We start from the raw sequence: 57,671 nt of genomic DNA on the forward strand, positions 1-57,671 counted from the left end.
CGGGCGTCTCCGCGGCGCCACTCGTTGCTGGTGGCCCGCTCCGCCCGCCTCAACGGACGACGACGAACCTTCCGAAGTCAACGCGTTCGCCGTGCTCGAGGCGCACGAGGTAGACACCCGCCGGCAGCTTGGAGCCTCCGGCCTCGCGCGCGTTCCACGCAACGTGATGCAGCCCTGCCGGCATCGGCCCTTCCGACAGCGTTCCGACGCGCCTTCCCCCGATGTCGAACACGTCGAGCCGAATGTGCTCCTCGACGGGCAGTCTGAAGCTCAGCGTGATCGCCGAGCGGCAGGGATTGGGAGCGATCGAACGCAGCGCGGACTCCAACGGAATGGCCGGAGAGACGGCTGCCGGGCTGTCGTGGAACCGTTGCAGGCGGGAGTTCTGCTCGTCGGTGGCGTAGATGGAGCCGTCCAGGCCGATCGCGAGACCGCTCAGGCCCTGGAACTCCCCGGAACCGGTGCCGACGGCGCCCGTCGAGTCGAGCGGGGTGCCGTCCGGCGCGAACACGCGGATCAGCCCGTTCTCGTAGTCCGCGAGGAACAGCTGCCCGCTTCCGTTCACCTCGATGTCGGTCGCGTTCTGCGCCCCCGTTTCGAAGGAGCCGAGATAGGTTCCGTCCGCCTGGTACTGCTCCACGATCGGCGCGAGCCACTGGACGACGTGGATCACTCCGCCCCATTCGACCACTCCCGAGGGGTAGGTCGGGCCCTGGCTTGTCCAGTTGAGAATCGGCACTCCGGCGGCGGTGTACTTGTGCACGGACTGGTCGGAAAAGCCGCTCACGTACACGTCCCCCGCGGCGTCGAGGGCGACATGATCGGTGCGCTGTCCCGGCGTCGGCCAGGAGAACAGGAAGTTTCCGGAAGCGTCGAACTTCTCGATCCGCACCCCGACGTAGTCGCAGACGTACACGTCGCCGGCCGCGTCGAACGCCATGCCATAGGGCGTCTGAAACTGCCCGTCGCCCGTGCCACTGCCGCCGAAGGCGAACAGCAGCTCGCCGCCCGTCGCCGCATACACGCGAATCGAGTCGTCGTTGCACGCGACCCAGACGCGGCCCGTCGGGTCCACCTCCACTTCGATAGGGTGCCCGGGCACGAACCACTCCTCGGCGAACGGCGGGAACGCGGCGGAAGGGGCGGCGAGCAGCGCACAAGCGGCGGCCGTCGCCCCCGCGGCGGAGAACCACCTGAGCGCGGCACGGCGGCGACGAAGCGGACGCTCCTGCGCGAGCCCGTCGCCACGAAGCAGGTTGGAAAGGAACGGAACGCGAAACGGCATGGAAGGTCCTCCTCGATCGTTGATCGTCCCGCGCGGCCCCGCCCCTGTAGGCGGGCTTCGTCGGCGATCGCCCTCGGACGACCGGGAGCGAGCCGGGGGCGGGACCCCCGGCGCGGGGTCGTCCGTGAATCCATCAACCGGACGACGGGCGGAGACCGCACGCGAGATCCGTCCGACGCGGTTTGGCAGCCGCCGCGGGCCAGCGGCCGGCGCGGGGCGGCGGCCGCCGCAGGTCAGCGTCCGGCGCGGGGCAGCGGCCGCCGCGGGTCAGCGTCCGGCGCGGGCCGGTGGCCGACGCACGGGCGGCCTGGCCGAGGCCGGGGCGCGGAGGACCAGGGAATCGGGGCCGCGGCCCTACTTCGCCGTCGGGAACGCGAACTCGGCGCCCTTGGCGAGGGTCTCGGGCCAGCGCTGCATCACGCTCTTCTGCCGCGTGTAGAAGCGCACGCCCTCCTCGCCATAGGCATGCATGTCGCCGAACAGGCTCTTCTTCCAGCCGCCGAAGCCGTGCCAGGCCATCGGCACCGGAATGGGCACGTTGATGCCGACCATGCCGACCTGCACGCGGCGCGCGAACTCGCGCGCGACGTGGCCGTCGCTCGTGTAGCAGGCCACGCCGTTGCCGAACTCGTTTCCGTTGATCAACTGCACCGCCTCGGCCAGGTCCTTCACGCGCACGCAGCTCAGCACCGGGCCGAAGATCTCCTCCTTATAGATGCGCATCGAGGTCGTCACGCGGTCGAACAGCGTGCCGCCGGTGAAGAAGCCGCCTTCCAGCCCGGCGAACTTCCGCTGGCGACCGTCCACGACCAGCTCGGCGCCTTCCTTCGCGCCGATCTCGATGTAGCCCTCGATCCGCTCGAGCGCCTGCTTCGTGACGATGGGTCCCATCTCGGCGTCGGCTTCCATCGGGTGCTTGATCTTCAGGTTCTTCGCGCGCTCCGCGAGTCTGGGGATGATCCGGTCGCCGACATCGCCCACCAGCACCGCGACGCTGATGGCCATGCAGCGCTCGCCCGCCGAGCCGTAGCCGGCGCCGATCAGGCCGTCCACCGCCAGGCCGAGGTCGGCGTCGGGCATGACGACCATGTGGTTCTTCGCGCCGCCCAGGGCTTGCACGCGCTTGCCGTGGCGCGCGCCGGTCTCGTAGATGTACTGGGCGATCGGCGTCGAGCCGACGAAGCTCACGGCCTGCACGTCCGGGTGCGTCAGCAGCGCGTCCACCGCCACCTTGTCGCCCTGCACGACGTTGAAGACCCCGTCGGGCAGGCCGGCCTGCTTGAGCAGGTCGGCCATGAACAGCGAGGACGACGGATCGCGTTCGCTCGGCTTGAGGACGAAGGCGTTGCCGCACGCCAGCGCCAGCGGATACATCCACAGCGGCACCATGCACGGGAAGTTGAACGGCGTGATGCCGGCCACCACCCCCAGCGGCTGGCGGAGCGTCCAGTTGTCGATGTCCGTCGAGACCTGGTCGGTGAAACCGCCCTTGAGCAGCTGCGGGATGCCGCAGGCGAACTCGACGACATCAATGCCGCGCGCGACCTCGCCCTGCGCGTCGGTGAAGACCTTGCCGTGCTCGGCGGTGATCATCGCCGCGAGCGTGTCGCGGTGCTGCGTCAGCAGCCGGATGAACGCGTGCAGCACGCGCGCGCGCCGGATGGGCGGCGTGTCGCCCCAGGCCGGCTGCGCGGCACGGGCCGCGGCCACCGCCGCCCCGACCTCGTCGGCCGAAGCGAGCGCGAGCTGGCGCGCGACCTTGCCGGTGGTGGGGTTGTAGACCGGCTGCTGCCGGCCGCTGTTGCCGGAAACGATTCGTCCGCCGATGTAGTGGCCGACGTCGGTGGTGGCGGTGAAAGCTTCAGTGGTGGCCATGGCGGATCTCCGTGCAGGCAGGGGTGGCGTGATGACGATGAGCGCGCAGCGTAGGCGACTTCGCCCGATTCTGCATCCAACCGCGGCTGGCGCACGGTGCCCGGCGCCCGCTCTCGCGCTCATCTCCGGTTGCCGAAGGGCTTGCCGGACCGGGGAGCGAAGGTCGCATGGTGACGGTCGTGTTGAAGGCGCGTGGCTTACACGGTCGCGACCGGCCGCGTCACTCCCCCGGGTAGGTCACCCGCGTCCCCTGAACGCGCGCAAAAGGCGTCAGATGATGGGGCCGAAGGCTCCCCGGACCCAGGATGTGCACGACCGTCGCGCCCCGGACCGTCAGGGCGTCCGCAATGAGCGAGCGGTGGCAGCGCCACGGAACGGCTTCGGCGCACATCAGGGCGACGCCCTCCGCGACAAGCGGCCGCAGGCCGACGAGGCCGTTCTCGAAGTCCGGCGTCAGCATGTAGTCGGCGAAACCCCGGAAGCTCGCGTTACGCCAACCCGCGTTCGGCGAGTCCGGACGCGCATGGCGCAATCCACCGAGCGCAGGGAGATGAACGTAGCGCACCCCGTGCGACGGCAGCGTCACCCGCAAGGCGTCCTGGCCGAACTGCGGATTGTGGCGGGAGCGCGGGATCGTCCGGATGTCGGCGAGCACCGCAACCTTCGCACCGCGCAGAAGCAGGATCAGTTCGTCCAGCGCACGCGTGGAGTGACCGATCGTCCAGATCCGTGCACCCTCGAAGTCGCGGACCGCCTCGGTCACGTCAGCCGTCCAGCTTCATGCCCGTCGGCCCGCATGCAGGATCCTCCATGGACCGGACAATCCTGCCATACCCGATGGTCCTCGGATCAGGGGGCATCCCGACGGGATCAGGGCCTGCCGCAACGCCCCCGAGAAGGGTGGATCGTCGTGCCCGGTACGGACGAAGCAGCCGACCCGGCCGAGTTCCTGAACCTCCCTCCTTCGTTGGCTCCCTGCTCCAGGCCGGCGACAGCAAAGGGAATGGTGCGCAATCGCCGACACCGAAAACGAATGCAGAGCGGTCGCCGGCTGGCGTAGCATCCATGAGTTCCCGCCCGCAGGCCCGGGCTGCTGACGGCGGCGCTTCACGGACGCGTCCCGGGCGAGAACGTCGCGCCGACGGGCCGGAACGCCACTGATCCATCCCGGGGCGATGCCGAGATCGCCAACGTTCATGCGTGGAAGGAGTGCCATGCACCATGCCCGCTCCAGGCTCACCGGGATTCCGAACCACCGGGGTGTCCGCAAGCCCTGTTCCCCGAACGGCCGTAACCCCGGGGCCCGTGGGGGCCTGGCGGCGATGGCAAGATGCGAAGCGACCACGCCGGTGATCTTGGAGGCCCGTGGATGGCGACTGAAGCGAGGTCGCCAGTGAGGGTGGTGCGGCGGCCGGGAGCGGGCGCGTGATCGCAGGGCGCCGGGCGCGGCCCGAACGCGCCACGCAGTCGCTTCGCGAGCCATGCGGCCCGAACGATTCCTGTCGGATCTCGGCGGGCCCGCGGTCGTCTCGAAACATCGGAACGCGCGATCCCTCCCGCCTCTCGGAGATGCGCAGAACCCGGAAGCCCTCCTCATGATCGGAACCACCGTTTCCCATTACACGATCATCGAGAAACTGGGGCAGGGCGGCATGGGCATTGTCTACAAAGCCCGTGACCTCGAGCTCGAACGCTTTGTCGCTCTGAAATTCCTGCCCGCGTACATGACGGATGAGGAAGACCAGCGGCAGCGTTTCATTCGCGAGGCGAAGGCCGTTTCGTCACTCGACCATCCCAACGTCTGCACCATCTACGAGATCAGTCGAACGCCGGAAGGACAGTTGTTCATCGTCATGGCCTACTACGAAGGGATGACACTCAAGGCGCTGCTGCTGCGAGGGCGATTGTCCCTGGATAGGGTCCTCGGCTACTCGGTTCAGATGGCCCGCGGCCTGGCGCGCACACATGACGCGGAAGTCACGCACCGCGATCTGAAGCCCGCCAACGTGATCATCACCCGGCACGACGAGGTCAAGATTCTCGACTTCGGACTCGCCAAGCTGGCGAACTCGACGGGACTGACGCGGACCGGCTCCACCATGGGCACCATCTCGTACATGTCGCCCGAGCAGGCCCGGGGAGACAGCGTGGATCTCCGGACGGATATCTGGTCGCTCGGGGTGGTCATGTACGAAATGCTCACCGGTGGGCGCCCGTTCCATGCTGACGTGGATCAAGCCGTGATCTACGCGATTCTGAACACCAGGGAACGCAGCCTAACCGAGATCGTTCCCGGGGTGCCGGAGTCGCTGGCGCGTATCGTTCATCGTGCCCTGGCGAAGGACCCGAACAAGCGCTTCGCGTCCATGCACGACCTGCTGGCCGGGCTCGATCCGCTTCAGTCCGGGACGTCGAGCGAATCTTCGATCACCAGGACGTCGGCAAGGATACCGGCGAGGAAATCGAATCGGCGATGGATCGCCACCGCCCTGGTGGGAGGCATCGTCTCCCTTCTCGGACTCTTCCTGATTCTGGAACGGCCTTTCAGCCGTGGCGTTCACGACACGGCGGTGGCCGTTCGGGATGTTCCGCGTGAAACGGTCGGTGATGGCCGGAAGCCGGCCGAAGCTGAAGCCGTTGCGCCCGAGGAGGCGAGGCGGGACGGGGACTCGAAGAACCCGGCACGGGCCCCTGCCGGGCCGCTGGATGCCGGACCAATGGCGAACCAGCAGTTGGCGCCCGAGGCGGCCACACCAGGTCCGCATCCGGAGGCGTCCGCGACGCCAGGCCCCGCCGGCGATGCGGAGCGCGCCCGCATCGGCATGCAGCAGGCGAAGACCGCGCTGGAGCGCGCGGCCGCAGGAGAACAGGTGGCGGAGATCGTGGACATCAGCGCCGCCGTCCAGGCGGAAAGCGTGGCCGGGCTGGCGCTGGCGGCCGGTGATTTCGGCAAGGCGAACGCGCGGTTCAGCGAAGCGGCGAAGCTCTACCAGGCTGCGGAGGGCGCGGTGAAGCGCAGGCTCGAGCAGGCGCAGGGCGGGGCGCTCGCCCAGCGACAAAGCGTGCAGGGCATGCGCTCGGGGATGCCTTCGGACATGACGGCCTTCCCGTCGTACCGCGAAGGATGGGCCGCGGAGCAGGCTGGAGACAGCGCCCTCGCGGCCGGCCTCTTCGTCGCGGCGCTGCGGAGCTACCAGTCCGCCCGCCAGAGGTACGGTGCCGCACAGGACGCCCGGCAGAAGGAGGTCGGGGGCATCGAGGAGCTCGTCGGACGATATCGCGCGGCGATTGAGGCGGAGGACCTTCGAGCCCTGGGCGCGCTCCACATGAATTTCACGGATGAGATTCGAGACGGCTGGTCGAGCTTCTTTCATGACGTGGGAAGCGTGCGAGTGCAGCTCGCCATTGATTCCGTCAGGTTCGAGCCGGCTCGTGCCGTCACCCATGTCACCGCCCATATTTCGTACTCTGGCGCCGGGGGCAGGAATACGCATCCATGGGACATGATCATGTCGGAGCGCAATGGCCACTGGCTCATCGCGGAAGTAAAGACGAAACCCTAGGAGGTCGCACATGAAGCGGTCGTGGGGTCTCGGAATGCTGCTGGTCCTGCTGCTCGCCGGCCCTGCACACGCGCAGAGCCTGCGCTACGAGATCGGCAACATCTTCGATGAGGTCCTCCGGCTCCATCTTGCCGGAAGTCCGGGAGCGCACGGGAAGCACTTCAGCCCTGAGAACGTCGAGTCGAGCAAGGAGGTCATCAACGCGCTCACGAGCTTCCTGGGCGCCAACATCGCTTCATTTCCGTTGAGTTCGACGGGCGCCACGGCCGCCTTCGACCTGAGCTCGGGAGCCCCCGTGCGTGAGACGGAGAACCTGGGACCGATCTTTTCGGAGGCGGGGACGACGCTCGGAAGAAATCACGTCATCCTCGGCTACAACTTCACCTACATGGGCTTCAAGCGAATCAGGGGTCTGCCGCTCGAGGACATGCAGTTCACCTTCACGCATCAGGACGTCGGTAGTCCGGGCCTCGGGGACTCTGACAATGAGCTGGACACGATCGATCTCTTCATGAACATGCAGATCGACGCCTCGGTCATCGCGTTCTACATGACCGCGGGGCTCACGGATCATCTCGATGTCGGACTGGCCCTGCCGATGGTGGACGTGCACATGGTGGCGGACCCGTCCGCCGTGATCAACAGCTTCACGCTGGCTGCGAACGATTCCGCCAACCACTTCTATGGGGGCACCGCCACATCGCCGATCCTGTCGACCAGCCCCACACCGATGAACGACGAGGCGTTTGGGATTGGTGACATCGCGGCGCGGGCGAAGTTGAACGTTTACCGCGGCAAGGGGAACGTGGCCCTGTTGCTCGAAGCACGTCTTCCGACGGGGGACGAGCAGAACTTCCTGGGGACCGGTTACACGACCATTCGAAGCGCGCTGATCGGGTCCCGCGCCTGGGGCAGTACGAGCGCGCATGCGAACATCGCGTATGTCTTCAAGAACACCGATCTGGTCGGTGATGACCTCGATCTCTTTCTCGGCTACGAGCAGGGTTTCGGAAGGCAATTTACGGCGGTGTTCGACTGTCTGGGCAGGTTGCAGGTCGGAAAACCCGTCGAAGCGCTGCGCTTCGGAGAGAACGCGATCATCAACCGGCCGATCGGCAGCACGACGCTGGTTCGCAAGGTCAATCTGTCGAATGTGCCCAGCGCGGACCGGGACCACATTCTGGATCTCTCCGTGGGCGGAAAGTACGCGCCGCGCGACTTCCTGATTCTCATGGGCAATGTCATCGTGCCGCTGAACAACGGCGGGCTGCGGCCGGATGTGTCAACGACGCTCGGTTTCGAGTTCAGCTTCTAGCCCGACCTCAGCCCCGGGACTTTCGTTCCACCGGTTCGCCGGCTCCTTCCGGCGTTCAGGGCGGCGCACCACGCCGGAGTTTCTGGAGCGGGCGCGAGCGGCGGTGTTCTCCCCGGGAGTCCGGCGAATTCCCCGGCCGGCCGGGCGAGCCGTCCGTGCCTCGTTCGTGGGTCTCGTCCGGCCTGTGTTCGAGAGGTTTCCGGCCACGGCCGCGCGCACCGGCGTCTCGAGCGCGACCGTGACGAGCGCGTCGCCCTCGTTCTCGTCGCGGCCCGCGGCCGCGCCGCACTACGCGATCGAATCCGCCAGCACCGTCGCACGGTTCTTCGAGACCTCGAAGAACCCGCCGCTCACCCGCCAGCTCCGCTGCGCGCCGGTGGCCGTGCGCACGGTGAGCGTGCCCTCGGCCAGACCCGTGACCAGCGCGGCGTGGTTTGCCAGCACCCCGAAGCTGCCCTCGGTGCCCGGCGCCTCGACGTACTCGACCGCGCCCTCGAACACCGTTCGCTCGGGCGTCAGGACGCTCAGCTGGAACGTGCCCGCCATCGGCTCAGCCCTGCGCCTTCATCTTCTCGGCGGCCTCGATCACCTCGTCGATCCCGCCGCGCATGTAGAACGCCTGCTCCGGCAGCTCGTCGAACTCGCCGTCCACGATCCGCTTGAAGCTCTTCACCGTGTCCTCGAGCTTCACGTACTTGCCCGGCGTGCCGGTGAACGCCTCCGCCACGAAGAACGGCTGCGAGAGGAACCGCTGGATCTTGCGCGCCCGCGCGACCGTCACGCGGTCGTCCTCCGAGAGCTCGTCCATGCCGAGGATGGCGATGATGTCCTGGAGGTCCTTGTAGCGCTGCAGAATCCGCTGCACCGAGCGCGCCACCTGGTAGTGCTCCTCGCCGACGATCTGCGGATCGAGAATGCGGCTCGTCGAGGCCAGCGGGTCCACGGCCGGGTAGATGCCCAGCTCGGCGATCGAGCGCTCGAGCACCGTGGTGGCGTCGAGGTGCGAGAACGCGGTCGCCGGGGCCGGGTCGGTGAGGTCGTCGGCGGGCACGTAGATCGCCTGCACCGAGGTGATCGAGCCCTTTTTCGTCGTGGTGATGCGCTCCTGCAACGCGCCCATCTCGGTCGAGAGCGTCGGCTGGTAGCCGACGGCGCTGGGCATGCGGCCGAGCAGCGCCGACACCTCGGAGCCCGCCTGCGTGAAGCGGAAGATGTTGTCCACGAAGAACAGCACGTCCTTGCCTTCCTCGTCGCGGAAGTACTCGGCCATGGTCACGCCGGTCAGGCCGACGCGCAGGCGCGCGCCCGGCGGCTCGTTCATCTGCCCGAACACCATCACGGTCTTGGCGATGACGCCGGACTCGGTCATTTCGCGGTACAGGTCGTTGCCCTCGCGCGTGCGCTCGCCCACGCCCGCGAACACCGAGTAGCCGCCGTGCTGGGTGGCGATGTTGCGGATCAGCTCCTGGATGAGCACGGTCTTGCCGACGCCGGCGCCGCCGAACAGGCCGACCTTGCCGCCGCGCTGGTAGGGCGCGAGCAGGTCCACGACCTTGATGCCCGTTTCGAAGAGCTGCTTCTCGGTCTCCTGCTCGTCGAACGCGGGCGCCGAGCGGTGGATCGGAAGGCGCTTCGTGCCCTGCGGCACCGGCCCCTTGCCGTCAATGGTCTCGCCGGTCAGGTTGAAGATGCGGCCGAGGCCGGCCTCGCCGACCGGCACCGCGATCGGGCCACCGGTGTCGTGCGCGGGCATGCCGCGCACGAGGCCGTCGGTCGAGTCCATGGCGATGCAGCGGACGACGTTGTCGCCCATGTGCAGCGCCACTTCGACGGTCAGGCGAATGCCGCGCTGGCCGTCTTCGATGACGATGGCGTTGTAGATCTTCGGAAGCTTGTCCGGTTCGAACAGCACGTCCACGGTGGGACCGATCACCTGCACGACCTTACCGACGTTCATTCTCAGTGCTCCTCGTTCGAATCAGCCGGCGCGCGTCCGCCCGCCAGTGCCTGGGGTTACTTGAGCGCTTCCGCGCCGCCGACCAGTTCCGAGATCTCGCGGGTGATGGCCGCCTGGCGCAGGCGGTTCCGCAGCAGGGTGAGCGTGTCCACGAGTTCGCCCGCGTTCTTGCGCGCCGAACCCATCGCGACCATGCGCGCCGAGTGTTCGCTGGCGAGCGAGTCGGCGAGCGCGGCGTAGAGCTTCGCGGTCGCGTAGCGTGGCAGCAGGGCGGCGAAGATGGTCTCGGCGTCCGGCTCGAAGATCATGCCGGAGTCGGCGCCGCCCGACTGCTTCGCGTCCGCCGAGCCCACGGGCAGGAACGTCTCGTGTCGGACGCGCCGCACGATCGCGTTGACGAAGTGCGTGTACAGCAGCTCGACGCGGTCCACCTCGCCGCTCAGGAATCGCGCGGTCAGGTCGTCCGTGAGCAGGCGCGCGAACTCGAGGCTCGCCTCGCCCGGCAGGTCCGCGTGCGCGGCGAGGATCGGGTAGCGGCGGCGGCGCAGGTAGTCGCGGCCCTTGCGCCCGACGACCACGAGCTGGACCTCGCCCGGGGCCGCCTCGTGCAGCCGCGCCTCGGCCTGGCGCAGGATGGTCGAGTTGTACGTGCCCGCGAAACCGCGGTCCGCGGTGATCACGACCAGCGCGGTCCGCCGGACCTCGCGCACCTTGAACAGCGGGTGCTCGAGCTCGGCCGCGGCGCCCGAGAGGTTCGCGAGCATCTCGCTGATCTTCGCCGAGTACGGGCTGGCCGCCTGCGCGCGCTGCTGCGCCCGGCGCAGCTTCGCGGCCGAAACCATCTCCATGGCCTTGAAGATCTGCTGCATGCTCCGCGTCGAGCGGATGCGGCGGCGGATGTCCTTGAGGTTCAGCGCCATCGTTCTTCCGGTCAGGCCTTGAACTGCGCCTTGAAGGCCCTGCACGCCTCGTTCAGGCGCTTGTCGTTCTCGGGGCTGATGACCTTGGCGGTCCGCACGTCGTGCGGCAGCTCGGCGTAGCTCTTCTCGAGGAACGCCAGCCACTCGGTCTCGAAGCGGCGCACCGCGGCGACCGGGACGTCGTCGAGATAGCCGTTCGCCCCGGCCCAGATGGAGAGCACCTGGTGCTCGACCGCCATGGGCTGGAACTGCCCCTGCTTGAGCAGCTCGACCATGCGCTCGCCGCGCGTGATCTGCGCCTGCGTCGTCTTGTCGAGGTCGGCCCCGAACTGCGCGAACGCGGCCAGCGCGCGGTACTGCGCGAGGTCGAGCCGCAGCCGCCCGGCGACCTGGCGCATCGCCTTGACCTGCGCGTTGCCGCCGACGCGCGACACCGAGATGCCGACGTTGATGGCGGGCCGGACGCCCGAGTAGAAGAGGTCGCCCTCGAGGAAGATCTGCCCGTCGGTGATCGAGATGACGTTGGTCGGGATGTAGGCCGACACGTCGCCGGCCTGCGTCTCGATGAACGGCAGCGCCGTCAGCGAGCCGCCGCCCTTCTCGTTCGAAAGCTTGCAGGCGCGCTCGAGCAGCCGCGAGTGGAGGTAGAAGACGTCGCCCGGGTACGCCTCGCGGCCGGGCGGGCGGCGCAGCAGCAGCGCGAGCTGGCGGTAGGCCGTCGCGTGCTTCGAGAGATCGTCGTAGATGCACAGCGCGTGGCCGCCGTTGTAGGTGAACTCCTCGCCCATCGCGACGCCGGCGTAGGGCGCGATGTACTGCAGCGGCGCCGACTCGGAGGCCGACGCGGTCACCACGATCGTGTACTCCATCGCGCCGTGCTTCTCGAGCGTCGCGACCACGTTCGCGACCGTGGACTCCTTCTGACCGATCGCGACGTAGATGCAGACGACGCCCGTGCCCTTCTGGTTGATGATCGTGTCGAGGGCGATCGCCGTCTTGCCGGTCTGGCGGTCGCCGATGATCAGCTCGCGCTGGCCGCGGCCGATCGGGATCATCGCGTCAATCGCCTTGATGCCGGTCTGCAGCGGCTCGACGACCGGCTGGCGCTCGATGACGCCGGGGGCCTTGAACTCGACGTTGCGGAACTTGTCCGCGCCGATGGGGCCCTTGCCGTCCACCGGCTGGCCGATGGCGTTGACGACCCGGCCGATCATGGCCTTGCCGACGGGCACCGAGGCGATGCGTCCGGTGCACTCGACCCGGTCGCCCTCCTCGATGTTCTCGTCGGAGCCGAACAGCACGACGCCGACGTTGTCCTCTTCGAGGTTGAGGACCATGCCCATGATGTCGCCGGGGAACTTGATCAGTTCGCCCGCCATCGCGTCCTCGAGTCCCCAGACGCGCGCGATGCCGTCGCCCACCGACAGCACGGTGCCGACGCTGCGGGTCTCGAGCTTCGCCTCGTAGCGTTCGAGTTCCTGCGCCAGGATGGCGCTCACTTCTTCCGGTCGAAAGGACATCGGTGCGAACCCCGAATCTTTGTGGGTGTCGTGCGGCGCCGGCTACACGCTGGCGTCGTAAAGCTGATGGGAAATGGTCTCGAGCAGGGTCTTGACGCTGCGATCGATGATCCGGTCGCCGAGGCGCACGTAGGCGCCGCCGACGAGCGACGCGTCCACGGACTCCGTCAGCACGATCTTGCGTCCGGTCGTGCGCTCGAGCTCGGCGTGCAGCCGCGCGACCTCGTCGCGCGTCAGCGGCACCGCGCTCACGAGCTGCGCCCGCTGCAGGCCCTGCGCCTGCTCGACGAGCGTCTGGAAGTCGTGCGCGATCGCGTCCACGTACGCGAGGCGCTTCTTGCGCAGGAGCAGGTCCACGAAGATCGTGACGCTGCGCAGCGCGCGGCCCTCGAAGCCCGTCCTGAGCACTCGGCGCTTGTCGGCCGGGCTCACCTGCGGGTTCGAAAGGAATCCGCCGAGCCGCGATCCCGGCCGCACCAGCCCGGCCACGCCGCGCAGGTCCGCGAGCGTGCGCTCGAGCAGCGCGACCAGCGGCTGACCGTCCTTCGCCGCCAGCTTCTCGGTGAGGAGGTAGAGCGCCTTCGCGTAGCGGGCCGCGACGTGTTCCTGCTTCATCGCACCCCGCCGACCTCGTCGATGAACGCGGCCGCCAGCCGGCGCTGCGCCGGATCGTCGAGCTTGCTCTGCAGGATCTTCTCGGCGGTGCGCATCGAGAGCGCGACGACCTGCTCCTTGAGCAGTTCCTTCGCCTTCTCCCGCTCGCGCGCCATCTCGTCGTCGGCCCTCTGCAGCCGGGCCTGCGCCTCGGCGTTGGCGTGCTCCCTGATCTCGGACGCCACGCGCTGCCCTTCGGCGATGCCCTCCTGGATGCTCGCGCGCCGCAGCGAATCGATGCCGCGCAGTTCGGCCTCGAACTTCGCCTTTTGCGCGTCGGCGTCCTTCTGGCGGCGCTCCGCCTCGGCGAACTCGTCGGCGATCTTCTGCCGGCGCGCCTCGAGGCCGGACATGATCGGGCCCCAGGCGAAACGCCCGAGGATCCAGACCAGGATCACGAAGCCGAGGATCTGGGTGAGGACGAGTTTGATGTCGATCAGGTTATCCATGCGTGCTCCTCGCGGTGCGCGCGCCCGCGGGCGGCGCGACCGGACGGTCGGGACACGAACGTCAGATCTTGCCCATGAGGAGGAACACGGTCACGAACGCGTAGATCGTGAGCGCTTCGGCGAACGCGCCGATGATGATCATCGCGGTCTGCAGCTTGGCGATCGCTTCGGGCTGGCGGCCCATCGCCTGCAGCGCGCCGTTGCCGATCATGCCGAGGCCGATGCCCGAGCCGATGGCGGCGATGCCGACGCCGAGGGGAAGGGCCAGGCCGAGTGCGCTGTGGGAATCCATCTTCGAAACCTCCTGGATACGGGTCAGTGGGCGGGGTGGTGCGCTTCCACCGCAGGCTCGTGATCGTGACCGTGGTCGTGATCGTGCGGCAGCATGAGGAGGAAGTAGATGGTGCTGAGCATCGCGAACACGAGCGCCTGCACGACGCTCGTGAGCAACGCCAGGAACAGGAACACGAAGTGGAACGGCACGCCGAACGGCACCGCGCCCAGGCCGAGCGTCGTCATGAGCGTGATGCCGAGGCCGGCGAAGCCGACGAGCAGCATGTCCTCGCCGAAGATGTTGCCGAACAGTCGGCACGACAGCGACACCGGCTTGGCGAGCTCGCCGATCAGGTGGATCGGGAACGCCAGCGGCACGAGGCCCCACTCGATCGCGGAGCGCGGGCTGCCGGCGAGGTGGTCGAGCCAGCCGAGGAAGCCCAGCTCGGTGATCGCCGTGTACTGCACGTACACGAACACCGTCACCGCCAGAGCGAAGGTGACGTTGAGGTTCGAGGTCGGGGCCTTCATCAGCGGCACCACCCCGAACAGGTTCATCACCAGGATGTAGATGAACAGACTGCCCAGGAACGGCACGTAGCGCGGTCCGTACTTCGGGCCGAGGATGTCCACGACGCCGTTGTAGACCGGCTCGAAGAGCGCTTCGACCGCGTTGCGGAACGGCCCGGGCACGAGCTTCTTGTCGCGCGCCGCGACGGCCGCGACCACGCACAACAGCAGCGCGACGATGACGGCGAAGACGACGCTGTCGAGGTTGCCGAGCCGCTTGTGGTCCTGCGCGACCGGCAGGTGCAGGGCCTTGGCGATCACCGCGACGAGGTTGTCGAACTCCTTCGGGCCCACTTCGTGCGCGGCCGCGGCGTGCCCGCCCGCCGGCGCGGAGTGCACCTCGGCGGGAACGGGCTCCCCGCCATGGCCGGTCTGCGCGCGGCCGAGCGGCGCGAGCGCGAACCAGGCGATGGCGGCCAGCGCCGCGACCAGGGCGGTCGCGCGCCATGGGCTGCGCGTGATCGCCGCCCACGCGCGCGAGTCGAGCAGCGCGCGCGACGCCGCCTTGAGGAAGATGATCGCGAACGGCAGCGTGAAGCCGGCGGCCAGGGCGGGCACCGGCAGCTTCACGAGCAGGAAGCCGCCGAGCACCAGCAGCGCGACGTTGGCGGCGCCGGCCAGCGCCGCGCGGCGTCCGGCGCGCGCTCCGCCGGTCAGGCTCGTGACCAGGGTCTCGAGCAACCGGAGGTTCGCGAGCGACCACAGCGCGCCGGCGGCGAAGGCGATGCCGATCGCGAAACCGGCGTACACGGCCGCGAACAGCGAGCCCGCGACGGCGGCCAGCAGCGACGTGCGGTGGATTCTGCGAAGCAGGTCGAGACCCATGTTGGCGGCGGCGCCTGACCCCTCGGGGTCAGCGTTTGTCGCGCTCCTCTTCCGCCTGCACGCGGCGGATGATGACGTAGATTTCCCGGCCTCCGGCGATGAACCCCAGCACGACGCCGACGATGGACCACGCCGGTTCGGTCTTGAGCCACCGATCCACGAGCTTGCCCAGGAAGAAACCGACGAGGGGCGAAACCAGCAGCAGGCTCGGGATGGCGAGCAGCATTCCCGCGCTCCGCGCGCCGGCGGAATTCCGCTTGGGAGTGCGAGGTGAACTCATGCGACTCGCCCCGGTGAAAGTTTTCACAAGCCATCGCCCGCCCGTCACCGTGCATGGGGTTGGCAATGGCGCGCGGGAAGGTAGGCGATGCCCCTGCAAGCGGTCAAGCGCCTGGGGCGGGATTCTGCCGAAATCGTCGGGGCCCTCGCCCGCCGGCAGGTGCGGACGCCCCGAAACGTCGCTTTCGCAGGCGGTTTCGACCTGCTTCTGGATCAGGCACCAGGCGCGAAAGGCCGCCCTGCTCTCGCGCCGCCGCGAGGGTCGGACGGACCGGCCCGGAGTTCCCCGGGCGGCGCTGGCGCCCCGGCTCGGCGCGACCTTATCCTGCCGCGCCATGATTCCCCTGCGCTGCCGGCAGATCGAGGTGCACCTGTTCCGCCGCCGCGCCCGCCGGGCGGAGTTCCTGCTGCTGCGGCGCAGCGCCGAGCGGACCCTGCCGGGCGTCTGGCAGCCGGTCACCGGCGGCGTCGAGCGCGGCGAAACCGCCTGGCAGGCGGCCGCCCGGGAGGTCCTGGAGGAAACCGGGCTCACGCCCGTCCGCTGGTGGGCGCTCGAACACCTGACGGTCTTCTACTCCCCCGCCCGGGATGCGGTGCTCGCGCTGCCGGTCTTCGCCGCCGAAATCGCCTGGACCGACCCCGTCCATCTTTCCCGCGAGCACGACCGCTACGCGTTCGTCCCGCCGGCCGTCGCCGCCCGCCGCGTGCTCTGGGGCACCCAGCGCGCCGCACTGCGCGCGGTGCGCGACGAGGTGTTCGCGGGGGGGCCCTCGGCGGCGGCACGCGACATCACCGATCGCATCGCCGCGCGCCCGGCGCGCCGCCGGCCGGCGCGAACCTCGCGGAAACCCGCGCGCTGAAGCGCGCCGACCGAACCGACAGGAGACCAAAGTGGCCAGCAACAGCTCGTTCGACGTCACGACCGGCGTGGACATGATGGAAGTGGGCAACGCCGTGGATCAGGCGACCAAGGAGATCACCCAGCGTTACGACTTCAAGGGCGTCAAGGCGGGGATCGAGTTGGACGCGAAGGCCGGCACCCTCACGCTGACCGCGCCCGACGACTACAAGCTCGGCGCCGTCTGGGAAGTGCTGCAGGGCAAGATGGTCAAGCGCAAGGTGCCCGTGCAGAACCTGACGCGCGGCACGGCCGAGTCCGCCGCCGGCTCGTCGCTGCGCCAGACCGTGACGCTCACGACCGGGCTGTCGAGCGAGTTGTGCCGCGAGATCGTCAAGTTCCTCAAGGACGCCAAGCTCCGCAAGGTGCAGGCCGCGATCCAGGGCGACACCGTACGGATCTCCTCCCCCAGCAAGGACGACCTGCAGGGGGCGATGGCGCTGCTTCGCGGGCACGACTTCGGCGTCGAGCTCAAGTTCGGCAACTACCGGACGAACTGAGCGTGGAAGACGCCCCGCTCCGCTGAAGCCGCGACGGCTTCGTGGTGGACACCGGCCGCGCGCGCGTGAACCCCGACGTCGTGCACGGCTTCCTCACCACCAACTACCGGGCGCGGGGCATCCCGCTCGCGGCGGTTCGAGCCCGCCTCGTCGTGCTCCCTTCCTTCATCGCACGCGAATCAGGAGCCGATGGAAGCTCTGGTCGCCGGCGAGCAGCCGGACGAAGTAGGCCCCGGCCGGCACCGCGGCGCGCGCGTCGTCGCGGCCATCCCAGTCCACACGGTGGGCGCCGGCCTCGCGCAGGCCCCGATCGAGCACCCGGACGCGGCGGCCGCCGACGTCGAAGACCGAGAGTTCGATCGCGCCCGGTCTCGCCAGCGTGTAGCCGAGCGCCGCGCTAGTGCGGAACGGTGACGGCCGCGCCGCGGCGAGGCCGGTGACCGCCGGTGGCGCATCGCCGGCCGCGAGGGTCCCCTCGGGCTCGCCCACCGCGAACTCGCCGAACGAGCCGAGCGCCGTGGCCTGCGTGCTGATCGCGGTGCGCGTTCCGACCGCCGGCAGGGACCACGCGCCCTCACGCCGGGCGACGCGGAAGAGGCTCGAATCCGCACCCGGATCCAGGTCGTCGGGATGGAAACCGAAGGTCACGTCGCAGGTGGTGAACGGCAGGCCGAGGTTCGTCACCGTCCACGTGCGGTTGACGCCCTGGTCGGGATCCAGGGCGGAGGCGGCGAGATCGGCATGGTCGCCGGGGTCGGTTCGCACGACCACCGTTCCCGAGTCGCCGACACTGGCGAACGCGAGCGTGACGGGGGCCGCGCGGGCCGCGTCTCCCACGCGGTAGTCCCGCGTGAGCGTTCCACCCGGGCCCGGGATGAGCTGGCCGAGATTGCCATCCACCCAGTAGCTGCCGGTGATGCCGCCGGCGGGGCCCAGGTGCAGCACGTGCGCGCCGGTCAGGAGGCGCCCGCCGCTCAGCTTCACGGAGCCGTCCGAGACGAGATCGCTCGCGAGCAGGACGGCCACGGGGTTGACGACCTCGATCTCGCTGCGGACCCCGAGCACGACGTTGCCCGACGCGTTGATGTTCTGCGCGGCCGATCCGGCGAGGCGCATCCTCGCGACTTCGGGACCCGCGGGATCGAGCTCGAGTGTTCCATTCCCGAGAACGACGAGGTCGCCGCGCAGGTCGAGGGCCGAGTCCGGCGAAGTTGCGAGCAGCTGCAGGCGCCCCGAGAGGATCGAGAGGTTGTCCATCGTGCAGCCGAGCGTGAGGGCGACGGAATAGGTGGCCAGGGAATCGGGCAGGTTGATCTCGCAGTCCCCGTACCTGCGGCCGTCGAACGCCCCGCCGCCCGCGAGCTCGAGGTGGCGGTAGAGGCTGCCCGCCTGCAGCACGACGCGGCTGGCGGGCGCCGGCAGTCCGAACGCCACGTCCCCACCCTGCTGGTGGTAGCTGGAACCGGACTCGAAGACCACCACGTCCTCCGCGCCGGCATCGCCGAACGGGCTGCCGACGAGCTCGTCCATCGCCCGGAAGCTGGCACCGCTGGCGAAGACCAGCGCCCCCGCGTCCATGGGCAGCACCCGATGCGAACCCTGGGAGGCCCACAACTCTCCCGCGATGCGGCCCGTCGCTCCAGGGGCCAGCGCGATCCTGACCGAGCTCCCCGAACCCGGCGTCGCGAACAGCCACAATCGGGACCCGGCTTCGACGATGAAGTCGTCGCCGGCGGCCCCGGCGATACGTAACGTGTCGCTCGCGCCGTCGTTCTGGATCGTGACGGCGGCATTGCCTCTGACGTGCAGCCGGCCCAGCGTCTGGAGCGGAACGTCGGTGACGGTGGCGGCCGGAGTCATCGCCCCGTCGAAGATCAGCGCGTCGTCGGAGGCGGGCGTGTTGCGTGCCGGCGTCCAACTGGAGGGCGTGCTCCACGAGCCACTCGGCGCGTTCCAGGTGTAGGTGTGCGGCGACGGAGCGCGCGCCGCCAGGCGCTGCCAGAAGCCTCCTCGGAGCACGAAGGTCCCGCCGGCATGCGCTCCGGCATCCGGCTGGCCGATGGACCCCGAAAGGCGGTGGCCGCCGCCGGCCGCCGCGGTGCGGCCGCCACCATCGATCGTGTACCAGGTGACCGTGTCCGCGGCCCGACAGGGCACGGTGACGAGGGCGAGAGCCGCGACCACCCAGCCGACCGCGAGCGCCGGCGGCCCGACGAGTCCCTCCCGGGGCGAGCTCATCGCCGGCCGATCGCGATGAGGTCGAACGTGCAGTCCACCGGCGTTCCCGACCCGCTGACGACCCGGATCGTGCACGAGCCGGCAAAATGCGAACTGATGATGGCGATGCGGTCCAGGCTGGGGTGCTGGCAGGTCGCCGTGATGGACGGCTGATCCACGAACGGCGTGTCGAACGTGATGGAGTAGACGCCGGTCCCGGTGCGAGTGGACGCGAATCCGAGTCCGAAGAGCCGGAAGCCCGAGCTCGACACGACTCCGCGCACGATCTTCAGGTCAATCTCGGCGCCGGGCACGAAGTACTCGCCCGCGGATCCCACCTTGATGCTGCCGCGGACGTCGAGCCTCGCGGCGGGGGTCGAGGTGCCGATACCCACGTTTCCAATCGGGCTGATTCTGAGCCTTTCAGTCCCGAGCGTGTAGACGAGCACCGCGCCGTTCGAGCGTGAGTTGAAGATCGAGAGGTTCGGGCTGCCCGTATTGCCGAAGCCCATCCATCCGGTTTGGGCCGAAAGGCTGTTCGAGAAACCGACGAATCCCGTCTGGTTCGCCTCACTGGCGTCGTCCTGCAGGATCATCGCCGGCCCCGTGCTTCGGGCGTGGATGAGGGCGGCGGGCGCCGCGGTTCCGACGCCGACATTGCCGCCGGTGTAGCTGAGATTCGTGCCATTGAGCTGCCACGGTCCGAGCGAGTACGGGGTGGCGGTCATCGCCTGCCGCGGGCCGAGCGGGGTGGCGGAAGTACAGGTTCCGTCGGCGCACAACTCGATCTGGAGCCAGCGGGCTTCGCCGTTGAACGCCGTCGCGCCGAACTCGTCTCCCGCGTTCACCTGGGCGGAGAAGAGCCCGCCGTTCACCGTGATGTTCGAGACGACCTGGCTGGTCCCGATCTGGGTTCCCCCGGTGGGCGGATCGCCCGCGCCCGCGGCATCCCACAGGCTGAAGCGCAGGTGAACCGTCCCCGTGACGAGGGAGTCGGCCTCGCTCAGCTGCCCCTGGTAGGTGAAGGAGCGGCCGAGCGGCGCGCCGACCGCAACAGCCGGAAGGAGCGCCACAAGCAGGAACGCGCCGAGAATCCCGGGTCGGACTGACATGGTGGCCTCCGCAGGGACCGAGAGCGGGCCGTGAGCCGGGCCCTGTGACGCAGCAAGGGAACGGGCGATGAGGGTGGACACCCCTACATGCGCCGAACCGGGCGCCGTGGTGTCACGCGGCCGGCGACACGCGGTTCCTTCCCGCCCGGGCCGAGCGTCAGTACTGAACGAGGCGCGGCCAGACCTCGCTCGCCAGCTCGGGGGCCGCGGCGCCGCGCCGGATCGCGGCCCGCAGCCGCGCGGCCAGCGTATCGCCGGGCGCGAGGAGCTCGGCCTGCTCGAGCGCGGCCGCGGCGCTGTCGCTCCGCCCGAGGCCGAGCCACACGACCGCCGACGCGGCGCGGTAGCCGGCGACGCCGGGCGCGAGCGCGAGCAGCGTGTCGAGCTCGGTGCGCGCCGGGCCCAGCTGGTGCGAGCGGACCAGCGCGTCCACGAGCTGGAAGCGGTAGAGCGCCATGGTCGGCCGCGAACGCAGCGCCTCGCGAAACGCCCGCTCGGCGATGTCGTAGCGCCCGCGGTGGAGCGCGATACGCCCGAGCTGGCTGTGGGCGTGGTTCTGCAGCGGGTTCTCGTCGAGCGCGCGCCGGTACCATTCGAGCGCCTCGTCCTCGCGGCCCTTCGACCAGTACCAGTCGGCGACCATCACCTGCGCGCGGCCGCGCCCGAGCGGCAGCACCTTGTAGCGTTCGATCGTGCGCTCGGCCGAGGCGTTGAGCGCGATCCACGGAACGGTGTGAAAGAGCGAGGCGAGCGCCAGCACGAACAGCCAGCGGCGCAGCCCTTCGCCGGTCCACGCCGCGCGCGTCGCCAGGCCGAGCGCGACCAGCGTGAAGACGAAGCCCGCGGGCGCGAGCAAGTCCCAGTTGCGCGCCACGCCGAGGTTCGAATCGCCGGCGATGAGCGAGGCGGCGAGGTAGCCGGGAGCGAGCGCGGCGAGGAACAGCGATCGCCCGTGGCGCCACAGGCGCAGCCGCAGCGCGGCCACGCCGGATACGCCGAGCAGGAAGATTCCCAGCGGGCCGATCAGCAGTTGCTGCTGCAGGAACTGCGCGGGCGTGGGTGGATGAAAGCCGTAGCTGGTCGTGGAATCGGTCGTCCTGCGGCCGAGCGCGAGCAGCATCGCGGTCCAGTCGTAGCCGTGGCCGAGGCGCGAAAGCAGCAGGTGCATCGCCGCGAACAGTCCCGCTCCGATCGCCAGGTCGCGCAGCGCCGCGACCCGCGCGCGGGGGTCGAGCAGCCGGTGCGCGACCAGCACGGCGAACGACGGCGCGACGACCGCGGCCGAAAGGTGGAGCGCCATGGCCAGCACGAGCCACGTCGCCGGCAGCAGAAGCGGCGCGCGCCCCCGCAGCGCGCGCAGCGCGGCGAGCGCGTACGCCGCGAGCGCGAGCGCGAGGAACGTGTAGTTCTCGACGTAGCCGAAGAAGAGCTGCAGGTAGCCCTGCGCGACCAGCACGACGAACGCCAGCGCGTGGACCGCGCGCACGGCCCGATCCCCGGTCGCGGCGGGCCGTCCGGCGGCCGTGCCGCCACCCGCCAGTTCGCCCGCGAGCGCCCAGGCGATCGGCACGAACAGCGCGCCGCACAGCGCGCTCGAGAGCCCGACCGTCGCGTGCGCGACTTCGGCCGCGCCCGCTCCGCCGCGCGCGAACCACGGCCCGAAGAGCAGGTAGAAGCCGCGGTGGAGCGCGAGCGAGAGCGGCTCGTCCGGGTGGAACGCCTGCCCCTCCGGCACGAAGCGCACGATGGCGTTGCCGTCGCCGAGCAGGGTGTGCCCTTCACGGAACGCCCAGAAGAACGCCCCCGCGAGGGCGGCCGCCACCGCCCGGCCGGTCCAGCCCGGCAGCGCCGGCGCCCACCCGAGCGCGCGCACCAGCGTGCGGTCGAGCGCCGCCGCCCCGCGCCAGGCCGCGAGCAGCCCGAAAGCCACCAGCGCGAGCGCGGGCACGAACGCCGCGCGCGGCAGGAACGCCCACGAGTGAACGCCCCACCAGCGATCGCGCAACACGGTCGCGCCGGCGACCTCGGCCGCGATCGCGGCCAGCGCGAGCGCCACGCCGCCGGCCGCCAGCCAGCCGGTCGCGGGACCGGCCGGGGGCGGAGCGATCACCGCGGGTCTGGGAGTTCGGTTCCTGATCGGGTCCTCCGCAATCGCTCGCCGCCGCGACATTCACGGCGCGCCGCGCGCATCCTCCCACAGCCCGCGCGCCGGACCGCGGGTCAGCGCCGAAGGGGCAGCAGCACGATGCGTGTTTCCGTGGCGCCCGTGCATGGGACGACGCGCGTGGAATCGCCGCGGGCGTCCGCATAGCGAAGCCTGCCGCCCGCCTTGTAGCCCAGTCGCCATTCGCCGCACGGCAGCGGGCCGAAGCGGAACTCGCGCGGCGCGCCCATGAAGAGCGAGACCTCGACGGGCCTGGCGCCGGGAGCGTCGAGCACCAGGGTCACGGGCGTGTGCTCTTCGAGCGGACGGTCCCAGCCGATCTCCACCGTTCCGCGCACGCTGCAGCGGCACGTGTCGGCCCGCGGCACGCTGTCGCGCCGCACGTACGGGTCCATCGCGCGCACGGCCGAGGGCCGGGGCGGCGGCGCGGCCACCTCGCGCGAGCTGGCGACGACCCGGGGCGGCGGCGGCGCGCTGCGCGCGCTGTTGCGGGGCACGGCGCGCGGGGCGGCCGGCGGCGGTGCGGTCGCGAGCGCGACGCTGTCGCGGGTCGCGGCCGGCGGCGCTGGAGCGAGCACGACGCTGTCGCGGGTCGCGGCCGGCGGCGCTGGAGCGGGCACGACGCTGTCGCGGGCCGGGGCCGGCGGCGGCACCGTGGCAACCGCGGCGCTGTCGCGTGGCGCGGCCGGCGGCGGCGCCGTGGCAACCGCGACGCTGTCGCGCGGCGCGAGCGGCGGCGGCGCGTCGGCGAGCGCGACGCTGTCGCGCGCGATGGCCGCCGGCGCAGGGTTGGGGTCCGCGGTCCCGGCCGGGGGCGCGACCGCGCGCGGCATCGGCGGCGTCTCGGCCGGCGGCGGCGGCGCTTCGCCCGGGAGAATCGCGTCGTGGCTGAACGAGCCCTCGGTCCCGCCGGTCGCGGCGCCGCCGAAGTCCGCCTCGATCCACGCGACCGGAACGCTCTCGAGCTCGAGCGCGGTCACGACCGCGTTCGCCGCGGCCGCGCGGTTCGAATGGACGCGCACGCGCCCGCCGCCGGCCTGCCAGGCGGCGTCCACGACGAGCGACGTGCCGCCGCCCGAAAGGCCGAGCCGGCGCCCCTGCGCTTCGGCGCGCACCTCGATCCGGAACGGCAGGCGTTTCAGGGCCGCGGGCATCCCGAGCGGCAGCGACAGCGCGTAGCGCCCTTCGTCGTCCGTGAGCGCGCTGACGCTGACGCTGCCGCGCGCCATGACACGCGCGCCGGCGAGCGGCTTGCCGTCGGGCGCGAGCGTCCGCCCGCGCACGACGATCGTGCGCGGCGCGACTTGCGCGCTCGCCGGCCCGGCGAGCGCGGGCACGAGCAGCGCGAGAGCGGCAACCGCCACCCGCCGCGCGAACCCACGGCCGGCGGCTTTCCGGCCCTCAGCGCTTCGCAAGCTCTTCGTACAGATACGCGCAGCTCTTCGTGCCGCCATGGAACGACGAAAGGGAGAACTTCTCGTTGGGAGCGTGAACCTGGTCGTCGTGCAGGCCGAAGCCCATCAGGATGCACGGGTAGCCCAGCACCTTCTGAAACGACGCCATCACCGGAATCGAGCCGCCCTCGCGGAACAGCGCCGGCTTCTTCGTCCACGAGCGGGCCAGCGCGCGCACCGCCGCCTGAAGCAGCGGGTGCGAAGGGTCGGTGATGAACGGCTGCGCGCCGTGCAGGTTCGCGACCTTCACCGTGACGCCCGCGGGGGTGAGGCGCCGGACGTGCGCCGCGAACGCGGCGAAGACCTCGTCGGGGTCCTGGTCGGGCACGAGCCGCATGCTGACCTTGGCGGCGGCGAAGCTCGGCAGAACGGTCTTCGCACCCTCGCCGGTGTAACCGCTCCACATGCCGTTCACGTCACAGGTCGGTCGCGAAGTGACGCGTTCGTACGTCGAGTAGCCCTTTTCGCCGAAGGGCCCCGGCGAGCCCGTCTCGTGCAGGAACTTCGCCTCGTCGAAGGGCAGCGCTTCGATCGCCTGCTTCTCGAGCGCGGTGAGCGCGCGCACCCGGTCGTAGAAACCCGGGACGGTGCACCGCCCGTCGGCGTCGTGCAGCCCGGCGAGGATCGCGGCCAGCGCGTTCGCGGGATTGCGGACCGCGCCGCCGAACTCCCCCGAGTGCAGGTCGCGCGCGGGGCCGGTGACCTCGATCTGCGTGTAGCACATGCCGCGCAGCGCGTAGCACAGCGCCGGCTGATCGGGGCCGAGCATGCTGGTGTCGCTGACGACGATCACGTCGGCCTTCAGCCGGTCCTTCCAGGCGGTCAGGAACGGCTCGAGGCTGGTGCTGCCGGATTCCTCCTCGCCCTCGATCATCATCTTGAGGTTGACCGGCAGCCGTCCGTGGACCGCCAGGTGCGCGGCGACCGCGGCGCAGTGCATGTAGACCTGGCCCTTGTCGTCGCACGCGCCGCGCGCCCTGATCTTGCCGTCCTCGACGACGGGTTCGAACGGCTGCGTCTTCCACAGCTCGATCGGGTCCACGGGCTGGACGTCGTAGTGTCCGTAGAGCAGCACGGTCGGCGCGCCCGGTGCGCCCAGCCACTCGGCGTAAACGATCGGGTGGCCCTTCGTCTCGACCAGCTCGGCGGTGGTCATGCCGATCGCCTTCAGGTGCGCCGCCAGGTGCTCGGCGCAGCGGCGCACGTCGCCCTTGTGCTTCGGATCGGCCGAGATGCTGGGGATTCGCAGGATGGCCTTCAGGTCGTCGAGGAACCGGTCGCGATGGTTTTCGAGGTATTGCGCCAGGGCGTCCATGACGATGACTCCGTTGGGTGGGCCGTGATCGTACGTCCGGAAGCGAATACTGTATCGCGCCCCGCCCGCCGCCCGCCAACCGGGACCCGCGCGCGTCGCGCGGGCCCGGCGCTTGTCACGACGTCGCGCCCGACCGCATGATGCGCGCCCGTCCCTCCCCTCACCCGGTCCGCCTGAGAGCCATGCAGATTCGAATCCGGCGAAGCGACTGCTGTGGAAGCGGCCTGTGCGTGGAGATCGCGCCGGCCGTGTTCGCGCTCGACCCGAAAAGCAAGTGCATGGTCCTGGACCCCGAGGCCGACAGCCCCGAAAAGGTGCTGGAGGCCGCCGAAGCCTGTCCCTGCCAGGCGATCGAGGTGCTGAACGACGACGGGGACCCGATCTTCCCGTGAGCGCGCGCCGCGCCCTGGCGCTGCACCCGGAGCGCTTCGCGGTCTGCCGCTTCGCCCCCGACGATCCGCTGCCCGCGTGGGTCTTTCACGCCGGCGCCACCACCTGGAGCCTGACCCGCACCCCGCGCGAGCTGTCGCTCGTCTGCCCCGAGGACGACCTGCCCCCGGCGATCGAGCGCGCCGAACGCGGCTGGCGCGCGTTCGAGGTCGCGGGCCCGATCCCGTTCGAGGAGACCGGCGTGCTCGCCGGGCTCGCCGCGCCGCTGGCGGCCGCCGGCATCCCGGTGTTCGCGCTCTCGACCCACGACACCGACCTGCTGTTCGTGCGCGAGCGCGACCTCGAACGGGCGACCGCGGCGCTCGCGGCGGCCGGGCACGAAACGAGCGCGTAGGCGGAGTGCGCATCCGCGGCGCGCGGCGTGGTTTCGCGCGCGAGCCCGATTGCTCCTATGCTGCGCGCGGCGATTCGCCGATGCGCGCGGATCCCGCACTTCGAGGCCGATCATGCCCCCACGTGGCCGTGGCTACACCAAGGTGGACCTGCGCCACCTCCTGGAGGACCTGCGGGACGCCTATCCGGGCGGCCTCGAGGAAACCATCCTCACCGAACTGGTGGCGAACTCGCTCGACGCGGGAGCCGCGAACATCCGGCTCTTCGCCGATCCCGCCGCCGCGGAGTTCCGGCTCGAGGATGACGGCCGCGGCATGGTCTGGAAGGAACTGCGGCAGTTCCACAATCTCGCGGCCAGCTCCAAGACGCGCGGCGAGGGCATCGGCTTCGCGGGCGTCGGCATCAAGCTCGCGCTGCTCGCCGCCCGCGAGGTGCTGACCGAGTCGCGCCGCGGCAAGTCCCACGCGGCGTCGCGCTGGCACCTCGCGTCGCGCGAGTTCGCCCCCTACGAGCCCGTTCCGCCGCCCGGGTTCGTCCGCGAACGCGGAACCGCGGTCTCGCTGCGCCTCGACAACGCGCTTTCACCGCTGCTCGACGCCGGCTTCCTCGAGCACGTGCTGCGCACGCACTACCAGCCGCTGCTCGATCCCGAGTTCGCCGTCGCGCTCGCGTCGCTCTATCCCCGCGGCGCGCGCTTCGAGGTGAACGGCCGGGTGATCGAGCCGCGCCGGGAGGGCGCCGCCGAGCACGCCCGGATCGAGGTGAAGGTCGAGCGTCAGCGCAAGCCGTCGGGTTTCGGCTACGTGCAGCGCCACGCGCTGCCGCTGCCCGAACACCTGCGCGGCATCGCGATCAGCACCTACGGCAAGGTGATTCGCCGCGGCTGGGACTGGCTCGGCATCCTGCCGGCCGCGCCCGAGCGCGTCACCGGGATCGTCGAAGTGCCCGCCCTGTCGCAGTCGCTCACGCTCAACAAGGGCGACTTCGTGCGCACCGGCCCGCGGGGCGCGCTCTACCTGTCCTATCGGCGCGCCGTCCAGGAGGCGGTCCAGGCGCAACTCTCGCGCTGGGGGGACGCGCGCGACACGGCACAGGACGAGCGCCGCCGCATCGCCCGGCCCCTCGAGCGGGATCTCGAACGCGTGCTCGAGGGGCTCACGGACGACTTCCCGCTGCTCGCCTCACTGATCGAGCGCCAGCACGGCGGCCAGCGGCGCATCTCGCTGGCTCGCGGCGAAGGCGGCGCGGCTGCGGCCCTGCCGGCCGCGGCCGAAGTCGGGGCCGCGGGCGAGGCGCCGGCTGCCGGCGACGCTGGTCCGGAGCCGGACGACGCCGGGCGCGACGCCTCGGGCGACGAAGGGCTTTCGGCGCCGGCCGGAGCGCCGCCTCCCGAGATGCCTGCCGCCGGCACTCCCACGGCCGATCCCGCAAGCCCGGGCGATGAAACCGCCGGGGCACCCAGAACCCGTGCGCAACGCTACGGCCTCTCGCTCCAGTTCGAGGATCGCCCGGGCGATCCCGAGATGGGGCGGCTCATCGAGAACACGGTCTGGATCAACACCGTGCATCCCGCCTACGTGCGCGCGGAGTCCACGCGTTCGACCGGCTATCACGTCGCGGTGGCGGTCGCGCTCGCCCTCGCGACGCTCGCGACCGGCGGCGCCGGCGTGCAGCAGTTCGTCACGGTCTTCCTCGCGCAGTGGGGCGAGGCCATGCGGGCCGGTCCGGCGCGTCGAACACGCGGCCGATAGCCGCTCTCAGCCCCCGCCGCCCGCCGAGGCGGCGCTGCCCTCGAGGTAGGCGTTCATGATGCCGTCGAGCACGGACTTCGACGGGCGCAGGTCGGACTGAGCGAGCGAAACCAGCGGGGCCTCGACCAGCCCGAGCTCCTCGGTGAACGGCTCGACGGCCGGGTTCACGTAGATCAGGCCGGTCACGAACTTGCCTTCCTGGCGCGTGTCGTGGAGCACCGTGATGGCGGCGCGCGCGTCGGTCGGGTCGTAGTCCGCGCCGAGCTTCTTGAGCAGCAGGTGCGAGCCGTCGGGCATGCCCACTTCGCGCGTCGTGCCCGGCTCGTAGTCCACGGTGATGTCCTCGAAGTACGGCACGAACTCGATGTCGTGCAGCGGCGCGTCGTGCTCCTTCACCGCGGCGTAGGACTTCGACGACCCCTCGTGGTCGGCGAACGTCACGCACGGGCTGATCACGTCGAGGATCGCCGTTCCCGGATGCGAGAACGCCGCCTGGAGCAGCGGGCGGAGCTGCTTCTGGTCGCCCGAGAAGGAGCGCGCGACGAAGCCGCAGCCCAGCTCGATCGCCAGCGCGCACAGGTCGATCGGCATGAGACGGTTGGCCTCGCCGCTCTTGCGCGTGCTGCCGATGTCGGCGGTGGCGCTGAATTGCCCCTTGGTCAGGCCGTAGACGCCGTTGTTCTCGACGATGTACACGACCGGCACGTTGCGGCGCACGAGGTGCGCGAACTGGCCGATGCCGATGCTGGCCGTGTCGCCGTCGCCCGAGACGCCGATCAGGGTCAGGCCGCGGTTGGCGACCGCGACCCCGGTGGCGATGCTCGGCATGCGGCCGTGCACGGCGTTGAAGCCGTGCGAGTGCCCGAGGAAGTAGGCCGGCGTCTTGCTCGAGCAGCCGATGCCCGAGAGCTTCGCCACCCGGTGCGGCTCGAGCCCCGCCTCCCACGCGGCCTGGATGATGCCGCCGGTGATCGCGTTGTGGCCGCAGCCGGGGCACAGCGTCGTCTTGCTGCCGTCGTAGTCGGCTCGCGTCAGTCCGACGCGGTTGACCGGCGGACCGCCGGCCGGCGGGGTGCTCGTGGCGCTCATCGTGAGGCTCCTTCGCTGATCGCGGCCGCCGGCACGCCTTCGTGGGCGAGCACGCCGTCGGTGACGCTGCGCGCGTCGAGCGGCAGGCCGGAGTAGTGCAGCACCGGGCGCAGGGCCGCCGCGCGCTCCGGGAGTTCGGCGCGCAGCCGCTCGGTGAGCTGCGCGTCGCGGTTCTGCTCGATCACGTACACGCGCGGGTGCCGGCGCGCGAACGCGTGCACCTCGGGGTGCAGCGGCAGCGCCCGCACCCGCAGGTAGGACGCCTTCACGCCGGCGGCCGCGAGCTGGTCCAGCGCCTCGATCACCGCCCAGTGCGAGGTGCCGTAGGCGATGAGGCCGACCTCGGCGCCCTGCGCCTCGCGAACCTCCGGCGCCGGCAGCAGCGTGCGGGCCGTTTCCATCTTCTTCTTCAGCCGGTCCATGTTGCGCACGTACACCTCGGGGCTCTCGGTGTAGCGCGCCGCCTCGTCGTGGCCCGAGCCGCGCGTGAAGTAGATGCCCTTGTGGTTCTTCACGCCCGGCAGCGTGCGGTACGGGATGCCGTCGCCGTCCACGTCGCGGTAGCGTTCGAACTTCGCGACCGTCTCGAGCGCCGCGTCGTCGAGCACCTTGCCGCGGTCGAACGGCGCCGCCGGGTACTCGAACGGCGCGGTCATCCAGTTGTTCATGCCGAGATCGAGGTCGCTCAGCACCAGCAGCGGGCACTGCAGCCGCTCGGAGAAGTCGAACGCCCGGCCGCCGAACTCGAAGCACTCCGCGACCGAACCCGGCAGCAGCACCGGATAGGCCGTGTCGCCGTGCCCGAGCCCGTAGGCGAACGACAGGTCGCCCTGCGCCGTGCGCGTCGGCAGGCCGGTGCTGGGTCCGACGCGCTGCACGTCCCAGACGACGCCGGGGATCTCGGCGTAGTAGCCGTAGCCGAAGAACTCGGACATCAGCGAGATGCCGGGGCCGCTGGTGGCGGTCATCGCGCGCGCGCCCGCCCAGCCGGCGCCGAGCACCATGCCGATCGCCGCGATCTCGTCCTCGGCCTGCACGACGCCGAACGTCGCGCGGCCGGTCTTCGGATCGTGGCGGTGCTTCTCGAGCAGGCCGATCAGCGACTCGACGAGCGACGAGGACGGCGTGATCGGGTACCAGCTCACGACCGTGACGCCGCCGAACATCGCGCCCAGCGCCGCCGCCATGTTGCCGTCCATGAGCAGCTGGTTGCGCGTCAGGTCGCGGCGCTCGATGCGGAAGCGCACCGGAGCGGCCGGCGCGTTCGCCGCCGCGAACCCGTAGCCGGCGCGCACCGCCGCCAGGTTGAGCGCCATGGCCTTCGGCTTGCGGCCGAGCTGCGCGGCGAGCGCCTTCTCGACCTCGGCCGGATCGATCCCCGTCAGGCCGCCGACGACGCCGACGTAGATCATGTTCGCGACCAGACGGCGGAGCTTCACGTCGTTCGTGATCGGCTCCATCAGCTTCGTCATCGGCACCCGGTAGACGATCCGGTCGGCCGGCGGTTCGGGCACCTTGATCGAGTCGTTCACCACGATCAACGTGCCCGGCCCCATCGCCGCCACGTCGGCGGCCGCCGTCTCGGGGTTCATCACGACCAGCACGTCGTTGTGCGCGACGCGCGCGACGTAACCCTTCTCGCTCACGCGGATCGTGAACCACGTCGGCAGGCCGGCGATGTTCGACGGGAACAGGTTCTTGCCGCTCACCGGCACGCCCATCTGCAGGATCGAGCGCAGCAGGATGTTGTTGGCGGTCTGGCTGCCGGAACCGTTGACGGTGGCGACGTGGATGCTGAAATCGTTGACGACGGCTTTCACGTGCGCGCCGGGCCCGCGGGCCCGCTCCTCACGGATCGAGAAGTCTGCAAGCAGGCAGACGGCGTCGCCCCGGGCGGCGCCGTCTGGAGTGGGCCGAAACCGTAAGGTCCGCTTCCGCGAGCGTCAACCCGCGCGCGGGGGGCGTGGCGCGGCCGCCGACGCGTCCCGGCGGCCCTCTCGGGGCTTGACTGGGGCGCGCGCGGCCCTATCGTCCCCGGCCATGAAGACGAGCGAAGCCCGAATCGAGCCCACGTCCGAGGTCCTCGACGCCGCCCGCCGATGGCTCGCGCCCGTGCGCGGCGCGCTCGACGCCGATTTTCTCGCCGCGTATCTCACCGGCAGCGTGCTGACCGCCGGCTTCGACCCGGCGAGTTCGCGCGTCAACCTGCTCGTGGTCGCGCGCGCGCTGCCGCCCGAGACGCTCGACCGGCTCGCCGCGGCCATTCCGGTCACGAAGCAGGCGCCGCACTTCGACCCGCTGTTCATGACGAAGGACCAGGCCGTGCGCTCGCTCGACGTGTTCCCGATCGAGTGGCTCGACCTGATCGAGCGCCACCTGCGGCTCGAGGGCGACGACCTGTTCGCCGGCATCGAGGTGCCGCGCACCTGGCTGCGGCACCAGTGCGAGCACGAACTGCGCGGCAAGCATCTCCGGCTGCGGCAGGCGTACCTGGCCTCGGCCGGCCGGGGCGAACGGCTCCGCGAAGTGCTCATGCGCTCGGCGAGCGGCTTTCACACGCTGTTCCGCACGCTCCTGCGGCTGCGCGGCGAGGATCCGCCCGCCAGCACGGAGCGCGTCGTGCAGCGGGTCGCCGACCTGTACGGACTCGACTCCCGCTCGCTGCTCGGCGCCTGGCTGCTGCGCTACTCGCGCAAGGACGAAAGCGGCGACGCGAAGGACCTGTACCGGCGGTTCCTCGTCGAGATCGAGCGGCTGATCGCCGCGATCGACAACCTGCGCGTCTCATGAGGCTCCCGCGCGCGCTCGCGCGCCCGTGGTGGACCCGCGCCCTGGCGCTGGCCGCCCTCCTCGTCCTCGCGCCCCCCTCGCGGGCCGCCGAAACCGGGCGCGCCGGGATTCCGGCCTACTCGGGCTACGTCAACGACGAAGCCGGCGTGCTCAGCGAGCCGCGGCGCGCGCAGCTCGAGGCGTTCCTCGATCAGTTTCACCGGAAGACCGGCGCGCAGTTCGCGCTGCTCACGGTCCGGACGACCGACCCGGAGGAGCCCGACGCCTACAAGGTGCGGGTCTTCGAGAGCTGGGGCATCGGCGCGAAGGATCGCGACGACGGCCTGCTGCTGCTGCTGGCGCTGAAGGAGCGGCGCATCGTCTTCGAGACCGGTTACGGGCTCGAGGGCACGCTGCCCGACGGCTGGCAGGCGACGATGCTGCGCGACCTCGCCGTGCCGCGCTTCCGCGAGGGCGACTACGAGGGAGGCGTCACCGCCGCGGTGCTGGCGGCCGCGCAGCGGGTCGCCGCCGAGAAGGGCGTCACACTCGAGTGGGACGGCAAGGAGCTGCGCTACTCGCGGGCGCGCTCGGGCAAGCTGCCCTCCTGGGTCGCGCTGCTGGTCCTGCTCGTGGTCCTGCAGATCGTCTTCATCGTCGTGCGCTCCTCGCGCAGGCGCGGCGGCCGCGGCCGCAGCCGCAGCAACTGGGACGACTGGTTCTGGGGCGGCGGCGGTTTCGGGGGTGGCCTCGGCGGCGGATTCGGCGGCGGATTCGGGGGCGGCTCGGGCGGCGGCGGCGGGTCGTTCGGCGGATTCGGCGGCGGCGGCAGTGGCGGCGGCGGCGGCGGGGCAAGCTGGTGAAGCGTTGACCGTACCGGCGGCGCACGGAGCGCGGCCGATTCGAAAGGAGAAACCCGGATGCGTGGTGCATTGATCGCGGTGATCGTGGTCGTGGCCGTCCTGCTGCTCGGCGGCGGCTGCGTGGCGGGCAACTACAACCAGCTCGTGCGCGCCAAGGCCGAGGTGGACAACCGCTGGGCGCAGGTGGACAACCAGCTCAAGCGGCGCGGCGACCTGATCGGCAACCTGGTGAACTCGGTCAAGGGCGGCATGATCCAGGAGCAGGAGGTGTTCGGGCGCATCGCCGACGCGCGCGCGGCGATGTCGGGCGCGAAGACGCCGCAACAGTCCATTGACGCGGCGCGCGGCATGGATTCGGCGATCGGCCGCCTGCTGGTCGTGATCGAGAACTACCCGAACCTGAAGAGCCTCGACGTCGTCCAGCAGCTGATGACCGAGATTTCGGGCACCGAGAACCGCCTCGCCACCGAACGCATGCGCTACAACGACCAGGTGAAGGAGTACAACGTGCTCGTTCGCAGCTTCCCAATGAACCTGTTCGCCGGTTTCTTCCGCTACGAGCCGGCGATTCCCTATCCGGTCGCCGAAGCCGACAAGGCGACGCCGAAGGTGGACTTCTCCGACGTGCGCGGCGGCGCGGCGGCGCCGGGCGCACCCGCGACCGGAACGCCCGCGCCCGCGGGCGGCACGACGAAGTAGCCGGACCGCGGCACCCCGAAAGAACCGGCCCGCCGCGCGAACGCGCGGCGGGCCGGTTCGCGTCCGCTCGCGGCGCGCCTCAGGCCGCGCGGTGGCCCGCCGAAACCGCGGCCGCGGGGCTTTCGCCGAACGCCCGCGCGAGCGCCTCGCTCACGAGGCCGTCGAGGCACGCGCCCGTCCACGCCAGCGCGGTCGTGCGACTCTCGATCGGGCTGCGGCCCGAGGCGCGCATCATCGCGTAGCGGACGCACACCGCGGTCACCAGCATGGCGTGACGCTCCTCGATCGGCGCCCCGTTGCCCGCGTCGAGCGACTCGCCCGAGTCCACCAGCTCCTGCAGCAGCGCCAGCCGCCGGGTCGGATCGTCGCGGCGCAGGTCCTCGATCGCCGCGCGCCCGGGAGCGCTCCAGCCCCACGAGCCGAGCGCGACGGCGTGTCGCACCAGCGCGCGCTCGCGCGCCGGCAGCGCCAGCTCGCGCGCGGCGCGTTCGGCCAGGGCGCCCGCCTCGGCCGCCGCGAGCCGGTCCCGCTCGCGCGGGGTCGCGCGCTCGGCGACCAGCTCGAGCGCGCGGTCCTGCGCCGCACGGAAGCGGTTGGCGTTCTGCAGCGCGGTGGCCGCGAGATCGCAGAGCGCCCCGAACGATTCGAGATCGTCGGCGGTGAAGGCGGCGCCATCGGGCCGCTCGTCGGCGACGAGCACGGCCTCGAGGCCGGCGCCCGAGCGCAGCGGCGCGAGCAGGGCCGCGCCGAAGGCCGAGAGCGGGGCCAGCTCCTCGCGGACCTCGGCGAAGCGCTCGAGGTCGGCCCGCGTGATCGGCCGGCCGAGGCCGGTGAGCAATTGCGCCAGCTCGCCGCCGGCGGCGATCCGCGCGCGCGCGCGCGTCGCCCCGGGCTCGCCGCGACTCGCGCGGACCGTGAAGGACACCGCCGGGTCGTGGTCGGGATCGGGCGCCAGCAGCGCCAGCATGCCGCAGCCGAGCATGCGGTGCGCGAGCGCCAGCACGCGTTCGGCGAGGTCGTCCGCGTCGAGCACGCGGGCCAGCTCGCGCCCGGCTCCGAACGCCAGCGCCCGCAGTCGCTGCTCGCGCCGGGCATCGGCCTGCGCGCGGCGCGCCTCGACCTGCGCGCGCACCAGCTCGCGCTCGAGCTCGCCGCTGCGGCGGCGCTGGATGCGCGCCTCGCCCTCGCGCACGAGCAACCGCTGCACGCGCGCGATCAGTTCCTTCGGCGAGAAGGGCTTGGGCAGGAAGTCGTCGGCCCCGCGCGAGAGCCCGTCAATGCGCGCCTCGGTGTCGCCGTGGACCGACACGAGCACGACCGGCACATGCGGGTCCTCGGGGTCGTGGCGCAGCCAGTCGCAGACTTCGAGACCGCCCTTGCCGGGCATGCGCACGTCGAGCACGGCGACGTCGGGGCGCTCGGCGCGCGCGAGCCGGATGGCTTCGTTGCCGTCGGCCGCCGCGACGACGCGCCAGTGCTGGTTCGCGAGCGCGATGCGCAGCAGTTCGAGCACGCGCGCGTCGTCGTCGGCGACGAGCACCAGCGGGGCGGGGATGCGGCGGGCGGTGGCGAGTGGGGGAAGCGGGGTCACGTCGGGCTCCGGGTGGGGATCAGCGGGAGAGCAGATCGTCGAGCGTTTCGGCGTCGAAAGGCTTGCGAAGGCACAGCGTGGCGCCGGCGGACGCCGCCTCGCGTTCCTCGCCGGCGTCGCGGGTGAGCAGGATGAGCCGGAAGGGCTCGCGGCAGGCGCCGCGGAAGTCGAGCAGCCGCTCGACGTGCCCGCGTCCGTGCGAGTCGGGCATGGTCGCGTCGGCGCAGACGAGTGACCAGGGCCCGCGGCTGAGCGCGTGCCACATGCTCTCGCCGTCGCCCACCAGCTCGACGAAGAAGCCGCGGCGCTCGAGCAGCCGGGCGAGGAAGATGCGCGCGACGAGCGAGTCGTCGGCGACCAGCGCGCGGCGGCCGGGCATGGACATGCGCCGCGAGGGCCGCTCGCTCTCCGCGTCGCCGGCGGGGGCCGCCGCGACCACGCCCGCGGCGGGCGCGGCGGAGGCGGACGCGGCGACGTCGCCCGCTGCAGGCGAGGCGGCGACGGGCGCGGCCGGCGGGAGCTCGCCGCCATCCGGCGAGGGCGCCGCGGCAGCGGAGGGCTCTTCGGTGGTGTTCGCGGGCGCGGCGGCAGCCCCGGGCCGCTCCGCGACGCTCGCCGGTGATTCTGCGTTCACCGTGCCCGGCGCCGGAGCGTCGTTCGTCGGATCTGCGGTCGCCACGACATCGGACCCCGGCTCCGGCGACCCGTCGAGCGGCGTCACGTCCTCGGGCCGCAGCACGGTCAGGCTGGGCTCGACGACTCGTGGCGGCGGCGCCGAAGCCGCGGCGGCCTCGCGCTCGCCGCGCAGCAGATCAATGGCCCGCGCGACCGCGTCGGCGAGCGAGTGAGCCTCGCCCGCCGCGCCGCCTGCGGGCGGCGCGCCGGCACGCACGCGCGGCGCGTTGGCCAGCGCCGCGGCCTGCGCGGCGGCCATCTGCACCTCGGGGCCCGGCGCGGAAACGACTCCGGGGCGCGGGCGCGGCGCGGGCGGGGCGACGGCGATCGGGACCGTGGTGCGCAGCAGCCATGCGGGCTCCAGCACCCAGTAGAGCTCGCCGCTCTCGACCCGCACGGCGCGCGTCGCGGCGCCGAAGGGTCCGCGTTCCTCCGCCGGCTCGGCGTGGGCGGCGATGCGCCAGACGATGCGGTCGGCGACCAGCCACGCGCGCGTGAGCCCCAGCGCCACGAGCGCGCCCGGACGTTCGTCCTCGCCGCCGGACGGCGTGGCCAGCGGAGCCAGCACGGGCTCGGGCGCGGCCGACCACTCGGCCGGCGAGTGCATGCGCAGGCGCGCGACCGAGTGCCAGGGAATCGCGGCCGGCACGTGGCCGATGCGCACGAGCAGGAAGGAAGGCCGCTCGACGTGCAGCGGCACGCGCAGCGTCCAGCGCCCGTCGCTCTCGGGCCCGAGGCTGCCTTCCACGGTCGCGAGCACGGCGCCGGCGGGCGCGAGCCCGCCTTCGTGCGCGACCGGACAGGTCAGCGCCAGCGCCGAATCGTGAAAGCCCGCCTGCAGGACGAGCGCTTCGTCGGCGCCGATCCAGTCGAGCGCGGCGCGCAGCGAGGCGGCCACGGGCGCGGTGACGCGGGCGCGGCCGAGGTCGGCATCGGGCTCGAGCGGCAGCCCGGTGAGCACGTCGGCGACGGCATAGACGGGCACGGCGTCCGCGCCCTCGCCGGCCCATTCGGTGTCGCGCAGCGCGCGCGCGAGCGCCTGCAGTTCCGTCTCGGCGGCGAGCAGCGGCTGCGTGGACTGCGCCGCCTCGGCCTCGTCGGCGAGGCGCGTCAGGCGCGCTTCGACGTGCGCGAGATCCGTCGGACGCTCGCCCACGACCTCGCGGCCCAGCTCGTGAAGCGCCTGATCGAGTCCCTCGAGCCCGAGCACCTGCGCGATGCCGCGCGCGACCGCGCGCGCCCGCGCCGGCGCGTCCGGTTCGAGCGCGCGGCGCAGCGCCTCGACCAGGCCGCGGGCGATCTCGCCCTCGGCCGGGTCGGCGGCGCGCCGGGTTCCGGGCCCGGGCGCGTTCACGGGCGCTCCTCGCGTGGCTCGTCCGCGTGCTCGCCGTCGGCGGGCGGCGCCTCGCCCGGCGGCGGCGTCTCGCCGAGCAGGCGCAGTTCGACGGTCGGCGGAGCCGCGTCGCGCTCGCCCGCCGGCGCGGCGGGCGCGAGCCTCAGCGCCAGCGCTTCGCTCTCGGCGGCTTCCTCGTCCACGCGGCGCGCCAGCCGCTCGGCGGCGCGCGAGGCGCGCTCGCCCGCCTGCGAGAGCCGCTCTCCCTTGCGGGCCGCGTCCTGCACCATCTCGCGCACGCGTTCGAGCAGCCGCTGCGCGTCGCCGGGCGGGCGCGCGTCGCCGGCCGACGCGGTCGCGCCCGCCGCCTCGGGCGCCTCGAGACGCGCCAGCGCGTGCTCACGCGCGTCGCGCATTCGGGCGGACGCGTCGGCGACCGCGCTCTCGACTTCGAGGGCGAACTGGCCCGCGCGCTCGGTCATCTCGCGCACGTCGCGGGTCAGCCGCTTGAGCTCGCTGGCCACGTCGCCCTCGGGTCCGCCTTCGAGCTGCGCCGAGCTGACGACGTGGATCGCGATCAGGGTGGCGCGGTTCGCCAGCTGGCGCACCTGCTCGGCCACGTCCTGCACTCGCAACATGCCCTGGCCGAGCGACTCCACGCTCTCGTGCGAGGCCGCGACCAGCCCCTCGAGCACTTCGCGCGTCGCCGGCGGCGCCGCGGGCGCGGCGGCCGGCAGAGCGTCGAGCGCGCCCTGCAGTTCGGCGGACAGCCGCTGAAGCTCGCGCACGGTGGTGAGCAGCGCGGTGGCTTCGACGAATCCGCGCTCCGCCTGCGCGGCGGAATCCTGCGCGTCGGCGAGCGCGGCCGCGAGCTCGCCCGCGATCTGCGAGGCGACTTCGCGGTTCTGCTCGTCCACCGCCGAGCGGCGCGCGATGCCGCGCGAGATCCATTCGTTCAGCTCCTCGGCCGGCCCGGGCGACAGCAGCGGCGCGGTCCACGTTTCCTCGCGCGCCCAGCGCTCGACGGCGTCCTGGAGCTTGCCGAGCTGGGCGCGCAACGCTTCCGTCTCGGCGACCGAGCGGGCGCTGCGGCGCTGCTGGCCGAGCAGGTCCGTGACGGCGCCCGAGAGCCGCGAGAGTTCGCCCCAGCCGCGCGCGCCCGGCAGTCCGCGCAGTTCGGCGACACGGTCGGAGTCCACACCGCGCAGCAGGCCGCGCAGGTGGCCGACGATGTGATGGTCGAGCCACAGCGCGAACGCCAGGCCGGCGAGCAGCGCGAGCAGCGCCACGCCGCCGAGCCAGGCCAGCAGTTCCGCCGGGTCGGTCGCGCCGGGCCGCACGCGCGTGCCGAGCACCCACAGCGAGCCCAGGCCGGCAATGGCCCCACCCGAGGCGCACGCCAGCCACAGCCGCAGGCGCAGGCCCAGGTGCGGCTCGCGCCCGTCGCTCGCGGACGGCTGCGGGTGTTCGTTGCCGGAAGGCGTCGCGGTCATCGTCTCGGCTCCTGGGGGTGCACGTCGCACGCAGGATGCATCACCGGGGAGTTCAGGCAAGCGACATGCCCCGCAGGCACATGAGCGCTCTCACGATGCGCCACGACCGGTGCCCGGCGGGCCGTGCAGCCCGCGATGCCCGCTGCCGGGAGGACGCCGGTTCGACAACGCCATGCCGCCCTTGTGCCTGAACCGAACGAACCTCGCAAGAGTTCTTCATCCCCCGAAAGACAATTGCGAAACGCGGCATCGCATCGGGCGATCGGGGGCGTCGGCGCAGCGCCGGCGCGGTGCTCACCGGCAGGGCCGAATCGGGGCATCGCACCCACGACGTGCGGGGGCTGACACTGAAGTGACGATCGAATCGAGGCTTCATCCCCGTCGCCGCGGGCCGTTCGTGGAACGCGGACGGTCCAGCGGCGGCCGCGGCGCGCGGCGCGCGCGATGGCACGGCGGCTGCAATCAAGTCCTCGTGAAGGCCCACGAGGGGACCGGGAATCCGGTCCCGGGTGGAGGAAAGCCGAGCGCCGAGGCCCGACATGAACCCGCGTCATTACGTCGATCTGAAGGACGCCAGCCGCGACCTGCAGCCCACGTACTACTTCATGATCAACTGTCTCCTGTACAGCCGCATGGAGACGGGGCTGGTCTCGAATCAGGACTGCTACGACGAGGACGTGAACGTCTACCTCGCGCACTTGCTGCACTCGTTCATCAACCCCGAGTACGTGGAGCAGTCCAGGCGGTTCCTGTCCAAGTACGACACCGACGTCTTCCGTCGCCTGTCGAACTCGACCGACGCGCGGCTCAAGTACCAGGTCTACAAGACCAACGCCGACTTCCTGCTGGTCTCGATCGGCATCTTCGACAATCCGACCATCGCCGGCGCCGGCCGGGCCCGGATTCAGCCGAGCGAGGAGGCCTACATCGGCCGCGGCAAGACGTACTACCACTTCGCCTACACCTACTCGCAGCAGATGCACCGCAAGAACGCGGGCGTCGCGGACGTGCTCGAGAAGCTGTCCACGGGGTTCGAGAAGTACCTGCGGATCCTTTCGCACATGCGCGGCGAGTACCTCGACCTGATGAAGCGCTTCTCGAACGGCGAGGTTTACCACCTCGAGCGCAGCATTGACGAGCACTCGCAGCGCGAGCTGCTGCGCGTCAAGCAGGACGAACTGCTCGAGCTGTACTCGGCCTGGCGCACGACGCGGAGCGCCGAGACCGAGGAGAGCCTCGAGCGCGTGGTGTCGGAGATCCGCCAGCTGAACCCCGGCTTCAAGTTCGAGCTGCCGAAGGCCTGAGCCGCGCGCATCCTCTGCCCGGTCGACCGTCCAGTCGCGGGGCATGAGCGGGACCCCGGGGCATTCGCCCCGGGGTCCCCGTCTTTCCGCCAGAGGCCGGTCCCCGGCTACGCGCGCGCCATCTCCTCCCACTGCTGCGGCAGGTCGTGCTCGCGCGGCATCGGCAGCTCGCTGGCGACGATCCCGAGCCAGTCTCCGGGCACGGCCCACACCACGTCGAGCTCGTCGCTGCGCGGATCGAGCCGCGCGCCGTAGACGGGGTGCCCCCAGTGGCGCGACGCCAGCCCCGGGGCGGTGCGGGTCGTGAGGCAGGCGAGCCAGCGGCGGGCGCGTTCGCGCAGGGACACCGGGCTCTCGCCGTGCTCGTAGGCGATCACCAGCTCGAGCGGGGTCGTGAGCGCCCACAGCGACAGCCGGTCGCCGCCGTGAAAGCGCAGCTCGCCGCGGTCCTCGAACGGCTCGACGAGCGCCATCCGCGGGACCGCGTGGCGGCGCACGCGCTCGAAGAACTCGCGCGTCCAGCGCACCGCGAGCGGGTCGCGATCCTCCTCCGGTTCCCCGCCGCGCTCCGGGCCGAGGCTCGCCCACAGGCGGCGGCGCGCGCTCTGCTCGACCATGAAGCGGACGGCGGTGTTGCCTCGACGACTCCCGAACGATCGCATGCACGCCTCCTCACGGGAAGGAACGACACGATGGCGAGACTGGGCGACAGCCGAAGAACCGGAAGGTCAGCGGACCTCGTAGTTGGGCGCCTCCTTGGTGATCTTGATGTCGTGCGGGTGGCTTTCGCGCAGCCCCGCGCCGCTGATGCGCACGAAGCGCGCCTGCGTTCGCAGCTCGTCGATCGTGCGGACGCCGCAGTAGCCCATGCCGGCGCGCAGCCCCCCGACCATCTGGAACACGGTCGAGTGCAGGGGGCCCTTGAACGGCACGCGGCCCTCGATGCCCTCGGGCACGAGCTTGGCGAGCTCGTCGGTGGCTTCCTGAAAGTAGCGCTCGCGGCTGCCTTTCGCCGCGGCCATCGCCGACAGCGAGCCCATGCCGCGGTAGACCTTGTACTGGCGGCCCTCGAGCAGCACGGTTTCGCCGGGGCTCTCCTCGGTGCCGGCGAACAGGCCGCCGATCATGACCGAGTGCCCGCCGGCGGCGATCGCCTTGACGATGTCGCCCGAGTACTTGATGCCGCCGTCGGCGATCAGCGGAACGTCGCTGCCCTCGAGGGCGCGCGCCGCTTCGAGCACGGCGGTGATCTGCGCCATGCCGGCGCCGGTCACGACCCGGGTCGTGCAGATCGCTCCGGGCCCCATGCCGACCTTGACCGCGTCGGCGCCGGCGTCGGCCAGCGCCTTCGCGCCCTCGGCCGTGCTGACGTTGCCGACCACGATGTCGGCGCCGCTCACGCCCGCGCGCAGTCGCTGCGTCGCCTCGATCACCCCCGACGAGTGGCCGTGCGCGCTGTCCACGACCAGCGCGTCCACGCCCGCCTTGATCAGCTCCTGCGCACGCTCGAGGAAGTCGCCACCCGCGCCCACGGCCGCGGCGACGCGGAGGCGGCCCAGCTCGTCCTTGCAGGCGTCGGGGTGCTTGATGCGCTTCTCGATGTCCTTGACGGTGATCAGGCCCTTCAGGCGGCCCTCGTCGTCCACGATCGGCAGCTTCTCGATCCGGTGCTTCGCGAGGATGTCGCGGGCGCCGAGGAGCGTGGTGCCCACCGGCGCGGTGACCAGCTTCGCCTTGGTCATCACTTCCGAAACTACGCGCGAGTCGTCGTCCTCGAAGCGCAGGTCGCGGTTCGTGAGGATGCCGACCAGCCGGCCGTCCTGCGTGATCGGCACGCCCGAGATGTGGAAGCGCGACATGATCGCGCGCGCCTCGCCGATCGAGGCGCCCGGCGGCAGCGTGACCGGGTCCACGATCATGCCGCTCTCGGAGCGTTTGACGCGGTCCACCTGCGCCACCTGCTCGGGGATCGCGAGGTTCTTGTGGATCACGCCGATGCCGCCCTCGCGGGCGAGTGCGATCGCCATCGCCGCCTCGGTCACCGTGTCCATGGCGGCGCTGACGATCGGGATCTGGATCGGGATGTTCCGCGAGAAACGCGAGCGCGTGAGCACCTCGCGCGGATGCACGGCCGAGAAGCGCGGCACGAGCAGGACGTCGTCGAAGGTGAGCGCCTCCGGACCCACCTTCTCGGTCCACGGGACCCGGTCGTTCACGCGGGAGCCTCCTGCCCCGAAGGCGCGAAGCCGCAGCGGGGCCCGCTGCGGCTTCGGGTCGTCATCGCGCCGGCGCCTTCATGAGGTCGGGCGCCTTGGGTTTCTTGAACTCGAAGTAGTAGTGGGCGCCGAAGCGCAGCTCGATCGCGCCCACGGAGCCGTTGTAACCGGAAGGGAACTGGTCGTCCTTCGCGAACGCGGCCTGGTAGGCGAGCGTCCACTCGAGCGAAGTGTTCGGAAGCGACTTGAGGAACCGCTCCACGCCGATTTCCGCGGTCCCGCCGAGGTAGGTGCCCTGGTGGCGTTTCTCGGTCACGGGGTCGCGAAGCACCTTGCGGTGGTTCTGCACCACGACGCGGTAGATGGCGGGGCCCGCCCCGAGGTGCCAGCGCGTGCGTCCCCTGCCGAACACCTTCTGGATCTGGCCGCTGGCGCCGACGATCTGGGTGAGGTGGAAGTCCTTGTCCGTCTCGGCGGGGAAGTTCGGGTCCGCGAACGGCGCGTCCGTCCCGACCGCGTAGGCGCTCCAGGTGAAGTACGGACTCACCTGCCATTGCCAGCCGTCGCTGATGACGTAGCGGAAATGGCCCGCGAACGACATCCGCGGCTGCGCGCCCTGGGAGTAATCCCCTTCGGAGAGGAAGAACGACGAGCCGGCCTGGGCGCCGACCGCTCCACGGCCGGGCAGTGCACCCTCGCGCCTGGCCGTGGTCGTATCGGGCGCTTGAGCGCGCACGACCGAGGCGCTCGCGAGCAGTGCGACGACCGCGACGCCGGCGAGGCGAACGCGACGGATCATCGGTGGAAACTCCTCATTCCGCTTGGGATAGGTGGGGCCCGGTACGGTAGGGGCGGCACTATAGGAAGGCGCCTCGCGGAGTGTCAAGAAATGCCGCGCGATTCGTGCTCGAACGTTCCGACTCGACGGCGTCGGCGACGTCGGCCCCGCGTCGCAGGCGGGGAGGGCGCACGATGGCCTCGCTCGGGTTGCGCTGCCGGCGACGCTGGCCCCGCGATTGCGGCGACCTTCGCGGCGCTCACCGGCCGGGAACCCACCCCACACGCCGCAACGTTTCCCACTCCCCGCCCACCTCATGCGAACGCGATGCCTGACGAGCATCGCAACTGCTCCCGATCGAGGCCGGCCGCCATCCGGTCTCCGTCCCTGCCGGTGAGCGCCCACGTCCCACCCGAACGCGAGCAGCCTGCGGCACGCGCGGCGAGTCCGTCTCCCGCGACCCGGCATGCCGACGGGAATGCGGCATCACGCACGGACGCGGGGGTGGTGCGACCCGCGCAGGACGCCGCGCCGGGAGCGGGCGCCGCGCGATCGAGCCGGCCAATCCGCATGCAGGTGCGTTCGTTGACACTCCGGCGAGGCGGCCCTTAGACTCCCGCCCTCATTTTGTTCCGTGCACGCCGGGAGGGTGGATCACGCCTTCCCGGCTGTTGACCGCTTGGGGGCTGCCATGTCTCGCTCGGACCAGTGGAAGCTGCTCGGCGTCGTCGCGGTGACGATCCTGGCGGCGGTCTACCTTTTTCCGTCCTACCGCTTCTACACCTCGACTCCCGCGCAGCGGGAGGCCATGAAGCCGGACGATCTCGCCAAGCTCCGCAAGCAGTCCGTGCACCTCGGACTCGACCTGCAGGGCGGACTGCAGCTCCTGCTCGAAGTGGACAAGTCCCGCCTGAACGCCGCCGAGGCGAAGGACGCCACCGACCGGGCCATGGAAATCATCCGCAACCGCATTGACCAGTTCGGCGTCGCCGAGCCGCTGGTGCAGCGCGAAGGCGAGGATCGCATCGCCGTCCAGCTCCCGGGCCTGACCGATCGCGAGCGCGCGATCGAACTGATCGGCAAGACGGCGCTGCTCGAGTTCAAGCTGGTCCGCACGCCCGAGGAGGCCGCCGCCGCCTTCAGCCGCCTCGACAACTACTTCGCCAACCGCCCCGGGGCCGGAACCGATTCGCTGCTGCGCAGCAAGCCGATCACCGGCCGGATGCTCGACCAGGGCTTCATCGCCAAGGAGGAGGTTGGCGTCGTCGAGAAGCTGTTCGCGTCCGCGGTGCTCGACTCGATCCTGCCGTCCGACACGCAGGTGCTGTGGGGCGACGAGGACATCGCCAACGCCGGCATCACCGGGCGCATGCTCTACGTGCTCAAGCGCGAACCCGAGATGACGGGCGGCTCGGTGGCGAGCGCCGAGGCGCAGGTCGGCCTCGACCAGACGAACCCGGCCGCGTGGGGCGTGAGCATGAAGATGACGCCCAAGGGCCGCTCCGACTTCGCGCGCGTGACCGGCGCCAACGTCGGCCGCCAGCTCGCGATCATCCTCGACGGCCGCGTGCAGTCGGCGCCCGTCATCCGCGACCGGATCCCGACAGGCGACGCCTCGATCACGGGCGGCTCCATCGACATCGCCACCGCCAAGGACCTCGCGATCGTGCTGCGCGCCGGCGCCCTGCCCGCACCGGTCAGGATCCTCGAGGAGCGCACCGTCGGTCCGTCGCTGGGCGGCGATTCCATCCGCGACGGCATCAAGGCCGGCGTCATCGGCACGGTGTTCGTCATCGCGTTCATGATCGTCTACTACCAGCTCTCGGGGCTGATCGCGGTGTTCGCCATGCTGCTGAACACCGTGTACATCATCGCCTGCCTCGCCGGCTTCGGCGCCACGCTGACGTTGCCCGGTATCGCCGGCCTCGTCCTCACGGTCGGCATGGCGGTGGACACGAACGTGCTCATCTTCGAGCGCATCCGCGAGGAGCTGCGCGGCGGGCGAAGCATCCGGCAGGCGGTCGAGACCGGTTACGACCGCGCCTTCCGCACCGTCTTCGACGCGCATTCGACCACGATCATCTCGGGCCTGTTCCTGTTCCAGTTCGGCACCGGCCCGATCAAGGGCTTCGCGGTCACGCTCATCATCGGCCTGGTGGCCAACCTGTTCACCGCGGTGCTCTTCACGCGCATGATCTACGATTTCTGGCTGAGCCGCGGCAAGATCGAGCGGCTGAGCATCTGACGAGGACGAAGCGGCCATGCTCCAGATTCTGCACGACTCGAACATCCCCTTCATGAAGTACCGGCGGGTGGCGTACGTCCTCTCGACCGTCCTCGTGCTCGCGACGCTCGCCTGGCTGTTCACGAAGGGCCCCAGGTACAGCGTGGACTTCACCGGCGGCACGCTGCTGCAGATCCGCACCGTTCCGGCCGCGCACGCCGACGACGTCCGCGAGGCGCTCGACGCGGGCGGCTTCCGGGGCGCCGAGATCCAGCAGATGACCGGCGCGCAGAAGGACGAGTTCCTGGTCCGCGTCCAGAGCGACACCACCGACGCCCGGGTGATCGGCACGCGGATCACCCAGGCCGTCGCGGCGCACCTGAAGGACACCCAGGTCGAGGAGCGTCGGATCGAGACCGTCGGCCCCAAGGTGGGCGGCGAGCTCCGCTCCAAGGCGCTGTGGGCCGTCCTGGCCAGCCTCGGTGCGATTCTCCTTTACGTGGGCTGGCGTTATGAGTTCAAGTTCGCCTTCGGCGGCGTCGTGGCCCTGCTGCACGACGTGCTCGTGACGCTGGGATTCCTCATGTTCACCGGGCGAGAGGTTTCCCTGACCGTCGTCGCCGCCCTGCTCACCATTGCCGGTTACTCGATCAACGACACCATCGTGGTGTTCGACCGCATCCGCGAGCGCTCCAAGGCCCTGCGCAAGGAAAAGCATTCGCGGGTCATGGACATCGCGGTCAACGAGACGCTGTCGCGCACGATCATCACCGCCTTCACGGTCTTCCTGACGGCGCTGGCGCTGTTCGTGTGGGGCGGCGAAGTTCTCAACGGATTCTCGTTCGCGATGCTGATCGGCACCGTCTTCGGGACGTACTCGTCGGTCTACGTCGCCAGCGGTCTGGCGCTCGACATCTGGATCTCGCTGGATCGCCGCAAGGGCATCCAGGCCGAATAACGACAAAGAGGCAGAGATGACCCGCTTCCTCACTCCGCGCGTCCTGCTGGCCCTCGCCCTCGCGGCGCTCGCCCTGCCGTTCGCGCTGGCCGGCTGCGCCAGGAAGATCACGAGCGTGGACGCCGCCTACACGCAACTCGAGGGCACCCCGGACCCCGAGGCGCAGCTGATGGTCTGGCCGGACATGCCCACCTACGTCTACTACTACCTCGACCGCGGCACCGCGGGCCCTTCCGAGAGCGACTCGCTGGTCTCGACCGAATCCGTCTACCGGAACGGTCCGGGCGCGGTCCAGACGATGCTGCTGGACGGCGGAAACGGGTCGGGCTTCGAGTTCTTCCGGCGCGCCTCGAACGGCGGCTTCGAGCCGATGCGCGACTACATCGTGAACGCGCCGCGCAAGTGGCTCGACTCGCACTGGGAACTGTACGAGCTCACCGACTCGCGGCCTTCGGGCTTCTCGCCGGCGACCTACATGGCCCGCGGCCTGCTCGCGGGCGCCACCACCACGAGGTCTCCGCTCACGAACCCGGCGCGGCTGACCGGCGCGACCACCAGTTCGCTCGTCTACACGGGCCAGGCCTTCCCGGCGAAGGCGGACTCCAACTTCACGATGTCGTGGGGCGCGATCGCGGGCGCGGCCGGCTACTGGCTCCACGTCTACCAGTTCCGCCCGAGCGCGCTCAACGCCGAGTACGTGCTGAGCGGTACGCCGCGGCCGGTGTGGAACGGTCTGGTGCGCGACCAGTTCGTCGGCTACGTCGCGGCGCCGGCGACCTCGTACAAGCTGGGCAGCCCGACGGGTGCGCGCGTCCTGACCTATTCGCCGCCCATCAGCGGCCAGGTCTATCTCGTGCGCGTCACCGCGGTGGACGCCGACGGCCAGGTGATCGCCTGGATCGGTTCGGACTTCAGCGGCCTGCGGGTGGACGCGGAAGGGCACGTGCAGGGCGTCTTCGGCGGATCGTTCATGGTCAGCCAGGAGGAAGGTCGCTGGAAGATCTTCCCGCTCGGCGCCAACGCCGTGAATCCCGGCGGTGTCGCGACCGGTCCGAACATGATCCGGATGCCGGACGGCTCGACGCTCTACACCGGGAGCGACGCGCGGCGCTGATCCCCGCGCGGTCCCGCGTTCGTCCGGGGGAGGGGCCCGATGGCCCCTCCCCCTTTGCTATCCTTCCGGCCATGCTCCTTCGCGCCACGGCCCTCGCCTGCCTGTTGCTTGCCCTGCCTTCCGCGCCCGCGCGCGCGCAGGGCGCACCCGCTTCGCGCGGCGTCACGCAGCGCGAGGGCGCCACCCCTCCGGGCGCGCGCGGATTCGGCATCGCACGCCTCAAGTACGGCGGCGGCGGCGACTGGTACGGCGACCAGACTTCGCTGCGCAACCTGCTCGCGGCGGTGCGCGAGCGCACGACCATCGCGGTCGCGGGCACCGAGGAGGCGGTCGTCGAACCCGGCTCGGCGGCGCTCTTCCAGTACCCGTTCGCGTTCGCGGCAGGTCACGGGAACATCAAATTCACCGACGCCGAGGCCGCCAACCTGCGCCGCTGGCTCGATGCCGGCGGGTTCCTGTGGGCCGACGACGACTATGGAATCGCCCCTTCGTTCCGGCGCGAAATGGCCAAGTTGTTCCCCGACGCCGAACTGGTCGAGCTGCCCTTCTCGCATCCGGTCTTCCACCAGCTTTACGAGTTCCCGGCCGGGCTGCCCAAGATCCACGAGCACGACGGGGGGCCGGCGCGCGCCTTCGGCATTGTTCGGGGCGGAAGGCTCTGTGTACTCTTTTCCTTCGATTGCGACCTCGGGGACGGGCTCGAGGACGAGAGCGTCCACAAGGACCCGCCCGAGAAGCGCGAAGCCGCCGCGCGCATGGCCGTCAACATCGTTCATTACGCGTTGACGCACTGACCGCGCCGCAGGAACTCATGCCCGAACGCGCTCCGTCGCCCAGCCTGACTTCGCAGCTCCGCCGCCGGCACGCGGCCGTTCGCCGCGCGCTCGCGACGCGCCACGCGCTGCGGGCCGCCGCGGCCTGCGCGGTGCTGCTCGCCGTGGCGTTCTCGATCGGCATCGCCCTGCCGGCCGGACCCGGCGGTTCGCTCGCGCGGCTCGTGCTGCTCGGCGCCGCCTCGCTCTCGGCGCTGGCGCTCGCGGTCCGCGCCTTCGCCGCCGACGCCCCGCGCTTCGCCGACTGGCTCGAAGTCATCGAGCGGCGCTTCCCGGCGCTGCGCTCGTGGCTGCGCAACGCCCTCGATCTCGAATCCGGCCGCGACGCGCACACCTCCGGCGAACTCGCCTCCGCGCTCGCAGCCGAAGCCGGTCAGCGCTTCGCCGCCGAACCGCTCGCCGGCGCGAAACCGCCGATCGCGGCGCGCGCGCCGCTCGCCGCGATCGGCGCCTCGGCCGCGCTGATCGTCGCGCTCGGACTGATCGTGCCGCAGGCGGCGCTGCGTTCGTGGCGGACCCTCTGGGACCCGGGCGCCGCCGCGCCGCCGGTGACGCTCGATGTGACTCCCGGCTCGGTCCGCCTGAGTCCGGGCGCGACGCTCGCGATCCGCGCCCGCGTCGGCGGAACGGATTCCGCGCCGAAGCTGCTCGGCGACGGACCCTCGCCCGCACCGGTGCTGGAGTCGGAGGCCGGCGACGCACGGCGCTGGCGCTTCGACCTTCCGCCGGTCACGCGGGCCCGCCAGTACGCCGTGCGCGTGCTGCGCACCGAGAGCGACCGCTACGCCATCACGCTCGCGGGCGAGCCGCAGCCCGTGAGCTTCTCGTTCGAGTACCGCGCGCCCGCCTACGCGCGGCTGCCCGTGCAGTCCGGTGCCTCGACGCGCGGCGACCTGACCGCGCTGCGCGGGTCCCTCGCGCGGATCGAGGTGACCTTCGACCGCGACCTCGAAGCGCTGTCGGCGACGCTGCCGGGACAGAAGCCCGCGGCGTGGGCCGAGGTGACGCCGCGGCGCTGGCGCGGGCAGGTGCGCGTGGACGGCGACGGCATGTGGACGCTGGCCGCTTCGTCCTCGACCGGCGGGGCGAAGTGGCGGTACCGGGTGGCGGCGCTCGCGGACGCGCCCCCGCTCATCACGGTCGCGGCTCCCGAGGGCGACGGCGACCTGCCGGCGGGCTCGCAGGTGCCCTTCGACGTGATCGCGCAGGACGATCTCGGGCTTTCGGACCTGCGGCTCCAGTTCCGCAAGGACGCGGCGGCGCCGTGGCGCGAGGTGCCGCTCTCGTCGTTCCCCGGCGAGCCGCGCGAGGCCCGCGTCGCCGCCGCCTGGGACGCGGGCGCGCTGGCGCTGCTGCCCGGCGAGTCGGGCACGTTCCGCTTCGAGGTCCGCGACAACAACCGGATCGGCGGGCCTTCGCGCGCCGTGAGCCGCGAGTTCCATCTGCGCTTCCCGACGATCTCGGAGCTGTACACGAGCCTCGATCAGGGCCAGGAGCGCGTCCAGCAGTCGCTGCAGAAGGTGGCGGACCAGGCCCGCGAACTGCAGAAGTCGCTCGACCAGCTTCAGCGCCAGCAGCCACGGCCCGGCATGCAGAGTTCCCCGCAGTACGAACGCGCCGAGGAAATGAAGCGCGCCACCGAACGCCAGCAGGAGCTTTCCCGGCAGATCGACCGCGCCGCCCAGGACATGCGCCAGCAGCTCAGCGACGCCGCCGAGCGACAGGCCTTCCGCGCGGAACTGCAGGACAAGCTGCGCGAGATGAGCGAGCTGATGCGCCAGATCCAGAGCCCCGAGTTCCGCGACGCACTCGAGCGGATGAAGAAGGCGCTCGAGCAGATGGACCGGCGCACCCTGGAGCAGACGCTGCCCGAGATGCGCGAGCAGAACCGCGACCTGCTCAAGAACCTCGAGCGCAGCCTGGCGCTGCTCAAGCAGCTTCGCGACGAGGAGAAGCTCGACGCGCTCGCCAACCGCGCCGACGAGCTCAAGAAGCGGCAGGACGCGATGAACCGCGAGCACGGCGAACGCGCGAACGCCGGCGAGCCCCGCACGCCGCGGGAGCAGGCGAGCGCCGACCGGAACCGCGAGGCTGAACGCCAGCGCGACGCGGCGGAACGTTCGCGCGAACTGGCGAAGGACGCGAGGGAATCCGCCGGGCAGATGAACGGCGAGCAGGCGAAGTCCGACCTCGAGCAGGCCGCCGGGCAGCTCGAGCAGCAGGCCGCCACGCAGCAGGATCAGGCGGCGCAGGAGAGCGAGTCGGGGCAGGACTCGAAGGCGCAGCGCTCGGGCGAGCAGGCGAGCCAGAGTCTCGCGCAGGCGGCGCAGAGCATGCGGCGGAGCAGCCAGTCGGCGCAGGCCCGGCGCTCCGCCGAGCAGCTCGCCGCGGTGCGGCGGGCGGCGCAGGACCTGGTCTCGCTCGGCACCGAGGCGTCCACGACACCGCAGGACGGACGCACGCCCGAGCAGCAGGCGGGCCGCCAGACCGACCTGTCCGAAGGCGTGGCGCGCATCGCCGATTCGCTGGGCGTGCTCTCGGAGCAGACGCCGTTCCTGTCGCCGAAGGTGTCGGAGGCGCTCGGCCGGGCCATGCAGGGGCTGTCGCAGTCGGGCCGCGAGATGTCGCAGGGCAACCGCGCGCGCAGCGAGCAGTCGAACGGGGCGGCGCGCGCCGCGCTCGCCGAAGCCGTGAACGCGCTGCGCGAGAGCGAGGCCAGCATGTGCAACCGGCCCGGCCAGCAGCCCGGCGGCCAGAGCGGGTCGGGCCGCAGCCAGCAGATGCAGGGCCTCGGCCAGCGCCAGGACCAGCTCAACCAGCGCTCGCGCGAGCTCGCGCGACGGCTGAGCGAGCAGATGCGCCTGTCCGAGGGCGACGCCGCCGAGATGCGGCGCCTCGCCGACGAACAGGGCCGCATCCGCTCCGAGCTCGAGGCCGTGGAGGCCGAGGAGGCCCAGCGCCGCCAACTGCTCGGCCGGCTCGACCAGACCCGTCGCGACATGCAGGAGGTCGAGGAGCAACTGCGCGACGGCCAGCCCGGGGACGACCTCGAGGAGCGTCAGAACCGCATCCTGTCGCGCATGCTCGACGCGGCGCGCTCTCTCAACCGCCGCGACTACGACCCGCAGCGCGAGTCGCGCACCGGCGTGGACGCGGCCCGGCCCTCGCCGGCGGAGCTGCCGCCGTCGCTGCTGCGCGAGAACGACCGCCTGCGCTTCGACCTGCTCAAGGCCGACGCCGACCGTTACCCGTCGCAGTACCGCGCGTTCATCGAGAGCTACCTGCAGCGGCTGAACGGGAGCCCGAAGTGAGCCCGCGGCGGCCGTTCGCGGGCCGCCGCGAGACCGACCCGCGCCGGTGGAGGGTGATCGGGTGGCCGGCCGTCGCACTCGCGACGCTTGTGCTGTTCCCCGTGCCCGCGGCGCAGTCGCAGTCGCCCGGCGCCTCGCGCTCGCCTTCTCCGCCCGTCATCCGCGTGCTGGCCGGATCGCGGCAGATGCAGGACTCCTCGCCGCCCTTTTACTTCTCGGTGCCCTCCCCTTCCGAATCGCCCCGGCCGGCGCGTCCCGTGCCGGCGCTGGCGCCGCCGCTCGCGCGCTCGCTTCGCACCGCGCAGGACCTGCGGCTCGCGGGCCAGTTCTCCCGGGCGCTCGACACGCTGCGCGTCGTGCTGCGCGACGCTCCGCACCATCCGTACGTCGTCCTCGAGCTGGCGCGCATCCGCGTCGCCCAGGACGACTGGGCCGGCACTCAGTCGCTGCTGCGCGCCGAACGCGCGGCGGCGCGCGACTCGCTGCTGGGCTCGCCCGAGATGGTGCTCGCCAGCGAGAGGCTCGGCCGGCCGCGCGACGCCGCGCAGGCCGCGGTCGAGACCTGGGCCGTTTCGCCGCCCGAAGGTCGCTGGGCGCTGACGGCGCTGCTGCGGCTGCTGCCCCAGGATCCGCGTGGCACGACCGAGGCGCTGCGCTTCGCGGTCTCGCGGCTGCCGGAGCGCGGCGACCTCGTGCGGGGGCTGGCGCTGATGCTCTCGCGCCAGGGCAGGCCCGCCGAGGCGGCGGCCGCGCTCGCGGCCGCGGACCGCCCGCAATGGCGGCCGCCGCTGCGCGGCTGGTTCGCCGACGAGGCGCTCTTCTCGGGGCTCGCCGGCGATTCGGTGGCCGCCACCGAGGCGCTGATCTCGCTGGCCGGCGACACCGCCTTCGCGCCGGTGCTGCGCGTCAACTCCGCACGGCGCGCGAACCAGCTCGCCTCGCTCGCCGGCCGCACGCGCGAGACGGCCCCGCGCCTGGCGCGCGCGCTGCAGGGATTGCCGCCTTCCGAGTGGGGCGAGGACCTGCTGCTCGCGCTGGCGCGCTCGCTGCGCGAGGGCGGCCGCACCACCGACGCGCGCGCGCTGCTGGCGCGCGGCGCCGAGGCGATGCGCGATCGTCCCGAGCTGGCGCTCGAGCGCTCGTGGGCGCAGCTTCGCGACGGCCCGCCCGCCGCCGCCGTGCCGGCGCTCGACTCGCTCGCCCGCCTCTATCCGCCCGCGCGCTTCGCCCTCGCCGAGGCGCAGTTCTTCGCCGGCCGGAGCGATTCGGCGCTGGAGAATTACCGCCGCGTCGCGCTCGAGGAGCAGTCGCCGGACGCGGTCGCGGCGCTGCAGCGCGTCTACCTGCTCGAGGAGCAGCCCGGCGCCCCGGCCGTGCGGTCCTTCGGGCTGCTCGCGTGGGAGCGCTGGCGTGGCGAGCGCGCGCTCGCCCTGCGCGTGGCGGACTCGTTGTGGCGCGCGCTGCCGGTCGCCTCACCGTTCCACGCCGAAGCCGCGCTGCAGCTCGCCGAGTTGCGCGGCGAGGCCGGCGACTGGACGGGCGCGCTCGTGCCGCTCGCCGTCGTGGCCGACTCGCTGCCCGGGGACCGGCTCGCGCCGGTCGCGCGGCAGAAGGCCGGCGACGCGTGGCTCAAGCTCGGGAACCCCAGGCGGGCGCTGGCCCAGTACGAGGAGTGCCTCGCACGCTACCCGCGGGCCTGGAACGCCGCCGAAGTGCGCCGCCAGGTCGAGCGTCTGCGCCGGGAGTCGCGACTGTGAGGCGCCTGGACGGCATGGGCGGCCGCCCGCTCGGGCGGCCACAGGTCCACCGGCTCGGTCCGGTCGGCGGCGCGATCGCGCTGCTCGCCGCGATTCCGGTCATGCTGCTCGCGTTCGCCGGCCTGGCGATCGCGCTGCTGTTCACGCGCGGCCGCGGCAGGGTGCGCATCTGGCGTTTCGACGCCCCCGCGCCGGCGCCGCCCGGTCACGACGGCGATCCCGGCGGCGCGCCGGCCGCCGGCACGGACGGACCCGCGGCAGCGGCCGTGAAGCCGCGCGAGAAGTCGCACGCCGAGGTGATCGAGGCGCTGCCGCTCGTGCTCGGCCTCGCGGGCGCGCTGCTCGCCGGCTCGCTGGCGCCCGGCACCGCATTCGCGAAGCTGCTCGTGCCGATGGACGACGCGCAGACGAATCACCTGAAGGCCTACGGGCTGACGTTCTGGGTGCTCGAGCAGGGCCAGAAGGCCGAGTGGCTGCTCAACTACCGCGGCGGCTCGTTCCTGCTCGCCGACGATCCGGCGACCGAGCGCGAGGCGAACATCCGCGGGGTCACGCTCGAACCCGTGAACGGCTCCGCCGAGGCCGCGATCCGCGCGAAGATCGCCGACGAGAACATGGAGTCGGTGGCGCTCGAGAAGGCGCCGAAGGTGGCCGTCTACATTCCGCCGAACACGCCGCCCTGGGACGACGCGGTGACGCTCGCCCTGCAGTACGCCGACATCCCGTACGCGCGCGTCTGGGACGAGGAGGTGCTCAAGGGCGATCTTGCGAAGTACGACTGGCTCCATCTGCACCACGAGGACTTCACCGGGCAGCACGGGAAGTTCTGGGCGGCCTACCACTCGATGCCCTGGTACATCGAGGAGGAGGCGGTGCAAAAGGCGATGGCGGCGCGGCTCGGATACGCGAAGGTCTCGCAGCTCAAGGGCGCGGTCGCGCTCGCGATTCGCGACTACGTCGGACGCGGCGGCTTCATGTTCGGCATGTGCTCGGCGACCGACACCTACGACATCGCGCTCGCGGCCCAGGGCGTGGACATCGCCGACGTCGTGTACGACGGCGATCCGCCCGATCCGGCCGCGCAGTCGAAGCTCGATTTCAGCCAGACGCTGGCGTTCCGCAACTTCACGCTCGAGCCCGACCCGATCGCCTACCGGTTCTCGGACATTGACGTCACCGCCGAGGCCAACCAGCGGGGCCCCAACACGGTCTTCACGCTGTTCGAGTTCAGCGCCAAGAACGATCCCGTCCCGACCATGCTGACGCAGGACCACGTCAACGCCGTGCCCGAGTTCCTCGGTCAGAGCACCGGCTTCCGGCGCTCGAAGCTCAAGCCGAACGTGCTCGTGCTCGGCGAGGTCGAGGGCACCGACGAGGTGAAGTACCTGCACGGCCAGTACGGTCGCGGCACCTTCACCTTTCTCGGCGGCCACGACCCCGAGGACTACCAGCACATGGTCGGCGATCCCGAGACGAAGCTCGACCAGTACCCGCACTCGCCCGGCTACCGGCTGATCCTCAACAACGTGCTCTTCCCCGCGGCCGAGAAGAAGAAGCAGAAGACGTGAAGCCGGCCGGCTCCGCGCCGGCGGGCGTGGCGCTCCGTGACCCCGGCGGCACGCTCCGCCCGCGAACCTTTCAGCGCGGCGCCGGACGCGCGTGAACGCTCCCGCGATTCCTCAGGCCGCCGCCCCCTCCTGAACCCGGCGCAGCAGCGGACGCGCGAGCAGGAAGAGCCACACGACCAGCACGAACGGCGAGGTCAGCGCCGGCATCCCGAGCGGCGCCAGCGCGGCGGACAGGGCCGCGAACAGCACCGCGCTCGCGATCGCGCCCAGCGCCGCGTACGAGGTCGAGGCGGGGCCGAAGCCGCCCGCGAGCGCGATCGCCGCGAGGACGGAGTTGAAGCCGAAGGCGCCGGAGCGAATCGCCGGCTCGGCGGCTCCCAGGACCCAGGCGGTGAGCAGGCCCGCGAGGGAACCCAGGAGCGCGGCCACCCCCGCCGAACGCGAGCTGAGGAACAGCCCGACGGCGAACAACACGCCGGTGATGGCGTTGCCCTGGAAGAAGACCTGCGAGAGGCCCGTCAGCAGCCCCGTGCCCACGGTCGCGGCGGTCACGACCCCTTCGACCGATGCGGCGGTGGGAAGCCCGGCGGTCGGCAGCACGCCGGTCGAATGCAGGCGGCCGAAGCGCGCGGTGGCCAGCACGAAGCCCAGGGTCGTGAGGACGAACGGCGCCGTCAGCGCGGGAACCTTCCAGGTGCCGAACAGGCGGATCAGCGCCGCCATGAGGACGGTCGTGCAGGCGGCCGCGAGGACGACGTAGCTCCAGGCCAGCGCGTCCGGCTTCAGGAAGAAGAGCAGGGCGATGGCGACGAGGGCCCCGTTGAAGCCGAAAAGGCCCTCCCGAATCTGCGAACGTGCCGCGCCGAGAAGCGTCGCGGCCGCCGTGCTCACGGCGGCGCCGAGCAGGGCCGCCCAGCCGAACAGCGCGGAGTTGAAGAAGAGGCCGGCCAGGAAGAGCAGGCCCGTGAAGGCGTTGTTCTGCAGCATCACCTGCCCGATGCCGCGAAGCACCGAATCCACGAAGGCCAGCAGCCGTCGCGGCGGGTCCGTGCCGTCGCCCGCGAGCCCCGTTGCGGTCAGCCGCAGGGGCGTGTCGGCTTCCGGGGCGCGGTGGTCCGCTGGCGTCATTCGCATCCCTCCTGCATCGCTCCGATCGCCCCGCCGGTCCGGGGCGGCCTCCGAAAAAAACGCGTGGCCGGCGGCGGGTGCCCGGCCACGCGTTGGCGGCACGTCGTTCAATCCACCCTGGATGGTTACGGTTGGGAGCCGTCCTTCTTCAGGAACCCGCGCTTCTCGCGCTCGATCTTGAGCGCCTCGGTGTTGGTCACCTTGAACTCGACCCGGCGGTTCTTCGCGCGGCCGAGCGCGGTGCTGTTCGAGGCCACCGGCTGCGTCGGACCGTAGCCCTTCACCGTGTACTTCGAGGCGTCGAGCGCCGGGTAGCGGGACGTCAGCCACGCGAGCACGGCCTTCGCGCGGGCATCGGAGAGCGTCATGTTCTTCGCCAGGCTGCCCGAGTTGTCGGTGTGGCCGCCGATCTCGATCGTCAGCGTCGGGTACTGCAGCAGGATCCTGGCGAGGTCGGACAGCACCGAGTCGCTCTCGGCCTTGATCGTCGCCTTGCCGACGTCGAAGTTGACGTCCTGCAGGCTGATCGTGCCGGTGTCGAGCAGTTCCGTTTCGCGCTCGCTCACCTCGATCGGGCAGCCGTTCGGGTCCACCTTGAGGTCGGCCGGCGTGTTCGGGCACTGGTCGAGCCCGTCGCAGACGCCGTCCTTGTCCGTGTCCACGACGCAGCCGGTCGAATCCACCTGGCAGCCCTTCGGCGTGTTCTCGCACCGGTCGAGACCGTCGAAGACGCCGTCGCCGTCGCTGTCGAGCGGGCAGCCCTTCGCATCCACCTTCGCGCCCTGCGGCGTGGCCTCGCACTGATCGAGGCCGTCGCACACGCCGTCGCCGTCGGTGTCCACGATGCAGCCGTCCTTGCCGACCTTGCAGCCGGCCGGCGTGCCCTCGCACTTATCGAGGCCGTCGTAGACGCCGTCCTTGTCGGAATCCAGCGGACAGCCGGAGGCGTCCACCTTCGCGCCGATCGGCGTGTCGGGGCACTTGTCCAGCCAGTTACGGACGCCGTCGAGGTCCTGATCCTTCGGGCGGCCGCCGAGCGTGAACTGCAGTCCGGCCGTCACGGCGAGGTGGTGACTGCTCTCGAGCGCGCCCTTCTCGCGGAACAGGATGTCGCGGACCTGCAGGCGCAGGTAGGTGCGCGAGCTGCCGAGGGCGTCGTAGAGGAAGCCCGCGCCGATGCTGGGTGTTCCCATGCGGTGCACGCCCTCGATCGCGTTGAGCGAGCGGCCCAGTCCGAAGCCCGTGAGCAGGTAGGGCGTCGCCCGCTCGCCGGGATCGCGCAGGTTCCAGCGCGCGTCGAGCGCCGCGTACGACCACTCGTGCTCGATGTCCCCGGGCCGGTCGAGCCGCGTCTTGACGCCCGTGAACGAGCCTTCGAGCGACAGGTGGTTCATCCAGCGCCAGCCGAGCGAGCCGGTGTAGATCGGGCTGTCCTTGATGAAATCACGCGCGTCGAAGCTCGAGATGCCGGCGCCGGCGTGGGCCTCGATCGGGCGCCCGCCGATCTGGGCCTGCGCGGGCAGGGCGAAGAGCGCGCCGAGCGCGGCGCACGACAGCAGACGCTTCCAGCAGGCCATGCGAGCGAAACCTCCGAACCCGATCCGGGAAACACTTGCGCTGCCGCGGGGAGCGGCGGGAACGCGGCACGGCCGCGCGTTCAGGCGGCCGGACGCTGGAAAAAGGCCGGTAAGTGTTAGCATCCGGCCCCCGGCGGGTCAAAGCTCCGGAACCGCGCCCGATCTTCGACCGAGGAGGCCCTCCCGATGACGACCGCCGAACGCCGGGCGCTGATCCGGCGCTACCGGGACGGCTACGACGAAGTCTCCCGGGCGCTCGACGGCTTTCCGCAGCAGGCGCTGACGGCCCGGCCGATCGCGGACAAGTGGAGCGCGGCCGAAATCGTCCATCACCTGGCCGACAGCGAGTCCGCCAGCGCGCTCCGCCTGCGCCGGCTGCTGGCCGAGCCGCACCCGGTGATCCAGGGATACGATCAGGCCGAATGGGCGCGCCGGCTCCGCTACCAGGAGCGCCCGCTCGCGCCTTCGCTGGCGATGTTCAAGGCCGCGCGCGAGACGACGGCGCAACTCCTCGAGACGATGACCGAGGACGAGTGGCGCCACCTCGGCTGGCACACCGAATCCGGCTCCTACCACGCCGAACGCTGGCTCGAGATCTACGCCGAACACGCACACGGCCACGCCGCCCAGATCCGGCGCCTGCGCGAGGTGCTGGGCGCGTGATCTGGCGCTGCCGCGGCGCCACGTTCGACCTTTCGGCGCGCACGCTCGT

Annotated in this window: 45 protein-coding genes; 19 read left to right on the forward strand and 26 right to left on the reverse strand. The window is 71.5% G+C overall.

Features of this window, described 5'->3' with window-relative positions; translation table 11 throughout:
- Window positions 1-49: 49 nt before the first annotated feature.
- From IT347_07510 to IT347_07520, 3 genes are all read right to left on the reverse strand, one after another.
- A complete protein-coding gene (locus IT347_07510) occupies window positions 50-1,285 on the reverse strand; it encodes a hypothetical protein (GenBank protein ID MCC6349421.1) in 1,236 nt (411 codons plus the stop codon).
- Window positions 1,286-1,639: 354 nt separating this feature from the next.
- Window positions 1,640-3,160, reverse strand: a complete 1,521-nt coding sequence (locus IT347_07515) for a CoA-acylating methylmalonate-semialdehyde dehydrogenase (GenBank protein MCC6349422.1) — start codon at window positions 3,158-3,160, stop codon at window positions 1,640-1,642.
- Between the two features lie 220 nt (window positions 3,161-3,380).
- Window positions 3,381-3,887: a DUF488 domain-containing protein gene (locus IT347_07520; protein ID MCC6349423.1), complete on the reverse strand. Its 507-nt coding sequence runs from the start codon at window positions 3,885-3,887 to the stop codon at window positions 3,381-3,383.
- Window positions 3,888-4,755: 868 nt separating this feature from the next.
- Between IT347_07520 and IT347_07525 the strand changes: the two genes are divergently transcribed.
- Complete coding sequence (locus IT347_07525; protein ID MCC6349424.1) at window positions 4,756-6,723, forward strand: protein kinase; 1,968 nt, start codon at window positions 4,756-4,758, stop codon at window positions 6,721-6,723.
- Between the two features lie 10 nt (window positions 6,724-6,733).
- Window positions 6,734-8,038 carry a transporter gene (locus IT347_07530; protein ID MCC6349425.1) on the forward strand — a complete coding sequence of 435 codons (1,305 nt, stop codon included), beginning with the start codon at window positions 6,734-6,736 and terminating at the stop codon, window positions 8,036-8,038.
- Between the two features lie 288 nt (window positions 8,039-8,326).
- Here the strand turns inward: IT347_07530 and atpC are convergent, their stop codons facing one another.
- The 8 genes from atpC to atpB form a co-directional block, all read right to left on the reverse strand.
- Window positions 8,327-8,584, reverse strand: coding sequence for an ATP synthase F1 subunit epsilon (gene atpC, locus IT347_07535; protein ID MCC6349426.1), 258 nt, complete (start codon window positions 8,582-8,584; stop codon window positions 8,327-8,329).
- Window positions 8,585-8,588: 4 nt separating this feature from the next.
- Window positions 8,589-9,995, reverse strand: coding sequence for a F0F1 ATP synthase subunit beta (gene atpD / locus IT347_07540; GenBank protein ID MCC6349427.1), 1,407 nt, complete (start codon window positions 9,993-9,995; stop codon window positions 8,589-8,591).
- Between the two features lie 56 nt (window positions 9,996-10,051).
- On the reverse strand, window positions 10,052-10,915 hold the full coding sequence (gene atpG, locus IT347_07545) for an ATP synthase F1 subunit gamma (GenBank protein ID MCC6349428.1): 864 nt from the start codon (window positions 10,913-10,915) through the stop codon (window positions 10,052-10,054).
- Window positions 10,916-10,926: 11 nt separating this feature from the next.
- Entirely contained in the window at window positions 10,927-12,435 is a 1,509-nt protein-coding gene (locus IT347_07550; GenBank protein MCC6349429.1) for a F0F1 ATP synthase subunit alpha, read from the reverse strand.
- A 42-nt stretch (window positions 12,436-12,477) separates the two neighbouring features.
- Window positions 12,478-13,050 (reverse strand): ATP synthase F1 subunit delta, encoded by a 573-nt coding sequence (gene atpH, locus IT347_07555; GenBank protein MCC6349430.1) that lies wholly within the window; start codon window positions 13,048-13,050, stop codon window positions 12,478-12,480.
- Window positions 13,047-13,538, reverse strand: coding sequence for a F0F1 ATP synthase subunit B (gene atpF / locus IT347_07560; protein ID MCC6349431.1), 492 nt, complete (start codon window positions 13,536-13,538; stop codon window positions 13,047-13,049). The genes atpH and atpF overlap by 4 nt, the downstream gene beginning before the upstream one ends.
- 61 nt (window positions 13,539-13,599) lie before the next feature.
- Window positions 13,600-13,830: an ATP synthase F0 subunit C gene (gene atpE, locus IT347_07565; GenBank protein ID MCC6349432.1), complete on the reverse strand. Its 231-nt coding sequence runs from the start codon at window positions 13,828-13,830 to the stop codon at window positions 13,600-13,602.
- 23 nt (window positions 13,831-13,853) lie between these two features.
- Window positions 13,854-15,206 (reverse strand): F0F1 ATP synthase subunit A, encoded by a 1,353-nt coding sequence (atpB, locus tag IT347_07570; protein MCC6349433.1) that lies wholly within the window; start codon window positions 15,204-15,206, stop codon window positions 13,854-13,856.
- Between the two features lie 122 nt (window positions 15,207-15,328).
- On the opposite strand from atpB, the gene IT347_07575 reads away from it, so the two are divergent.
- Complete coding sequence (locus IT347_07575) at window positions 15,329-16,345, forward strand: NUDIX pyrophosphatase (protein ID MCC6349434.1); 1,017 nt, start codon at window positions 15,329-15,331, stop codon at window positions 16,343-16,345.
- Between the two features lie 31 nt (window positions 16,346-16,376).
- Window positions 16,377-16,883 (forward strand): YajQ family cyclic di-GMP-binding protein, encoded by a 507-nt coding sequence (locus IT347_07580; protein MCC6349435.1) that lies wholly within the window; start codon window positions 16,377-16,379, stop codon window positions 16,881-16,883.
- Between the two features lie 165 nt (window positions 16,884-17,048).
- On the opposite strand, the gene IT347_07585 is transcribed toward IT347_07580, so the two are convergent.
- The 5 genes from IT347_07585 to IT347_07605 form a co-directional block, all read right to left on the reverse strand.
- The gene (locus IT347_07585) at window positions 17,049-19,121 is read right to left on the reverse strand and encodes a hypothetical protein (protein ID MCC6349436.1); all 2,073 of its coding nucleotides are present in this window, start codon (window positions 19,119-19,121) and stop codon (window positions 17,049-17,051) included.
- A complete protein-coding gene (locus IT347_07590; protein ID MCC6349437.1) occupies window positions 19,118-20,212 on the reverse strand; it encodes a hypothetical protein in 1,095 nt (364 codons plus the stop codon). Before IT347_07590 ends, IT347_07585 begins: the two co-directional genes overlap by 4 nt.
- 157 nt (window positions 20,213-20,369) lie before the next feature.
- On the reverse strand, window positions 20,370-22,322 hold the full coding sequence (locus IT347_07595; GenBank protein MCC6349438.1) for a hypothetical protein: 1,953 nt from the start codon (window positions 22,320-22,322) through the stop codon (window positions 20,370-20,372).
- 110 nt (window positions 22,323-22,432) lie between these two features.
- Window positions 22,433-23,740, reverse strand: a complete 1,308-nt coding sequence (locus IT347_07600; protein ID MCC6349439.1) for a hypothetical protein — start codon at window positions 23,738-23,740, stop codon at window positions 22,433-22,435.
- Between the two features lie 37 nt (window positions 23,741-23,777).
- Complete coding sequence (locus tag IT347_07605) at window positions 23,778-25,145, reverse strand: dipeptidase (protein ID MCC6349440.1); 1,368 nt, start codon at window positions 25,143-25,145, stop codon at window positions 23,778-23,780.
- 182 nt (window positions 25,146-25,327) lie between these two features.
- Between IT347_07605 and IT347_07610 the strand changes: the two genes are divergently transcribed.
- The 3 genes from IT347_07610 to IT347_07620 all read left to right on the forward strand — a co-directional run bounded on the left by IT347_07610 (window position 25,328) and on the right by IT347_07620 (window position 27,679).
- Window positions 25,328-25,537, forward strand: coding sequence for a ferredoxin (locus IT347_07610; protein ID MCC6349441.1), 210 nt, complete (start codon window positions 25,328-25,330; stop codon window positions 25,535-25,537).
- A complete protein-coding gene (locus IT347_07615) occupies window positions 25,534-25,929 on the forward strand; it encodes an ACT domain-containing protein (GenBank protein ID MCC6349442.1) in 396 nt (131 codons plus the stop codon). Before IT347_07610 ends, IT347_07615 begins: the two co-directional genes overlap by 4 nt.
- Before the next feature lie 112 nt (window positions 25,930-26,041).
- Window positions 26,042-27,679: an ATP-binding protein gene (locus IT347_07620; protein MCC6349443.1), complete on the forward strand. Its 1,638-nt coding sequence runs from the start codon at window positions 26,042-26,044 to the stop codon at window positions 27,677-27,679.
- A gap of 6 nt (window positions 27,680-27,685) precedes the next feature.
- Here the strand turns inward: IT347_07620 and IT347_07625 are convergent, their stop codons facing one another.
- Together IT347_07625 and IT347_07630 are read right to left on the reverse strand one after the other, a co-directional pair.
- The gene (locus IT347_07625; protein MCC6349444.1) at window positions 27,686-28,768 is read right to left on the reverse strand and encodes a 2-oxoacid:ferredoxin oxidoreductase subunit beta; all 1,083 of its coding nucleotides are present in this window, start codon (window positions 28,766-28,768) and stop codon (window positions 27,686-27,688) included.
- Complete coding sequence (locus IT347_07630; GenBank protein MCC6349445.1) at window positions 28,765-30,624, reverse strand: 2-oxoacid:acceptor oxidoreductase subunit alpha; 1,860 nt, start codon at window positions 30,622-30,624, stop codon at window positions 28,765-28,767. Before IT347_07630 ends, IT347_07625 begins: the two co-directional genes overlap by 4 nt.
- 184 nt (window positions 30,625-30,808) lie before the next feature.
- Here IT347_07630 and IT347_07635 point away from each other — a divergent pair, with 184 nt between their 5' ends.
- The 3 genes from IT347_07635 to IT347_07645 are packed head-to-tail and all read left to right on the forward strand — an operon-like array spanning window position 30,809 to window position 33,099.
- Entirely contained in the window at window positions 30,809-31,558 is a 750-nt protein-coding gene (locus tag IT347_07635) for a hypothetical protein (protein MCC6349446.1), read from the forward strand.
- Entirely contained in the window at window positions 31,555-32,400 is an 846-nt protein-coding gene (locus IT347_07640) for a TPM domain-containing protein (protein ID MCC6349447.1), read from the forward strand. The genes IT347_07635 and IT347_07640 overlap by 4 nt, the downstream gene beginning before the upstream one ends.
- A 57-nt stretch (window positions 32,401-32,457) precedes the next feature.
- A complete protein-coding gene (locus IT347_07645) occupies window positions 32,458-33,099 on the forward strand; it encodes a LemA family protein (protein ID MCC6349448.1) in 642 nt (213 codons plus the stop codon).
- Window positions 33,100-33,178: 79 nt separating this feature from the next.
- Here the strand turns inward: IT347_07645 and IT347_07650 are convergent, their stop codons facing one another.
- From IT347_07650 to IT347_07660, 3 genes are read right to left on the reverse strand one after another with little or no spacing between them, the layout of a single operon-like run.
- Window positions 33,179-34,690 carry a response regulator gene (locus IT347_07650; protein MCC6349449.1) on the reverse strand — a complete coding sequence of 504 codons (1,512 nt, stop codon included), beginning with the start codon at window positions 34,688-34,690 and terminating at the stop codon, window positions 33,179-33,181.
- Between the two features lie 19 nt (window positions 34,691-34,709).
- A complete protein-coding gene (locus IT347_07655) occupies window positions 34,710-36,719 on the reverse strand; it encodes a response regulator (protein ID MCC6349450.1) in 2,010 nt (669 codons plus the stop codon).
- Window positions 36,716-38,191, reverse strand: coding sequence for a hypothetical protein (locus tag IT347_07660; GenBank protein ID MCC6349451.1), 1,476 nt, complete (start codon window positions 38,189-38,191; stop codon window positions 36,716-36,718). Before IT347_07660 ends, IT347_07655 begins: the two co-directional genes overlap by 4 nt.
- 539 nt (window positions 38,192-38,730) lie before the next feature.
- On the opposite strand from IT347_07660, the gene IT347_07665 reads away from it, so the two are divergent.
- Window positions 38,731-39,495 carry a hypothetical protein gene (locus IT347_07665; protein ID MCC6349452.1) on the forward strand — a complete coding sequence of 255 codons (765 nt, stop codon included), beginning with the start codon at window positions 38,731-38,733 and terminating at the stop codon, window positions 39,493-39,495.
- A 107-nt stretch (window positions 39,496-39,602) separates the two neighbouring features.
- Here the strand turns inward: IT347_07665 and IT347_07670 are convergent, their stop codons facing one another.
- From IT347_07670 to IT347_07680, 3 genes are all read right to left on the reverse strand, one after another.
- A complete protein-coding gene (locus tag IT347_07670; protein MCC6349453.1) occupies window positions 39,603-40,157 on the reverse strand; it encodes a hypothetical protein in 555 nt (184 codons plus the stop codon).
- 66 nt (window positions 40,158-40,223) lie between these two features.
- The gene (guaB, locus tag IT347_07675; GenBank protein MCC6349454.1) at window positions 40,224-41,711 is read right to left on the reverse strand and encodes an IMP dehydrogenase; all 1,488 of its coding nucleotides are present in this window, start codon (window positions 41,709-41,711) and stop codon (window positions 40,224-40,226) included.
- Between the two features lie 61 nt (window positions 41,712-41,772).
- On the reverse strand, window positions 41,773-42,510 hold the full coding sequence (locus IT347_07680) for a hypothetical protein (GenBank protein ID MCC6349455.1): 738 nt from the start codon (window positions 42,508-42,510) through the stop codon (window positions 41,773-41,775).
- Between the two features lie 670 nt (window positions 42,511-43,180).
- On the opposite strand from IT347_07680, the gene secD reads away from it, so the two are divergent.
- The 7 genes from secD to IT347_07715 all read left to right on the forward strand — a co-directional run bounded on the left by secD (window position 43,181) and on the right by IT347_07715 (window position 54,254).
- Window positions 43,181-44,734 (forward strand): protein translocase subunit SecD, encoded by a 1,554-nt coding sequence (gene secD / locus IT347_07685; protein ID MCC6349456.1) that lies wholly within the window; start codon window positions 43,181-43,183, stop codon window positions 44,732-44,734.
- A 16-nt stretch (window positions 44,735-44,750) separates the two neighbouring features.
- On the forward strand, window positions 44,751-45,671 hold the full coding sequence (gene secF, locus IT347_07690) for a protein translocase subunit SecF (protein MCC6349457.1): 921 nt from the start codon (window positions 44,751-44,753) through the stop codon (window positions 45,669-45,671).
- Between the two features lie 16 nt (window positions 45,672-45,687).
- The gene (locus IT347_07695; protein ID MCC6349458.1) at window positions 45,688-46,785 is read left to right on the forward strand and encodes a hypothetical protein; all 1,098 of its coding nucleotides are present in this window, start codon (window positions 45,688-45,690) and stop codon (window positions 46,783-46,785) included.
- Between the two features lie 71 nt (window positions 46,786-46,856).
- Window positions 46,857-47,579 (forward strand): DUF4159 domain-containing protein, encoded by a 723-nt coding sequence (locus IT347_07700; GenBank protein ID MCC6349459.1) that lies wholly within the window; start codon window positions 46,857-46,859, stop codon window positions 47,577-47,579.
- Between the two features lie 17 nt (window positions 47,580-47,596).
- Entirely contained in the window at window positions 47,597-50,929 is a 3,333-nt protein-coding gene (locus tag IT347_07705; protein MCC6349460.1) for a hypothetical protein, read from the forward strand.
- On the forward strand, window positions 50,926-52,686 hold the full coding sequence (locus IT347_07710; protein ID MCC6349461.1) for a tetratricopeptide repeat protein: 1,761 nt from the start codon (window positions 50,926-50,928) through the stop codon (window positions 52,684-52,686). The genes IT347_07705 and IT347_07710 overlap by 4 nt, the downstream gene beginning before the upstream one ends.
- Window positions 52,687-53,078: 392 nt before the next feature.
- The gene (locus IT347_07715) at window positions 53,079-54,254 is read left to right on the forward strand and encodes an asparagine synthetase B (GenBank protein ID MCC6349462.1); all 1,176 of its coding nucleotides are present in this window, start codon (window positions 53,079-53,081) and stop codon (window positions 54,252-54,254) included.
- A gap of 111 nt (window positions 54,255-54,365) precedes the next feature.
- Here IT347_07715 and IT347_07720 read toward each other — a convergent pair whose 3' ends face one another.
- The gene (locus IT347_07720; protein MCC6349463.1) at window positions 54,366-55,382 is read right to left on the reverse strand and encodes an urea transporter; all 1,017 of its coding nucleotides are present in this window, start codon (window positions 55,380-55,382) and stop codon (window positions 54,366-54,368) included.
- Between the two features lie 125 nt (window positions 55,383-55,507).
- Entirely contained in the window at window positions 55,508-56,959 is a 1,452-nt protein-coding gene (locus tag IT347_07725) for an OmpA family protein (GenBank protein MCC6349464.1), read from the reverse strand.
- A gap of 186 nt (window positions 56,960-57,145) precedes the next feature.
- Between IT347_07725 and IT347_07730 the strand changes: the two genes are divergently transcribed.
- Window positions 57,146-57,622, forward strand: coding sequence for a DinB family protein (locus IT347_07730; protein MCC6349465.1), 477 nt, complete (start codon window positions 57,146-57,148; stop codon window positions 57,620-57,622).
- The last annotated feature ends 49 nt before the right edge of the window (window positions 57,623-57,671 follow it).

It is taken from the genome of Candidatus Eisenbacteria bacterium, from assembly GCA_020847735.1.
Taxonomy (GTDB): Bacteria; Eisenbacteria; RBG-16-71-46; order RBG-16-71-46; family RBG-16-71-46; genus CAIXRL01.

Coding starts and splice junctions, on each gene's coding strand:
- IT347_07620 (MCC6349443.1), top strand. CDS start 26,042: ATGCCCCCACGTGGCCGTGGCTACACCAAGGTGGACCTGCGCCACCTC.
- IT347_07625 (MCC6349444.1), bottom strand. CDS start 28,768: ATGAGCGCCACGAGCACCCCGCCGGCCGGCGGTCCGCCGGTCAACCGC.
- atpE (MCC6349432.1), bottom strand. CDS start 13,830: ATGGATTCCCACAGCGCACTCGGCCTGGCCCTTCCCCTCGGCGTCGGC.
- IT347_07700 (MCC6349459.1), top strand. CDS start 46,857: ATGCTCCTTCGCGCCACGGCCCTCGCCTGCCTGTTGCTTGCCCTGCCT.
- IT347_07640 (MCC6349447.1), top strand. CDS start 31,555: ATGAGGCTCCCGCGCGCGCTCGCGCGCCCGTGGTGGACCCGCGCCCTG.
- IT347_07510 (MCC6349421.1), bottom strand. CDS start 1,285: ATGCCGTTTCGCGTTCCGTTCCTTTCCAACCTGCTTCGTGGCGACGGG.
- IT347_07660 (MCC6349451.1), bottom strand. CDS start 38,191: ATGACCGCGACGCCTTCCGGCAACGAACACCCGCAGCCGTCCGCGAGC.
- IT347_07605 (MCC6349440.1), bottom strand. CDS start 25,145: ATGGACGCCCTGGCGCAATACCTCGAAAACCATCGCGACCGGTTCCTC.
- IT347_07550 (MCC6349429.1), bottom strand. CDS start 12,435: ATGTCCTTTCGACCGGAAGAAGTGAGCGCCATCCTGGCGCAGGAACTC.
- atpD (MCC6349427.1), bottom strand. CDS start 9,995: ATGAACGTCGGTAAGGTCGTGCAGGTGATCGGTCCCACCGTGGACGTG.
- atpB (MCC6349433.1), bottom strand. CDS start 15,206: ATGGGTCTCGACCTGCTTCGCAGAATCCACCGCACGTCGCTGCTGGCC.
- IT347_07645 (MCC6349448.1), top strand. CDS start 32,458: ATGCGTGGTGCATTGATCGCGGTGATCGTGGTCGTGGCCGTCCTGCTG.
- IT347_07590 (MCC6349437.1), bottom strand. CDS start 20,212: ATGTCAGTCCGACCCGGGATTCTCGGCGCGTTCCTGCTTGTGGCGCTC.
- IT347_07725 (MCC6349464.1), bottom strand. CDS start 56,959: ATGGCCTGCTGGAAGCGTCTGCTGTCGTGCGCCGCGCTCGGCGCGCTC.
- IT347_07730 (MCC6349465.1), top strand. CDS start 57,146: ATGACGACCGCCGAACGCCGGGCGCTGATCCGGCGCTACCGGGACGGC.
- IT347_07610 (MCC6349441.1), top strand. CDS start 25,328: ATGCAGATTCGAATCCGGCGAAGCGACTGCTGTGGAAGCGGCCTGTGC.
- IT347_07715 (MCC6349462.1), top strand. CDS start 53,079: ATGGACGACGCGCAGACGAATCACCTGAAGGCCTACGGGCTGACGTTC.
- atpH (MCC6349430.1), bottom strand. CDS start 13,050: ATGAAGCAGGAACACGTCGCGGCCCGCTACGCGAAGGCGCTCTACCTC.
- IT347_07515 (MCC6349422.1), bottom strand. CDS start 3,160: ATGGCCACCACTGAAGCTTTCACCGCCACCACCGACGTCGGCCACTAC.
- IT347_07680 (MCC6349455.1), bottom strand. CDS start 42,510: ATGATCCGTCGCGTTCGCCTCGCCGGCGTCGCGGTCGTCGCACTGCTC.
- atpC (MCC6349426.1), bottom strand. CDS start 8,584: ATGGCGGGCACGTTCCAGCTGAGCGTCCTGACGCCCGAGCGAACGGTG.
- secF (MCC6349457.1), top strand. CDS start 44,751: ATGCTCCAGATTCTGCACGACTCGAACATCCCCTTCATGAAGTACCGG.
- IT347_07665 (MCC6349452.1), top strand. CDS start 38,731: ATGAACCCGCGTCATTACGTCGATCTGAAGGACGCCAGCCGCGACCTG.
- IT347_07575 (MCC6349434.1), top strand. CDS start 15,329: ATGGACCACGCCGGTTCGGTCTTGAGCCACCGATCCACGAGCTTGCCC.
- IT347_07530 (MCC6349425.1), top strand. CDS start 6,734: ATGAAGCGGTCGTGGGGTCTCGGAATGCTGCTGGTCCTGCTGCTCGCC.
- IT347_07525 (MCC6349424.1), top strand. CDS start 4,756: ATGATCGGAACCACCGTTTCCCATTACACGATCATCGAGAAACTGGGG.
- atpF (MCC6349431.1), bottom strand. CDS start 13,538: ATGGATAACCTGATCGACATCAAACTCGTCCTCACCCAGATCCTCGGC.
- IT347_07635 (MCC6349446.1), top strand. CDS start 30,809: ATGAAGACGAGCGAAGCCCGAATCGAGCCCACGTCCGAGGTCCTCGAC.
- IT347_07585 (MCC6349436.1), bottom strand. CDS start 19,121: ATGAGCTCGCCCCGGGAGGGACTCGTCGGGCCGCCGGCGCTCGCGGTC.
- atpG (MCC6349428.1), bottom strand. CDS start 10,915: ATGGCGCTGAACCTCAAGGACATCCGCCGCCGCATCCGCTCGACGCGG.
- IT347_07695 (MCC6349458.1), top strand. CDS start 45,688: ATGACCCGCTTCCTCACTCCGCGCGTCCTGCTGGCCCTCGCCCTCGCG.
- IT347_07720 (MCC6349463.1), bottom strand. CDS start 55,382: ATGACGCCAGCGGACCACCGCGCCCCGGAAGCCGACACGCCCCTGCGG.
- IT347_07670 (MCC6349453.1), bottom strand. CDS start 40,157: ATGCGATCGTTCGGGAGTCGTCGAGGCAACACCGCCGTCCGCTTCATG.
- IT347_07705 (MCC6349460.1), top strand. CDS start 47,597: ATGCCCGAACGCGCTCCGTCGCCCAGCCTGACTTCGCAGCTCCGCCGC.
- secD (MCC6349456.1), top strand. CDS start 43,181: ATGTCTCGCTCGGACCAGTGGAAGCTGCTCGGCGTCGTCGCGGTGACG.